The sequence below is a fragment of the Providencia sp. genome, from assembly GCF_040396775.1.
In the GTDB taxonomy this organism is placed as follows: domain Bacteria; phylum Pseudomonadota; class Gammaproteobacteria; order Enterobacterales; family Enterobacteriaceae; genus Providencia.
In genome coordinates, this window is the sequence record NZ_JBEBNT010000001.1 from 461,373 (window position 1) to 519,043 (window position 57,671).

At 41.1% G+C, this 57,671-nt stretch carries 55 protein-coding genes (2 of these 55 cut by a window edge); 17 read left to right on the forward strand and 38 right to left on the reverse strand.

What is annotated here, in order from left to right; all coding sequences use genetic code 11:
* The 3 genes in view from minC to minE are tightly spaced (at most 23 nt apart) and all read left to right on the forward strand, a layout consistent with a single transcriptional unit that may run on beyond the window.
* Window positions 1-152, forward strand: the final stretch of a protein-coding gene (gene minC / locus ABWP91_RS02090; RefSeq protein WP_353241796.1) for a septum site-determining protein MinC. 550 nt of this gene lie to the left of the window's left edge; 152 of the gene's 702 nt are visible here — the last part of the coding sequence; its start codon lies beyond the left edge, outside the window; the stop codon is at window positions 150-152.
* 23 nt (window positions 153-175) lie between these two features.
* Window positions 176-991 carry a septum site-determining protein MinD gene (gene minD / locus ABWP91_RS02095; protein WP_206084204.1) on the forward strand — a complete coding sequence of 272 codons (816 nt, stop codon included), beginning with the start codon at window positions 176-178 and terminating at the stop codon, window positions 989-991.
* Window positions 992-994: 3 nt separating this feature from the next.
* On the forward strand, window positions 995-1,279 hold the full coding sequence (gene minE / locus ABWP91_RS02100; RefSeq protein ID WP_206084203.1) for a cell division topological specificity factor MinE: 285 nt from the start codon (window positions 995-997) through the stop codon (window positions 1,277-1,279).
* Window positions 1,280-1,374: 95 nt separating this feature from the next.
* Here minE and ABWP91_RS02105 read toward each other — a convergent pair whose 3' ends face one another.
* The 10 genes from ABWP91_RS02105 to yoaA form a co-directional block, all read right to left on the reverse strand.
* Complete coding sequence (locus ABWP91_RS02105; protein WP_353241797.1) at window positions 1,375-2,151, reverse strand: energy transducer TonB; 777 nt, start codon at window positions 2,149-2,151, stop codon at window positions 1,375-1,377.
* Between the two features lie 50 nt (window positions 2,152-2,201).
* Entirely contained in the window at window positions 2,202-5,213 is a 3,012-nt protein-coding gene (locus tag ABWP91_RS02110) for a TonB-dependent receptor domain-containing protein (RefSeq protein WP_353241798.1), read from the reverse strand.
* 18 nt (window positions 5,214-5,231) lie between these two features.
* The gene (locus ABWP91_RS02115) at window positions 5,232-6,644 is read right to left on the reverse strand and encodes a surface lipoprotein assembly modifier (protein ID WP_353241799.1); all 1,413 of its coding nucleotides are present in this window, start codon (window positions 6,642-6,644) and stop codon (window positions 5,232-5,234) included.
* Between the two features lie 90 nt (window positions 6,645-6,734).
* A complete protein-coding gene (locus ABWP91_RS02120; RefSeq protein ID WP_353241800.1) occupies window positions 6,735-7,493 on the reverse strand; it encodes a Slam-dependent surface lipoprotein in 759 nt (252 codons plus the stop codon).
* A gap of 387 nt (window positions 7,494-7,880) precedes the next feature.
* Entirely contained in the window at window positions 7,881-8,621 is a 741-nt protein-coding gene (locus ABWP91_RS02125) for a Slam-dependent surface lipoprotein (RefSeq protein ID WP_353241801.1), read from the reverse strand.
* Between the two features lie 245 nt (window positions 8,622-8,866).
* The gene (gene rnd / locus ABWP91_RS02130) at window positions 8,867-9,988 is read right to left on the reverse strand and encodes a ribonuclease D (RefSeq protein WP_353241887.1); all 1,122 of its coding nucleotides are present in this window, start codon (window positions 9,986-9,988) and stop codon (window positions 8,867-8,869) included.
* A gap of 90 nt (window positions 9,989-10,078) precedes the next feature.
* Window positions 10,079-11,767, reverse strand: a complete 1,689-nt coding sequence (gene fadD, locus ABWP91_RS02135) for a long-chain-fatty-acid--CoA ligase FadD (protein ID WP_353241802.1) — start codon at window positions 11,765-11,767, stop codon at window positions 10,079-10,081.
* 435 nt (window positions 11,768-12,202) lie between these two features.
* The gene (locus tag ABWP91_RS02140; protein ID WP_353241803.1) at window positions 12,203-12,799 is read right to left on the reverse strand and encodes a Slp family lipoprotein; all 597 of its coding nucleotides are present in this window, start codon (window positions 12,797-12,799) and stop codon (window positions 12,203-12,205) included.
* Window positions 12,800-13,016: 217 nt separating this feature from the next.
* The gene (gene tsaB, locus ABWP91_RS02145; RefSeq protein WP_353241804.1) at window positions 13,017-13,715 is read right to left on the reverse strand and encodes a tRNA (adenosine(37)-N6)-threonylcarbamoyltransferase complex dimerization subunit type 1 TsaB; all 699 of its coding nucleotides are present in this window, start codon (window positions 13,713-13,715) and stop codon (window positions 13,017-13,019) included.
* Window positions 13,716-13,805: 90 nt separating this feature from the next.
* Window positions 13,806-15,728, reverse strand: a complete 1,923-nt coding sequence (gene yoaA, locus ABWP91_RS02150; protein ID WP_353241805.1) for a DNA repair helicase YoaA — start codon at window positions 15,726-15,728, stop codon at window positions 13,806-13,808.
* Between the two features lie 151 nt (window positions 15,729-15,879).
* On the opposite strand from yoaA, the gene ABWP91_RS02155 reads away from it, so the two are divergent.
* A complete protein-coding gene (locus ABWP91_RS02155) occupies window positions 15,880-16,227 on the forward strand; it encodes a RidA family protein (protein WP_110591678.1) in 348 nt (115 codons plus the stop codon).
* Between the two features lie 133 nt (window positions 16,228-16,360).
* On the opposite strand, the gene mdtI is transcribed toward ABWP91_RS02155, so the two are convergent.
* Both mdtI and mdtJ read right to left on the reverse strand, forming a co-directional pair.
* A complete protein-coding gene (gene mdtI / locus ABWP91_RS02160) occupies window positions 16,361-16,693 on the reverse strand; it encodes a multidrug/spermidine efflux SMR transporter subunit MdtI (protein WP_042843883.1) in 333 nt (110 codons plus the stop codon).
* Between the two features lies 1 nt (window position 16,694).
* The gene (gene mdtJ, locus ABWP91_RS02165; RefSeq protein ID WP_353241806.1) at window positions 16,695-17,123 is read right to left on the reverse strand and encodes a multidrug/spermidine efflux SMR transporter subunit MdtJ; all 429 of its coding nucleotides are present in this window, start codon (window positions 17,121-17,123) and stop codon (window positions 16,695-16,697) included.
* A gap of 633 nt (window positions 17,124-17,756) precedes the next feature.
* On the opposite strand from mdtJ, the gene pdxK reads away from it, so the two are divergent.
* Entirely contained in the window at window positions 17,757-18,605 is an 849-nt protein-coding gene (pdxK, locus tag ABWP91_RS02170) for a pyridoxine/pyridoxal/pyridoxamine kinase (RefSeq protein WP_353241807.1), read from the forward strand.
* A 74-nt stretch (window positions 18,606-18,679) separates the two neighbouring features.
* Here the strand turns inward: pdxK and zwf are convergent, their stop codons facing one another.
* Entirely contained in the window at window positions 18,680-20,155 is a 1,476-nt protein-coding gene (gene zwf / locus ABWP91_RS02175) for a glucose-6-phosphate dehydrogenase (protein ID WP_219248353.1), read from the reverse strand.
* Window positions 20,156-20,625: 470 nt separating this feature from the next.
* Between zwf and ABWP91_RS02180 the strand changes: the two genes are divergently transcribed.
* Both ABWP91_RS02180 and pyk read left to right on the forward strand, forming a co-directional pair.
* Window positions 20,626-21,471, forward strand: a complete 846-nt coding sequence (locus tag ABWP91_RS02180) for a MurR/RpiR family transcriptional regulator (protein ID WP_353241808.1) — start codon at window positions 20,626-20,628, stop codon at window positions 21,469-21,471.
* Between the two features lie 199 nt (window positions 21,472-21,670).
* Window positions 21,671-23,113 (forward strand): pyruvate kinase, encoded by a 1,443-nt coding sequence (gene pyk, locus ABWP91_RS02185; protein WP_353241809.1) that lies wholly within the window; start codon window positions 21,671-21,673, stop codon window positions 23,111-23,113.
* A gap of 72 nt (window positions 23,114-23,185) precedes the next feature.
* On the opposite strand, the gene ABWP91_RS02190 is transcribed toward pyk, so the two are convergent.
* From ABWP91_RS02190 to znuA, 10 genes are all read right to left on the reverse strand, one after another.
* Window positions 23,186-23,614, reverse strand: coding sequence for a DUF7832 domain-containing protein (locus ABWP91_RS02190; protein ID WP_353241810.1), 429 nt, complete (start codon window positions 23,612-23,614; stop codon window positions 23,186-23,188).
* A gap of 137 nt (window positions 23,615-23,751) precedes the next feature.
* Entirely contained in the window at window positions 23,752-24,771 is a 1,020-nt protein-coding gene (locus ABWP91_RS02195) for a fimbrial protein (RefSeq protein ID WP_353241811.1), read from the reverse strand.
* An 8-nt stretch (window positions 24,772-24,779) separates the two neighbouring features.
* Window positions 24,780-27,266: a fimbria/pilus outer membrane usher protein gene (locus ABWP91_RS02200; protein WP_353241812.1), complete on the reverse strand. Its 2,487-nt coding sequence runs from the start codon at window positions 27,264-27,266 to the stop codon at window positions 24,780-24,782.
* A gap of 12 nt (window positions 27,267-27,278) precedes the next feature.
* Window positions 27,279-27,941, reverse strand: coding sequence for a fimbrial biogenesis chaperone (locus ABWP91_RS02205; protein ID WP_353241813.1), 663 nt, complete (start codon window positions 27,939-27,941; stop codon window positions 27,279-27,281).
* Window positions 27,942-27,999: 58 nt separating this feature from the next.
* Window positions 28,000-28,521: a fimbrial protein gene (locus ABWP91_RS02210; RefSeq protein ID WP_353241814.1), complete on the reverse strand. Its 522-nt coding sequence runs from the start codon at window positions 28,519-28,521 to the stop codon at window positions 28,000-28,002.
* 198 nt (window positions 28,522-28,719) lie between these two features.
* Window positions 28,720-29,301 (reverse strand): hypothetical protein, encoded by a 582-nt coding sequence (locus ABWP91_RS02215; protein WP_353241815.1) that lies wholly within the window; start codon window positions 29,299-29,301, stop codon window positions 28,720-28,722.
* Window positions 29,302-29,377: 76 nt separating this feature from the next.
* Window positions 29,378-29,575 (reverse strand): LysR family transcriptional regulator, encoded by a 198-nt coding sequence (locus tag ABWP91_RS02220; RefSeq protein ID WP_353241816.1) that lies wholly within the window; start codon window positions 29,573-29,575, stop codon window positions 29,378-29,380.
* A gap of 1,254 nt (window positions 29,576-30,829) precedes the next feature.
* The gene (lpxM, locus tag ABWP91_RS02225) at window positions 30,830-31,804 is read right to left on the reverse strand and encodes a lauroyl-Kdo(2)-lipid IV(A) myristoyltransferase (protein WP_353241817.1); all 975 of its coding nucleotides are present in this window, start codon (window positions 31,802-31,804) and stop codon (window positions 30,830-30,832) included.
* A 116-nt stretch (window positions 31,805-31,920) separates the two neighbouring features.
* Entirely contained in the window at window positions 31,921-33,258 is a 1,338-nt protein-coding gene (gene mepM / locus ABWP91_RS02230; protein ID WP_502935778.1) for a murein DD-endopeptidase MepM, read from the reverse strand.
* Between the two features lie 20 nt (window positions 33,259-33,278).
* Window positions 33,279-34,238 carry a zinc ABC transporter substrate-binding protein ZnuA gene (gene znuA, locus ABWP91_RS02235; RefSeq protein WP_353241818.1) on the reverse strand — a complete coding sequence of 320 codons (960 nt, stop codon included), beginning with the start codon at window positions 34,236-34,238 and terminating at the stop codon, window positions 33,279-33,281.
* Window positions 34,239-34,314: 76 nt separating this feature from the next.
* On the opposite strand from znuA, the gene znuC reads away from it, so the two are divergent.
* From znuC to ABWP91_RS02250, 3 genes are all read left to right on the forward strand, one after another.
* On the forward strand, window positions 34,315-35,082 hold the full coding sequence (znuC, locus tag ABWP91_RS02240) for a zinc ABC transporter ATP-binding protein ZnuC (RefSeq protein ID WP_353241819.1): 768 nt from the start codon (window positions 34,315-34,317) through the stop codon (window positions 35,080-35,082).
* Window positions 35,075-35,860 (forward strand): zinc ABC transporter permease subunit ZnuB, encoded by a 786-nt coding sequence (gene znuB / locus ABWP91_RS02245; protein ID WP_353241820.1) that lies wholly within the window; start codon window positions 35,075-35,077, stop codon window positions 35,858-35,860. Before znuC ends, znuB begins: the two co-directional genes overlap by 8 nt.
* Window positions 35,861-36,003: 143 nt before the next feature.
* The gene (locus ABWP91_RS02250; RefSeq protein WP_353241821.1) at window positions 36,004-36,471 is read left to right on the forward strand and encodes a hypothetical protein; all 468 of its coding nucleotides are present in this window, start codon (window positions 36,004-36,006) and stop codon (window positions 36,469-36,471) included.
* 53 nt (window positions 36,472-36,524) lie between these two features.
* Here the strand turns inward: ABWP91_RS02250 and ruvB are convergent, their stop codons facing one another.
* The 6 genes from ruvB to aspS form a co-directional block, all read right to left on the reverse strand.
* Window positions 36,525-37,535 (reverse strand): Holliday junction branch migration DNA helicase RuvB, encoded by a 1,011-nt coding sequence (gene ruvB / locus ABWP91_RS02255; protein ID WP_353241822.1) that lies wholly within the window; start codon window positions 37,533-37,535, stop codon window positions 36,525-36,527.
* A gap of 16 nt (window positions 37,536-37,551) precedes the next feature.
* The gene (ruvA, locus tag ABWP91_RS02260; RefSeq protein WP_219248376.1) at window positions 37,552-38,169 is read right to left on the reverse strand and encodes a Holliday junction branch migration protein RuvA; all 618 of its coding nucleotides are present in this window, start codon (window positions 38,167-38,169) and stop codon (window positions 37,552-37,554) included.
* A 140-nt stretch (window positions 38,170-38,309) separates the two neighbouring features.
* Window positions 38,310-38,831 (reverse strand): crossover junction endodeoxyribonuclease RuvC, encoded by a 522-nt coding sequence (ruvC, locus tag ABWP91_RS02265; RefSeq protein ID WP_206084169.1) that lies wholly within the window; start codon window positions 38,829-38,831, stop codon window positions 38,310-38,312.
* A gap of 232 nt (window positions 38,832-39,063) precedes the next feature.
* Window positions 39,064-39,807, reverse strand: a complete 744-nt coding sequence (locus ABWP91_RS02270) for a YebC/PmpR family DNA-binding transcriptional regulator (RefSeq protein ID WP_210835615.1) — start codon at window positions 39,805-39,807, stop codon at window positions 39,064-39,066.
* A gap of 30 nt (window positions 39,808-39,837) precedes the next feature.
* Entirely contained in the window at window positions 39,838-40,269 is a 432-nt protein-coding gene (gene nudB / locus ABWP91_RS02275; RefSeq protein ID WP_353241823.1) for a dihydroneopterin triphosphate diphosphatase, read from the reverse strand.
* A gap of 8 nt (window positions 40,270-40,277) precedes the next feature.
* Window positions 40,278-42,047, reverse strand: a complete 1,770-nt coding sequence (gene aspS, locus ABWP91_RS02280) for an aspartate--tRNA ligase (RefSeq protein WP_353241824.1) — start codon at window positions 42,045-42,047, stop codon at window positions 40,278-40,280.
* 518 nt (window positions 42,048-42,565) lie between these two features.
* Between aspS and ABWP91_RS02285 the strand changes: the two genes are divergently transcribed.
* From ABWP91_RS02285 to cmoB, 5 genes are all read left to right on the forward strand, one after another.
* Window positions 42,566-42,889, forward strand: coding sequence for a DUF4377 domain-containing protein (locus ABWP91_RS02285; protein WP_353241825.1), 324 nt, complete (start codon window positions 42,566-42,568; stop codon window positions 42,887-42,889).
* A gap of 111 nt (window positions 42,890-43,000) precedes the next feature.
* The gene (locus ABWP91_RS02290) at window positions 43,001-43,405 is read left to right on the forward strand and encodes an NUDIX hydrolase (protein ID WP_353241826.1); all 405 of its coding nucleotides are present in this window, start codon (window positions 43,001-43,003) and stop codon (window positions 43,403-43,405) included.
* Between the two features lie 149 nt (window positions 43,406-43,554).
* A complete protein-coding gene (locus ABWP91_RS02295; RefSeq protein ID WP_353241827.1) occupies window positions 43,555-43,953 on the forward strand; it encodes an MAPEG family protein in 399 nt (132 codons plus the stop codon).
* 124 nt (window positions 43,954-44,077) lie between these two features.
* Window positions 44,078-44,827: a carboxy-S-adenosyl-L-methionine synthase CmoA gene (gene cmoA / locus ABWP91_RS02300; RefSeq protein ID WP_353241828.1), complete on the forward strand. Its 750-nt coding sequence runs from the start codon at window positions 44,078-44,080 to the stop codon at window positions 44,825-44,827.
* Between the two features lie 2 nt (window positions 44,828-44,829).
* Window positions 44,830-45,801 carry a tRNA 5-methoxyuridine(34)/uridine 5-oxyacetic acid(34) synthase CmoB gene (gene cmoB, locus ABWP91_RS02305; protein ID WP_353241829.1) on the forward strand — a complete coding sequence of 324 codons (972 nt, stop codon included), beginning with the start codon at window positions 44,830-44,832 and terminating at the stop codon, window positions 45,799-45,801.
* Between the two features lie 52 nt (window positions 45,802-45,853).
* Here the strand turns inward: cmoB and ABWP91_RS02310 are convergent, their stop codons facing one another.
* From ABWP91_RS02310 to ABWP91_RS02330, 5 genes are all read right to left on the reverse strand, one after another.
* The gene (locus ABWP91_RS02310; RefSeq protein ID WP_353241830.1) at window positions 45,854-46,630 is read right to left on the reverse strand and encodes a dimethyl sulfoxide reductase anchor subunit family protein; all 777 of its coding nucleotides are present in this window, start codon (window positions 46,628-46,630) and stop codon (window positions 45,854-45,856) included.
* Window position 46,631: 1 nt separating this feature from the next.
* A complete protein-coding gene (locus tag ABWP91_RS02315; RefSeq protein WP_353241831.1) occupies window positions 46,632-47,249 on the reverse strand; it encodes a DMSO/selenate family reductase complex B subunit in 618 nt (205 codons plus the stop codon).
* 10 nt (window positions 47,250-47,259) lie between these two features.
* Window positions 47,260-49,683, reverse strand: coding sequence for a DMSO/selenate family reductase complex A subunit (locus tag ABWP91_RS02320; RefSeq protein ID WP_353241832.1), 2,424 nt, complete (start codon window positions 49,681-49,683; stop codon window positions 47,260-47,262).
* Between the two features lie 326 nt (window positions 49,684-50,009).
* Window positions 50,010-50,771, reverse strand: a complete 762-nt coding sequence (gene cutC, locus ABWP91_RS02325) for a copper homeostasis protein CutC (RefSeq protein WP_353241833.1) — start codon at window positions 50,769-50,771, stop codon at window positions 50,010-50,012.
* A gap of 184 nt (window positions 50,772-50,955) precedes the next feature.
* Entirely contained in the window at window positions 50,956-51,510 is a 555-nt protein-coding gene (locus tag ABWP91_RS02330) for a VOC family protein (protein ID WP_353241834.1), read from the reverse strand.
* A gap of 166 nt (window positions 51,511-51,676) precedes the next feature.
* On the opposite strand from ABWP91_RS02330, the gene argS reads away from it, so the two are divergent.
* The gene (gene argS, locus ABWP91_RS02335) at window positions 51,677-53,407 is read left to right on the forward strand and encodes an arginine--tRNA ligase (RefSeq protein ID WP_353241835.1); all 1,731 of its coding nucleotides are present in this window, start codon (window positions 51,677-51,679) and stop codon (window positions 53,405-53,407) included.
* 19 nt (window positions 53,408-53,426) lie between these two features.
* Here argS and ABWP91_RS02340 read toward each other — a convergent pair whose 3' ends face one another.
* The 4 genes from ABWP91_RS02340 to rimJ all read right to left on the reverse strand — a co-directional run bounded on the left by ABWP91_RS02340 (window position 53,427) and on the right by rimJ (window position 56,829).
* Complete coding sequence (locus ABWP91_RS02340; protein ID WP_353241836.1) at window positions 53,427-53,999, reverse strand: helix-turn-helix transcriptional regulator; 573 nt, start codon at window positions 53,997-53,999, stop codon at window positions 53,427-53,429.
* 51 nt (window positions 54,000-54,050) lie between these two features.
* Window positions 54,051-54,287, reverse strand: a complete 237-nt coding sequence (locus ABWP91_RS02345; RefSeq protein WP_353241837.1) for a hypothetical protein — start codon at window positions 54,285-54,287, stop codon at window positions 54,051-54,053.
* Between the two features lie 332 nt (window positions 54,288-54,619).
* Window positions 54,620-56,158, reverse strand: a complete 1,539-nt coding sequence (gene murJ, locus ABWP91_RS02350) for a murein biosynthesis integral membrane protein MurJ (RefSeq protein WP_353241838.1) — start codon at window positions 56,156-56,158, stop codon at window positions 54,620-54,622.
* 83 nt (window positions 56,159-56,241) lie between these two features.
* Window positions 56,242-56,829, reverse strand: a complete 588-nt coding sequence (rimJ, locus tag ABWP91_RS02355) for a ribosomal protein S5-alanine N-acetyltransferase (protein ID WP_353241839.1) — start codon at window positions 56,827-56,829, stop codon at window positions 56,242-56,244.
* A gap of 490 nt (window positions 56,830-57,319) precedes the next feature.
* Here rimJ and mdtH point away from each other — a divergent pair, with 490 nt between their 5' ends.
* On the forward strand, window positions 57,320-57,671 hold the 5' portion of the coding sequence (gene mdtH / locus ABWP91_RS02360; protein WP_353241840.1) for a multidrug efflux MFS transporter MdtH. Its footprint extends 854 nt past the window's final position; the window shows 352 of its 1,206 coding nt (coding positions 1-352); it begins with the start codon at window positions 57,320-57,322; its stop codon lies beyond the right edge, outside the window.

Genomic DNA, 57,671 nt, shown 5'->3' on the forward strand with positions numbered 1-57,671 from the left:
AAAGTCAGATTTATTGTACGCATTTGCAAGCAGAGTTGGTCTCTATTGCAGGTGAATATTGGCTGAGCGATCAAATCCCTGCTGAATTTCTCGCCAAAGCAGCTAAACTTCGTTTAGTTGATAATAAACTTAACATCGAATATTTAAATTAGACCTTATTTACAAGGAATTATTCATGGCACGCATAATTGTAGTGACTTCTGGTAAAGGTGGTGTTGGTAAAACCACTTCAAGCGCGGCCATAGCAACTGGCCTAGCACAAAAAGGGAAAAAAACCGTCGTAATCGATTTTGATATCGGTCTACGTAACCTTGACCTCATCATGGGGTGTGAACGTCGTGTTGTCTATGACTTCGTCAACGTTATCCAAGGTGATGCCACACTGAATCAGGCCTTAATTAAAGATAAACGCACCGAAAATCTGTTTATTTTACCCGCTTCACAAACGCGCGATAAAGACGCGTTAACCCGTGAAGGTGTTGAAAAAATTCTTGATGAGCTCGGTGACAATCTTGGTTTTGATTTTATCGTCTGCGATTCACCTGCGGGTATTGAAAGCGGTGCGTTGATGGCACTGTATTTTGCTGACGAAGCAATTATTACTACCAACCCAGAAGTGTCTTCAGTTCGTGACTCAGACCGTATTTTAGGCATTTTAGCCTCTAAATCACGTCGTGCAGAAAAAGGCCAAGACCCAATAAAAGAACACCTTCTACTGACACGTTATAACCCGGGGCGTGTTACCCGCGGTGATATGTTAAGTATGGAAGATGTGCTGGAAATCCTTTGCATTCCATTAATTGGAGTTATTCCAGAAGATCAATCTGTCTTGCGCTCATCTAACCAAGGTGAACCTGTTATTTTAGATAAAGAGTCTGAAGCAGGCCAAGCTTACGACGACTGTGTCGCGCGTATTTTAGGTGAAGATCGCCCTATCCGTTTCATTGAAGAAGAGAAGAAAGGCTTCTTAAAACGCCTATTTGGGGGGTAAATAATGGCTTTATTGGATTTCTTTCTGTCGAGAAAAAAGACGACAGCGAATATCGCAAAAGAGCGATTACAAATCATCGTTGCGGAACGCCGCCGTGGTGATAGCGAACCCGCATATCTTGCTGATATGAAACGTGATATTTTGCAAGTCATCTGTAAATATGTTCAAGTTGACCCTGAGATGCTCTCTGTACAGTTTGAACAAAAAGACGATGATATTTCTGTTCTTGAGTTAAACGTCACGCTACCAGAAGGTGACGAAATTAAAACCACAACAACAGAAAAATAATTTGCAAAGAAGCCGCTATGTTGTATGGCGGCTTGCTTTTACGTTAAATATTCCTCCATTCTTTGGCTCCAAGTGCCAACGTTTCCCTATTGGTTTTATTTATCTAGTTTAAAGTGGATCACTAAACTCACTAGCGGAGATACTCCCTCAGGCCTTTCCCCTACCGATTTATACTGCTTTGTCGCATCAAGCACCGCCTTTCCCAATATCTCACTGCGCTCAGATTTAACTATCGTGGCATTCACCAAATCACCTTGTTGCGTAATTTGAAAATGCACCACAACAGCGCCTTGAATTTGCATCGCTCGTGCTCGCCGTGGATATTGTTTATGACGTCCCAATTCATTGCGCACTTTGGCTAAATACGCGAGCCGAATATCCGTAATATCTTCCCCTGCAACTGAATTTTTCTGCGCACCCGCTTCACCGCTAGCGACAGATTCGGCTTTGTTTTCCCCCAATTTTGCTTGTTGTTCTATTTCATCAGTTCTATCTTTTTTTACTTTTCTCTCCGTTTCAATGCGTTTTTTAGGCTCTGTTTTGCGCGGTTTTTCAGGCTTTGCGGGGGTAATTGGCTTTTGAGACGATTGACCGTCTTTGGCTTTCTCGCTGCGCGCTTTTGCCACTTCAATAACGGCCTTATCGACCTCAATAGGCGAATGAATTGCCCCGCCACTGTCCTCAACAATCTCCTCCTCCTTAGCGATATGTTTCTCAATCACTGCTTGGGTCACCGCGATGGCGATAACCGGCGCATTTATTGGCATCATGATTTTGCTCGAATCACTGTGATTCAATAGGTGGTAATACACCAGCCCACCGTGCAGTGCTAAAGAGCCAATTATGGCAAATAGAAAACGTGAATTCGTCATTTTGCATCCCAATAAAAAGCCCCTTATACCGAGGTACAAAGGGCTTACAGTTAGAACTTACTGGTGACACTAAAGCGGAAAGCCCGCCCTGGTGCGGGCATCATGCTGCGCGTTAGTGGGTCGATGTAATATTCATCCAGTAGGTTTGTCGCAATAAACTCCAACGATAGATTTTTATTTACGTGGAAATTCGCGTAAGCATCCGTCGTAAACACCGCATTCCAACGCATTGGGCTGTTATTTAACGGCATAAATTGATATGGGTATTTATCCATAAATTCCGCTTCGTCTTCATTTTTGGCCGTGCTGTGATAACGCATACGGCTACCAACTTCTAATGTTTCATCTAAGAAACGCAGCCCAAAATTGGCATGAATGCTGTATTTCGGCTGTAATTGGGTACGCAAATAACCACCGGGGAAACCTGCGGTTATGCATTCAGAGCCCCCAAATTCATTTTTAGGATCCATCAACATAAAATTGACTTGGTCACACACCTCATTTTTTAAGCGGTAATCAATGCCAATGTCACCAAAAACAGCCCCGTTATCGTAACGGGCAAGTAGCTCTAACCCCGCCGTATTGTGTTTATCAACTTGGGTAAAGTTTAGGTCCATATCCCGATCAAAGGCATTCGCCACTACAGTATTATAGTAATTGACTCGTAAATCGGCGTGGTTTTGTGCATTCAATAGCTCTTGGAAATTACGTACATAACCCAGCTCTATGGTGTGGCTGCGCTCTGGTAAAAATGTGGGGGCAATATAGTTATCCACTGATCCACCAGAAAAACCGACAGTGCTTTCAAAAATACTGGGCATTCTGACCGTTTCTAAATAACGTGCAAAAATACGGTCATTTTCGGTCACATAAATAGTTGCCCCTAATGCAGGTGCCCACGCAGCATCTTCCTTTCTTTTTGGTGGTCTAAACCGTTCGTCACCCGTGAATTTAATTTCATCCCAGCGGTTTTGCGCATCACTTGCCCTGTATTTTAAGGTGGTGAGCTGCGTGACGGGGTCAATAACCGTTTCTTTTAAATCTATTTCACCGTTATAAAAAGGGTTATTTTTACGGGTAAAGCGTTTATTTTCATCCGCCTGCCATTTAACCATTCGCTTTGTTTCTGAGATCCGAAACTCCAAGCCTTTTTTATTGCCTCTTTTTATCCAAAAATCCGCATACGCTAAAGAATGAGCAGGCATACTTAATGCTTCTTCTACAAGTCGTTCTCGAACAACTGATGGGCCATCTCTTACCTCTTCAAAAGTCTGCCCTTTTCTATCAGCGTAGCTCTGGATTTTTTGGTACTCTTCAGGCGTGAGTAAGCGGTATAACCGAAAGTTCCTTGCCGTTTTTTCACTATTTAAGGCAAACCGTTCATCTTTGGCTGCGACTCGCCTTTCTTTTAAGGTATCTTTCGACCAATAGCTGATATATTGCGCCCCTGCATTAAACTTTAACCAATCTGTGGGCTGCCAATCCAACCTAACTGCGCCGTTATATTCCCTGCGCTGGCCTTCCCGTGGAACGGCTCTAAACATGCCTGATTTAGGGGTAGTGCGTGAGCTATAAACATCAACTCGGCTGTCTATACGCTCATCAATTAAATTGCCCATCAATGTTAAGCTAAAGTCTGGGGCAAGCTGGAATTTATTCGAAAGTGAAACACCGTGGCGGTTATTCAGTTGACTTAATTTAATGCCATCGACTAATGTCCCATCAATATTTGAATTTCTTTTTTTATTTAATTTTTTAAGTTCATAAAGCCAATCCCTATCGAAAGGGTCTCGAGGTTGACCTCCCGCTGTATTTGAATTTAAATCTGTTCTTGTTAGCCAATAATTCAAGCGAAAATCGACCCAATTATGTGCTTCAGACTTAAATGCATAATTTGCATAAAGGGTATTTAGGCCCAAATTGGCTAGTGGCCATTGGACTATTTGGCCATCTAGGTCATGGTAGCGAATTTTTGAAGGCATAATTTCACCGTAATGGCTAGTTGTTTGAATGTAACCAAAGGATAAGTCCTGTCCGTTCGGTAGCATAAAGTTTAGCTTTGCTAGCCATGTCGACATTATATTTGATGTATTACTGACTTCAGTATTAGGAGCATAAATTTTTGCAACAAAAGGCATATAAGGATCGACATTTTTATTAAGATATTGGTGTTCAAAAGATACGATATCTTCGTCATATAAATCAGCCCCTCTTCTGCCTGTAAAATAATTTCCTTGGCTGCGAACACTGTACGCCATCGTAACATTAAATTTTTCTTGTCGTGTACCGATAGCAATACGTGCTGCGTTATCCTGTAAATTAAAAAAATTAGTCCTGTCCTTTGAACGAGGCGTAATCAATACTTCGTGATCCTGAAGCATAATTCCACTGAAATGTTTTTGTTCTATTGAGTCAAATAAACGTTTATCGTCACGGTAATCTATACCGTGATTTAATGAGCCGAGTCTTGGCTTAGTGGTATTACTGCTGGTTTCTAATTTAATATCAAAGCCAAATTTGTCGTCAGGGTTGACGACATCATCAATACCTATTGTACTGATTGCAATGCCGCCCCCTGTTGATGTGCGTACATCACGGTCTAATGTTGCGCTTTTCATTACCAAAATACTGCTAATCATATTAGGGTCGATATAATTACGGTTATTCGCCCCGTTATAGCCCCGCCAAACCGTGATTGCTTGCTCTGTACCATCAACAGTTACAGGAACTCGCCCTTGCCCTTGTATCCCACGGACATTCGGGTCTAATGCGCCACTGTTACGTGCATCACCACTGTAAACACCAACAGCATGGTTAATGGTATCCGCGGGGTTGGTGCCTTTATAACGTTCAACTTCCTCTTTACCAATATAGATGTTTGATTCATCTTTATCGTACTGTTCATCCGCCTTTTTTTTATCCCGCTGTTTAATCGTATTGGCTTTGTCATTAACCTGAATGGCACCAATATCTTCACGTAATTGTGCAGATAATACGCTTGGCATACAACATAGGGATAACCCTGTCGCGATATTGATCGCTATGACTGTCTTTACTTTCATTATTCCTTCCGGTGAAAATTAGAATCGCTTAATAAAATTGACACCGACTTCACTTTGCTTAAAAGAATAAATAACATCCGCTGTGCTTTTGTTTAGTTGATTATTAAAATAGATAGAGGGAGTAAATTTAAATATTTTGTTACTTCTGAATGTTATCTGCGTATTTAAATACCAATTATGGTCTTCTCTTCTTACATTAATGCTTCTGTCAAATGACTTAAACTGCGTATTCTTATACCCCGTACTTATTAATAGCTCGAAGAGATCATAATAATTTAAAATATCAGCTTTAACGCCCTGTTGTTGATAGCTGTCACTCGATAACCTTTTATCCCTATTCACGCCATGAAAGCTTAATGATAATACTGTACTTGGGGTTATTATATGTCGCCCCATTAGAAAGTAAGACACTTCAAGGCCATCATTAAAATCATAATTAGCAATATGGTAATTTTTATCGACTGATAAATAACCAGACAGTGCCACTTGTTCGTCTAACGAATAATCTATTGCCGATTTAATACCAATACTTGCATGTCGAAATTGGTTATCACACCAGTGTGTTTTGAACACAGGGAATAACTCCACTTTTTTAACGTCATCCTCAAACTGATAACCCCCACCAATAAATAGGCTACTTCTCCGGCTTGTTATATCTTTCATGGGCTCGATGCCTGAACCACCCAGTAGCCATTTTCCCGAATGTTGCTGGTATATTGGGTACCGTTTGGAAAGGTCAACGCTATACTGCCATTTTCCACCTGCTATCGGTTTACTTCCACTGCCCATACAGATTCGATAAGCACAATGTTGTTTATTTTTATTTGATGCCTCATTTAAATTCAAATTATAACTGGAACCAAACTTGATTGCGCCTTGCCAACTGTTTTTATTCTGTAAGTAGGTTATTTGCTGATTAACAAACTTTTCTATTCTTATCGGTAATTTATTTTTGTAACTAAGGCGTATTCCTTGGTATACCGATAAAGCGTCTTGGTCACGTTTAATATCAAATAAAACCCGCGCTAGCTTTAATTCAACAGCGAGTGTATTTGGTTTGTCCTCTAGTATTTCCTGATAAAATAAAATTGCCTTATCATAATTTCGCTTTATTATTTCTTTTTCGGCAAAAATAAATTTCACCAAGTTTTTATCATGCTGTTGATAGCGTATATACTCATCAATTATTGCATCAATTTTTTTGAGCTCTTTTTTACGCAGGAAATCATAAAGGAGAAAACCCATTGCGTCGATGTTTTTTTGATTATTTTCTTCTAAATAATGAGAGTGTTGTTGATTGTGATTATTTGCTTTATTTAAAATATCAACAAAAGGTTTATTTTTTTCAGGTTGAGAAAAAACATAAAAAGACAAACATGATGATAAAATCATAATAAAAAAATTAATTCCAATTTTAATAGTATTAAACATAAATAGTTTACCTTTATAAAATAAAAAGTAGGCAACGCATTGTGCCTACTTTTTACTCTTACATATTTAAGATTGGTTATTTAGTAATAATTAGTTCGCTTTTTTGCCACCAAATGCAGTATCTAACTCATGATTATCTTTGAACGAGGTGATACCGGCGACATGCTCCACATTCTCCCCAAAGAATTGTCCCATGCTTTCCCCTAGAAGAGAATCATGGGAAATGGCTTCGGCTGTACCCTTAAATTTACCATCTTCAAAAACATCCCCTTCCATGGACTGCTTTAATTCATTCCCCTCCAGTAAGCCCACATACGACTTCTGACCAAAGTCGACATTAAAGGTACCTGTTAACTTACCTTCACCATCAAATTGGTTAACCCCCTCGATGTTATAAACCGCGCTTCCATTGGTAGGAACTTCGGTGCTCGCATTGTTACCTGAAAAATAAGCAGTATGTGTGCTGTCGCCATTTACCCCAGCTTGTGACCAATCCCCATAATAGATTTCAGCATCTGCAACTTGGCTAAATTGAAATTTACCCATACCGCCGTGTGGGCTTCCACCACTTTCTAACAGATATACATTATCGGGCTTCTGTGTGACCATATTCTTTAACCCTGAAAAAGAAATAGTTTTCCCATCTTTCATTCCTCTATAACCAATACCCGGTGCACCAGCAACCCCACCATGATGCCCCCCCGTTGCCTCAGTTTTATCGATACGAATATCGACAATCTTTTCACCCTCGGTATAACTTTGGCTTTGCTGTGATGTGGCCTCTGCAAATACACTGGTAGAAGCCCCTGATAATGACGCCATGAATACAACTAATGTTAATTTTTTCATTTGTATTTCCTTATTTAGGATATAACGAGGTGGATCCTCATATTAATGACTAACTCTATTTAGCCATTCCATTAAACCGAGAACGAGTATATGAAAATGATTTTTATTTACAAATAGGCTAATTATAATTTGAATCTAAATAATTAATTCAAAGAGAGTTTTAATTCACTTCTATTTCAATAAATTAATTTATAGCCGCATATTATTAATGGGTATAAGCTAAAATCCCAAGTTAATATTTTACTTAAAAAGATAAATTTTTAAGACTAAGTTCATTTTAAAGTTTAAAATTGGTTTATTAACAAAAAAGATTCATAACGTCTGTCTTTTTAAATAAAAATGGGCAAATACTATTTGCCCATTGAATATAATTACTTTATCTATAACTTAATTTTTAACGCCACCAAATGCTGTATCGTATTGGTGGTTTTCAGGGAAGCTAACCATGCCTGCGACCTGTGCAGCATCTTGCCCAAATAACTGCCCAGCGCTTATGCCTTCGGCTTGGTCATTAGCAAGTGCAACACCTGAAAATTTACCGTTCTCACCAATTTCACCACTAAGTTCGATTTTAGCAAACTCCCCGTCTAATGAGCCCTCATAAAGTTTTTTACCAAAATCCACAAGATAAACCCCGGGCATTTTCCCAATACTTTCATATTGGTTCAGCCCCATAATGGTATAACTGGCTTGGCCTTCTGTTGGGATTTCACTTGTTGGTTCTTTGCCCGAATAAAAAGCGGTATGCTTAGGATCAGTAACCTCACCAGTTTCGGACCAATCACCATAATAGATATCTGCATCAGCAACTTGTGAAAAATTAAACTTACCTATGCTGCCGTGATGCTCCGCAATTTTATCGAAAACATAAACGTTACCAGACGCTTTACTCGACAGTTCTTTTAAACCAGAAAATGCGACTGTCACCCCTTCGGTAATAAAGCGATAGCTAATACCAGGATCACCCTCGTTTGTATTTACATCACCTTCATATAATGTTTTCCCGACTTGAATATCGGTATTTCCATGCTGATAACTTTGGCTCTGCTGATATAGCACTTCGGATATCCCAATTGATGGAATAACCATCAATGAAGCAATTGATATTACGGTTGATATTTTCTTCATATACTCATCCTTTTCTATAATCAGATTGATATTATTTCAGATTAACTTCTGTTAGCTTTTCCATTACATCGAATCGAGTATATTAAGGTGACGTTAAAATACAAATATGCCTTTCATTATTTACTTTTTAATAATTTAAGTAAGCCAACCGATAGCTATATGAAAACCAATAAAAATAAGAAATAAAAAAAGGAATAACATTAATTATTCCTTTTTTAGCATGCCATTTTCAGACTAAATTTAAATTACAAATTCGATAATAATTTAGTGAGTGGTTCCGCCAGTAATTTACCCCGCCAACCTGCTAATAATTCAGGCGGGGTGCTGGAAGATTTAATTCCCCAGTGAATAGATAATAACTGATTTATTTGGCGTCTTGATGCTAATAGCTCCGCATTAAACTTTTCATTTTCAGCAATATCTTTAACAACCTCTTTAATTTCTTTGAAGACATTTTTATATTGGCTTTGTTCAGTAATATTCGCTACCGGTGCTGGGTATTGGCTTGCATCAAGTTTCTTAGCTTGTTCAACAATGCTCAGCAAACGCTTGCCATGGCAACGAATTTCTTGCCCAGTCAAACCAAGGCTATCTAGCTCACCAAGGGAAGTCGGTAGGAAATGAGCAACTTTCCATAAATGTTCTTCTTTCACTACAAAGTTAATTGCCATGTCCCGTGCTTTGGCTTGGTTCAAACGCCAATCAGCGAGCAGTTGCAAACAAGCAAGTTGCTCGTCACGTAACTGCCACGCATTACGGATATTTAAGTACGCTTTTTCTGGTTTCAGCGCTTTTTGGCGACGAGCAACCACACGCTGGCATTCATCTTTCGCATCGTCTAAATACCCCGCCTCCGTAACCTTCTGCATGAGAATTTCAGCTAATGGCAATAAATACAACACATCCGCAGCTGCATAGTCACATTGTTTCGCACTTAACGGACGTGCTAGCCAATCTGTCCGTGATTCACTTTTGTCCAGTTCAATACCAAGGTGCTCTGCAACCAATGATGCAAAGCCACATGAAATTGGGTACCCCAGAAAAGCCGCAACGATTTGAGTATCAATCATAGGCTCTGGTACACAATCAAAATCGTGCATAAACACTTCAAGGTCTTCACTACCAGCGTGTAAAAATTTAAGCTGGTTTGGATTCGTCAGCAGCGCTTTAAAAGGGCTGAAATCCGATATTGAAAGTGGGTCAATCAACGAAACTTGCTTTCCATCATACAACTGTAGCAAACCTAATTGAGGATAGTATGTTCTTGTACGAACAAACTCAGTATCCAGTGCAAGCCAAGGTGCATCGTTAGCTTCTTGGCATATTTGAGCGAGTTCGCTATCTGTGGTCACTAAACGATAATTCAAAACACGTTTCTCTTTGTCTATTTTCATTACAGAGACGCCGGTATAAACCGGCGTCATCTATTCGTTATATTTATACATTCTAAATCACTTTTAGGCGGGTGACTTATTTCTTTTCAATTTTTCTTCATCGCGTAAATCTTTTCGTAGAATTTTCCCAACGTTTGATTTAGGCAATTCTTCACGAAATTCAAATATTTTAGGCACTTTATACGCAGTTAATGAACGACGGCAAAATGTTTTTAGCTCATCCCCTGTCAAATTCGCATTTTTCGTGACAATAAAAACTTTCACGGCTTCCCCTGTGCTTTCGCTTGGTACGCCAATTGCCGCACACTCAATCACATCAGGGTGAGTTGCAATAACATCTTCAATTTCATTAGGATAGACGTTAAACCCTGAAACAATGATCATGTCTTTTTTGCGGTCGACAATGCGGATGTAACCTTCACTGTCGATTTCTGCGATATCGCCTGTTGCAATCCAACCATCAACGATTGCCTCAGCGGTAGAATCTGGGCGGTTCCAGTAGCCTTTCATCACCTGCGGGCCTTTTACCCACATTTCACCGGGCTCACCCAGAGGGACTTCTTGGCCTTCATCATTAAGAAATTTCACATCAGTTGATGGAACTGGTAAACCAATACTACCACTATATGCCGTGAGATTATATGGATTCCCCGTCACCAGCGGCGAACACTCAGTTAGGCCATAACCTTCAAGTAAGTGTTTGCCGGTCAATTGTTGCCACTTTTCAGCCACAGCTTTTTGCACTGGCATCCCACCGCCTACCGACAACCTTAAGCGTGAGAAATCCAACTTTTGAAACTCAGCATTGTGGATCCACGCATTAAAGAGTGTATTAACCCCCGTAATTGAGGTGATAGGATAACGCCCCAGTTGTTTGACGGTATCAGGCACATCTCGAGGATTGGTGATAAGTAAATTAACCCCCCCTACGTTGATGAAAAGCAAGCAATTTACGGTTAACGCAAACACATGGTACAACGGTAACGCTGTCACCACGAACTCAGCGCCAAATTTCAATACAGGGCCATATGCGGCTCTTGCTTGTTCTAGGTTAGCTAACATGTTGCGATGAGTTAACATCGCCCCTTTCGCCACCCCAGTGGTCCCCCCAGTATATTGCAAGAAGGCCAAATCACCGCCTGAAATATTGGGCTTAATATATTGCATCCGATAGCCGTAATGCATAGCACGGCGAAATGAGATAGCATCGGGTAAATTGTATTTTGGTACTAAGCGTTTTACGTATTTAACGACAAAATCAACAATTGTCGCTTTCGGCCGCGATAGTTGATCCCCCATACGGGTTAAAATCACGTGTTTAACTTTGGTGTTATAAACGATTTTTTCAAGCGTAGAAGCGAAATTCGAAACAATGACAATCGCAGTTGTGCCGCTATCATTAAGCTGATGTTCTAGCTCTCTTGGGGTATAGAGAGGGTTCACATTCACCACAACCATTCCCGCTCGCAATATTCCAAATAAAGCAATTGGGTACTGTAATAAGTTAGGCATCATTAAGGCAACACGGTCGCCTTTTTTAAGTCCCAGTCCATTTTGTAAGTAGGCAGCAAAAGCACGGCTTCTTTCTTCTAATTTCCGATACGTCATCACTGCGCCCATATTAATGAAAGCAGGCTGATCGGCATATTGAGAAACCGCATTTTCCAGTAACTCTGCTAAAGAAGCGAAGCGATCAGGATTGATTTCTTCCGGCACATCAGCAGGGTAATTTTTTAGCCAGATTTTTTCCAAAATGTTGCTCCTGAATTTAGTGAAGTTATTATACCCAACGTCTCCTTAACAAATTATTAACTCATTGTACCAGTTTGAAAAACAGACAATGTCAAGGTTGAGAGGTCTATCACTAAATAAATTTTGTTCCTTCAAGAAAAAACTGGGCGACATACGCCGCCCAGTTTTCTTAAATTTCGTTAATCAGATATAAATCTGCATAAGTTATGCCTAATTATACACTGATCAAGATTAATTTTGGAGATGTTATCAGAAGAATCTGCAATCAATTCAACTTGTAAGCATGAGAATCAAAGGTTAATGAGGGATAAAGCACCTTTTAAAGCATTATTTACGTATTTTTATCTAATGCTAGATAACGTGGTGAGGTCTGGTATGAAAAAGCAAAAAGCTGACATTCAGTATATGAATGCCAGCTTTGAAGATGATTGAGGTTTATTCAGTTAGGTAAGTATGGACTTGTGCAGGACCACCTGGATAGCCATAACCATAACCCCAAGGGTGATTATAGTAGTACGGGTCACCATAATAGCCGTAGCCCCATGGGCCTGATGGTGGGATCATCACGCTTTGTGCGACATTCCAACGCTGGAAGCCTGTCACATCTAAAGTGACATATTTATAAGGGACTTGCCCAACTTTCCCCTGCTGTTCTCCGGTAATTTTCCCAACAACAGTCACATAACGGTTCGTAAAGTCGCTTGGCTCACGGAAACCGTTAATATAAGCATAAATACGACCAATAGATGGCGCATTGAGTTCAGGTGCAGCGTCGTATTTACTTAGTGCCATCACCGCAATTTCTAAACGTGTCCGTGTAGGCTCGTTCGCCACGGTGAGAACTTTACCGCCAAAACGCGCTTCCTGACCAATATACATTTCAGGTGCATTTTGTACGGATGTTAAGTTATCTGCTGGGTTTTGAACTGACCCTTGAATTGATGCAGGTATCGAGACGCACCCAGTTAGTGCTAATACGCTTGCAACAAAAAGGCCTTTCAGTGCATTACGGCAGTTCAATTCAATGTTCATAGACTACCTCCGATTAGCAACAGTATAAATTCAGGTCATACGGTTTAAAATAGTCTGTAGCAAAGAAGACACGATATGTTAAATCGAGTAGATGCAAATAGGATACTTGTTAATCATATCCTATATTTATGAAGGATTCGATGTGTTTTTTTATCCATCAAAAAAAGGCTATCTGTAAAAAAATAGCCTGCTCATTTTGATGATTTTGCCGTTAGACTTATTCGCGACCTGGAAGTTTTTTCCACGTCACTTCATTACGTAAATAGGTCGGTTCCACGTTTTCAACCGCAACAGTTTTACCTTGAAGCCATAATTGCGCAGCAATAGGTAGCATATCTTGTGCATCAGGCAGAGTTATTTGGCTGTTATTGATGAATTCATTACCGTTTAACAACGATGGATACGCTTCCCACCCTGTTCCTGCATAACTCCATTGCCCTGAAATACCTGAAAATTTAATTTTAAAATCATCGGGTAATAAGACAGCTTCCGTTTCTTCGCCCTGCCAAACACCCTCAGCAGTACGTGAATACTGTGCACAATAGATTTCAGACATACGGGCATCTATCGCCACCAACACATTTGATTGGTTGGTTGTACGAAATACCCCTTGCGCCAAGGTCATCAGTGATGACACGCCAATCATTGGTAAATCAGCGCCGAGTGCTAAACCTTGAGCAATGCCCACGCCAATACGCACACCAGTAAAACTTCCCGGCCCGCGGCCAAACGCGAGTGCATCCAGTTGATTTAAAGTGACTCCCGCCTCAGCTAACACTTCCTCTACCATCGGTAAAACTTTTTGCGTGTGTTCACGAGGCGAAATAGCAAAACGTGAGATAATGTCATCGCCACATAATAGTGCGACAGAACAGGCTTCAGTTGCTGTATCAACAGCAAGAATATGACTCGACATGCCTAAACTCCGGCAAATTAACAGATTTCAATTGAAAGATGCGGCTTATACTAGCATAAACCACCGACAGAATTGCAGAAAAACACACAGTTATTTCGCCGCTGCCTGCGCCCTTTTTTCCGCGAGAAAATTTATCGCTTTGGTTAAGCTGCGAGTTCTTGGTGATGGTGGCAAGCTGCGCAAAAATACTTCACCATAAGGACGCGTGACTAAGCGATTATCGCAAATCACTATCACCCCGTAGTCACTGGTATCACGAATTAAACGCCCCACCCCTTGTTTTAAGGTGATCACTGCATCGGGTAGTTGCACATCCGCGAATGGATCACCACCACGCAGTTCACAATCCTCAATACGCGCTCTTAATAGTGGGTCATCGGGCGCGGTAAAGGGCAGTTTATCGATGATCACACAGGTTAACTCATCACCACGCACATCGACGCCTTCCCAAAAGCTACTCGTCGCGACTAACACCGCATTACCTGCGGCAATAAACTGAGCAAGTAGTTTATTTTTACTGCTTTCCCCTTGCATCATCACGGGCAGGGTCAACGAAGCTTTAAACTCTTCAGCCAGCTCCCGCATCATTAAATGAGACGTACAGAGGAAAAAACAGCGCCCCTGATTTTTTTCGATCAAAGGCCGCAACATAGTTGCTAATTTCTGAGCACTACCCCGTTGATTTGGCTCAGGTAAAAAACGCGGGACACACAGCATCGTTTGGCTTTCATAATCAAAGGGGCTAGCTAACAACAACGTTTTCGCTTTAGTGAGCCCTAAACGATCCGTAAAATGGCTCAATTTTTCATTCACAGACAGCGTCGCAGAGGTAAACACCCAGCTCGCGGGCGTACCTGCTATCATTTCGCTGAATTTATCTGCAACCGTAAGGGGTGTTAATGCAAGTAAAAAATGACGACCATAACTTTCAAACCAATAGCTGTAGCCGGGGATAGTGACATCTTTTAAACGATTCAATCGGTTACGGTAAATAGTCACACGCTCAAAAATAGAGTCTAAACTTTGGGAACGCCCTAACGACGTTTTAATTACCTCATAACAAAGTTCTAAGGAATCATCGAGCAAGGTTAAGGCACGCTGAACTTCATTCAGTTTTAATAAATCACGCAAATTGCCACGGAAACTGTTCTCCCCCAGATTCAAGCGAAAATCTAAAGTGCTCTGTGTCAGCCTATCCGCACTTTTTTGCAGTTGAACTTGGTCTTTTAATTCCGTGCGATAAGTCATTATCATATCACGAGCAAGATCGAGCAATTGGCGGCTACTGAGCTGTTGACCAAAATATTGGCTAGCAATATCAGGAATTTGGTGGGCTTCATCGAAGATCATGACATCGGCTTGTGGGATCAACTCCCCAAACCCAGTGTCTTTAACAACGCGATCCGCCATAAACAAATGATGGTTAACCACCACAACATCCGCTTCAAGTGCTTTGCGGCGCGCTTTTAACACAAAACACTCTTGGTAACGCGGGCAATCACTGCCAAGGCAGTTGTCGTTGGTGCTAGTCACCAGTGGCCAAACTGGGCTATCTTCTGCAATGTCATGACAAGTGCTGGTATCACCTAACTCAGATTCAATAGACCAACTGCGCAATCGCACCACGGCGGATAAAATTTCCGGCTCTAAGCTCCCGCCACCTAGTGATTGCTGATCTAACCGTTCTAAGCACAAGTAGTTTGAGCGACCTTTTAGTAAAGCTGTACGCCCGGTGTAATCCATCGCATTAATAATCGTTGGCAGGTCACGGTGATAAAGCTGGTCTTGCAGTGCTTTTGACCCCGTGGAGACAATCACTTTTTTGCCGCTTCTTAACGCTGGTACTAGATACGCATAGGTTTTCCCTGTTCCAGTCCCCGCTTCTGCAACTAAAACATGCTGTTGTTCAATGGCCTCTGTGACTGCATTAGACATCGTCACCTGCGCGGCACGCGGTTGAAAGCCTGAAATTGTTTTAGCCAAGAAGCCGTCAGCAGAAAAGTCGTCGTGCACTACAAAAACCTATTTGTCAGCAAAAATAAGACGCTCACTTTACCATGAGTTATTCGTCTGTGCTGTTCTAATTATGGTTTCATTGATCAAGCGATTTTCATCCCGCCCGCAAGCTGCTATCCTTGAACAGAATAAATAATAAGGAATAATTATGACTATTAAACGTATTGACCCCGATAATCGTTGGTCTGAAGCTGTTATTCACAATAATGTGATTTATTACACCAGTGTTCCCGAAAATTTGGATGCCGATATTGTTGCTCAAACCGCAAATACACTAGCCGCTATTGACGTAATGTTAGAGCGTGTCGGTTCTGATAAAAGTAAAATTCTTGATGCCACTATTTTCCTTGCGGATAAAGCTGACTTTGCGGGGATGAACCAAGCATGGGATGCATGGGTTGTCGCAGGTAGCGCCCCAGTTCGTTGCACTGTTCAAGCGCTGTTAATGAAACCTGAATACAAAGTTGAAATCAAAGTTGTTGCGGCAATTGATTGATCAAAAAAGGCAACTTAACCGTTGCCTTTTTACTAAATAGTTTGTGGTGTAGCTAGGCGGCAATCGCACAATAGTATGTGACTAGGGTTAGCAAGTGCAGCCAACAACGCTACACCGCAAAATATGACGCGCATTAAGACATCTTAATTAACACCATCCCTAACAACAATAACACGATTCCACCCCAGCCTTTATAATTTAGGCGCTGATTAAACAGTATCCACCCTGCTGCCACTGTTGCGATGATCCCGAATGCGCCCCAGAGCGCATAAGCGATGGATAATTCTATGCCTTTTACCGCTTGTGCGAGAGAGCTAAATGCCCCCAGTACGGCCACCAGCGAGAGGATCCCAAGCCAATATCGTTTAAAGCCATTCGACATTTTTAACAAGATATTCGCGATGATTTCCAATACAACGGCTAGGATCAAAAACGCAGCATGCCACCATTCAAAATGACTGGCCATATTACGCCTCCGACTTAGCTTCGCGTCCAACTAAAGCACTTGATTTGGCTGCGTTGACCGCCTGTTGAGTAACTTGTTTTACTTTTTGAGCCGATTCGCGAACTGTCGCTTTTTTGGTTCCTGATTTAATCAGGCCGATACCGGTGATCAGTAATACTAATCCACCTATTTTCATTGGTGATAATGTTTCGCCAAACCACATAACGCTGAAGGTAGTAATAAACAGAATACCGATACCTTCCCAAAGTGCGTAAGCAACACCCAATGCGACTTTTTTTACCGCGATAGCAAGAAGAATGTAAGAAGTGGCTATCATCACGTACATGACCACCATACCAGTAAAATCGCCGCTCACACTGGCGTGTTTCATTGATAAGGTACCAATAACTTCAGTTACGATAGCTAATACTAAAAATATCCAATAAATCATTATAATATCTCTCTATGTACAGCCGCGTCACAGCCTGTTTTTTGTACAAATCATACAAACAGAAAGCGTTAACGCAGTTGCTGAAAATTCAAATAAAAACAATACGATGCTGAGTTTATTCAGCGAAATGAATATTCGAGAGAGACGCTATAATGCACCACACCAGTAGTGTTCACTGGAAAGGATAGCTGAAAGGAAAAGCCTGTGTGTCGTTCTTTTTTGGGACTTGCTGATCTTGCCGCTAGTTGAGCTAAGCATGATATCTTATTCTTTTCATCAGGCGGACATCCACCCAATTTACTCCGAACCCTCATGTTGATAGTTGATTACAGCTTATTTTTAGCATGCCTTTTTTATTAAGTCAATGAATACAAACGTCTTTTATATTGCATAGAAATATGCATAACTATTCATTAATATGCTAACTAACCCTAGAGCCATCAAGCTTCAACCGAATAACCAACCGAAATTTTGACATTTTCCTTTAGTGTTTTTTAATAAAAAAATTTATTTTTACCACTTTTTTGACTTTGCTAACCCAATGCGTGCGCTGTTTGATCTTTCACATTGACAAGCTAAAGGAACAAGCTTCTTATAGTAACCATATGATTGAGTTACACCAAAGAGAGAGACATGAACACCTTCAGCCTAACCTCCAATAGCTTTCAAAATGCCGCAGACGCAACGCCACTCCCTTATGATGTCGTTTCCATTCAATCCCAAGTGATTTATGGCAGTGTGGGAAACAGTATCGCCGTTCCCGCGCTGACCAAGCAAGGTTTACGTGTTGCTGCTATTCCAACCGTCGTATTAAGTAATACCCCTCACTATCCAACCTGTTATGGTGGTGAGTTACCGGGGGAATGGTTTCGGGGCTATTTAAACGGTTTTGTGGAACGCGGCAGCTTAGACTCCGTTAGGTCAATTTTAACCGGTTATTTAGGCTCCCCAGACAAAGCGCGGGATTTAGCGGATTGGCTGGCAAAAGTGCGAGAACAACGCCCAACATTACCCGTAATTGTCGACCCAGTCATGGGGGATGAAGATAGTGGCTTTTATATTCCACCTGAAATTGCGGATGTCTATCGTGACAAGGTGATCCCATTAGCAACAGGCATTATCCCGAATAAATTCGAATTAATGACCTTAAGTGGGCAGCAGGTTAATAACTTAGACGACGCGATTATTGCCGCTCGTAGCTTATTAAAAGGCCATACGCAATGGGTCATTATTACCAGTGCTTTCCAACCTGATGACGATAATATTGAAGTGGTCTGTGTGACGAAAGATGATGTCGCTGTAATTCGCCATAAACGTTACCCTGTCACACCAAAGGGAACAGGTGATTTATTTGGGGCGGAACTGACAGCACAACTCCTTGCTGGCCTATCCGTCCCTGATGCGGCGAAAATGGCGTGTTTGCGTATCGAACAAGGGATCATCCATATGGTAGCAACGGGTCGCAGTGAATTAGTGCTTTAACTCATTTCGATGTGCCATAAAAAAAGCCAAACTCAGAGTTTGGCTTTTATCAACTAATTGCGTTTAGTTATCGATTATTCAAACTCATTCCAAGAACGACCATCGCGGGCAATCATTGCGACGGAGGCAATTGGCCCCCATGTTCCTGCTTGGTATGGTTTTGGAGCTTCGTTATCCATCGCCCATGCATCCATGATGGAGTCCACAAATTTCCATGCTTCTTCAACTTCATCACGACGGACGAATAACGCTTGAATGCCCCGCATTGCTTCAAGCAACAGGCGCTCATAGGCATCAGCCAAGTGAGTTTGGTTGAAGGTTTCAGAGAAACTTAAGTCCAGCTTCGTGGTTTGTAAACGGTGTTTATGATCAAGACCCGGCGCCTTGTTCATAATTTCGATATCAATCCCTTCATCTGGCTGCAAACGGATAGTCAGTTTGTTTTGCGGTAAATCTTGATAGCTTTCAGAGAAAATATTCAGTGCAGGTTTTTTAAAGTAAACAACCACTTCTGAACATTTTGCTGGTAGGCGTTTACCTGTACGTAAATAGAAAGGTACCCCTGCCCAACGCCAATCGTCGATATCCACACGCAGTGCAACGAATGACTCCGTCATGCTTTGCTTGTTAGCGCCCTCTTCTTCAAGGTAGCCCGGCACTTTTTTACCTTGAACAAAACCAGCCGTATATTGCCCACGCACCGCTTTTTCACGCACGTTAGTATGGTCAATACGACGTAATGAACGTAATACTTTCACTTTTTCATCACGAATACGGTCAGTGGTTAAATCTGCAGGTGGTGACATCGCAATCATCGTCAGGATTTGCAGTAAGTGGTTTTGGATCATGTCACGCATTTGACCTGCTTGGTCAAAATAACCCCAACGGCCTTCAATCCCAACTTCTTCTGCAACGGTAATTTGCACGTGATCGATTGTGCGATTATCCCAATTATTGATAAATAACGAGTTTGCAAAACGCAGCGCTAATAGGTTTAAAACGGTCTCTTTGCCCAGATAGTGGTCAATACGGTAAACTTGGCTTTCGTCAAAATATTTTGCCACTTCGTTATTAATTTCTTGGGACGATTCCAAATCAGTACCTAGTGGTTTTTCCATCACTACGCGATTTGGTTTTTTGTTTAATTTTGCGTGACCAAGACCTTGGCACATTGCACCGAATGTACTTGGTGGCATAGCAAAGTAATGAATGGCAGGATGTGAGTCTTGCTTTAGCATGTCTGCTAAACGCACAAAACTGTCTGTTTCGTTAACGTCTAAATTACAGAAATCTAAGCGGGCACTGAGTTTTTCCCACAATGCTGAATCGAGTTCTTCTTTTAAGAATTTGTCTAACGCTTCTTTAACGAATTCGACATAATCAGCTTGTGTCCAATCTGCACGGCCTACACCGATGATTCGGGTATCAGGGTGGATGTAACCCGCCTTTTCCAACTGATATAAAGAAGGAAGCAGCTTACGACGTGCGAGGTCTCCCTTGGTACCGAAAATAATTAAGTCACAAGCTTGAGCAGCATTATGTACCGCCATATTGGTTCTCCTCAATTTGCGGAATCTAAGGCCTAACTAGGATAGACCTTATTGTAATTTTGTTAAAATTAGCCCTAATTCCGCTAATGTACCCTGTTGCTGGTGTTCAGTAAATCTTCATGATACTGATCACAGTTTTTATGCTGAAAAAAGCAGCATATCATTGTTCTTAACTGTCATTATACACTTTATGCCATCCTACCTGTAAAACTTACTCGAAAACTGAAAGGAGCCAGCTTTAGTAATAAAATGACAAAAAAAGTATTCAACTTACTGAGGTGAAAATTAGATACGCTTCAAAGTTTCACAAAAAAGCTGCCATTGATCACCTGCATTCAGATAGCCTACTTACCCTACATAGTATATTTTCACTCTAAGTGATTGCCTCACGACAGCAAGCTATAATCAAACATAACATAGCGTGATGGCAGAAAAATTTCTCCTTTTGATGAAATAGGCGCTTTTGCTATATGAATATTTTAGAACAAATGAAAACCAGCCTCGATTTTTTAAGTAAATCGGAGAAAAAAGTGGCTGAAGTGATTTTAGGGATGCCACAGCGCGCTATTCATCTCAGTATCGCGGCTCTTGCACAATTAGCTGACGTTAGTGAACCTACCGTTAACCGATTTTGCCGGAAAATGGACACCAAAGGTTTTCCAGATTTCAAACTCCGCCTTGCCCAAAACCTTGCTAATGGCACGCCCTACGTTAATCGACATATAGAAGAAACAGATACGGTAAACACCTACACCCACAAGATTTTTGAGTCTGCGATGGCGGGACTTGACCATGTAAAGCACACACTCGATATCAGTGCAGTTAACCGCGCTGTCGACTTGCTCACCCAAGCGCGAAAAATTAGTTTCTTTGGCTTCGGCGCATCCGCCGCCGTGGCTCACGATGCGATGAATAAGTTCTTCCGCTTTAATATTCCTGTCATGTATTTTGATGATATTGTCATGCAACGCATGAGCTGTATGAATAGTACTGAAGGGGATGTAATTGTGTTAATTTCCCACACAGGAAGAACCAAAGCCCTTGTCGAGATGGCTCAGTTGGCACGGCAAAATGATGCAACTGTTATCGCTATCACCTCAGAAAGTGCCCCTCTGGCACAAGCCGCGTCTTTATCTATCATTATTGATGTTCCTGAAGACACAGATATGTACATGCCAATGGTTTCTCGAATGGCACAACTTGCTGTTATTGATGTCTTAACAACTGGGTTTACGTTAAGAAGAGGTGAAAAATTTAGAGATAACTTGAAGCGCGTCAAAGAAGCCTTGCGTGATTCGAGGTTTGATAACGTCTAAAGCTAAAACTGGCAGGATAAAGTGTCTTTCTATGCTTATCGGGCTTTAATAGTTTTACAGACCTGATAGCATTAAGAAATCCGCAGTATATAATAGCTGTGTTCGTGTCAGCATCCCTATTTGCAGTAAACAGGTTTCGAAATGGGGTGAAATGGTTTCACCCTTTTATCAACGCCATTACAGGTCAACGGAGTCATACATGTCTAGACGGCTTAGAAGAACTAAAATTGTTACAACCCTTGGTCCAGCTACCGATCGTGATAATAACCTCGAAAAAATCATCAATGCAGGTGCCAACGTTGTTCGCCTTAACTTCTCCCACGGAACTCCAGAAGACCATCAATTACGCGCTAATAAAGTACGTGAAATCGCCGCTCGTTTAGGCCGCCATGTTGCGATCCTCGGTGATTTACAAGGTCCAAAAATTCGTGTTTCTACGTTTAAAGATGGTAAAGTTTTCTTAAATATCGGTGATAAGTTCATTCTTGATGCCAACTTAGGCAAAGGTGAAGGTGACCAGCAAAAAGTCGGCATCGACTATAAAGGGTTACCTGCTGACGTTGTTCCTGGCGATATCCTGCTACTCGATGATGGCCGTGTTCAATTAAAAGTCCGTGAAGTACAAGGTTTGCAAGTCTTTACTGAAGTGACTGTGGGTGGCCAATTATCAAATAACAAAGGTATCAATAAATTAGGCGGTGGTCTTTCCGCTGAAGCGTTAACAGACAAAGACAAAGAAGACATCAAAACCGCAGCGAAAATTAACGTCGACTACTTAGCCGTTTCCTTCCCTCGTTCGGGTGAAGATCTCGATTATGCACGCCGTTTAGCTCGTGATGCAGGCTGTGAATGCCAAATTGTCGCAAAAGTTGAGCGTGCAGAAGCCGTCGCAAACGACCAAGTGATGGATGAAGTGATCATGGCGTCTGACGTTGTAATGGTAGCGCGTGGTGACTTAGGTGTAGAAATTGGCGACCCAGAACTTGTCGCTGTTCAGAAAAAACTGATCCGTCGTTCACGCCAATTAAACCGCGTGGTTATCACTGCAACCCAAATGATGGAGTCGATGATAACTAACCCAATGCCTACCCGTGCAGAAGTCATGGACGTGGCGAATGCGGTGTTAGATGGCACGGATGCGGTGATGTTATCCGCAGAAACTGCCGCAGGCCAGTACCCGGCGGAAACCGTTGCCGCCATGGCACAAGTTTGTTTTGGCGCAGAAAAAATGCCAGGCTTAAACGTGTCTAAACACCGTTTAGATGCTGAATTTAGTAGCCCAGAAGAAGCCATTGCGATGTCAACAATGTACGCTGCTAACCATCTGAAAGGTGTGAAAGCGATTATTGCGATGACTGAATCAGGCCGTACAGCACGCATGATGTCCCGTATCAGCTCTGGCTTGCCTATTTTTGCTATGTCCCGCCATGAAAAAACACTGAACCAATGTTCACTGTATCGCGGTGTTACCCCTGTGTTCTGTAGCACACACACTGATGGCATTGAAGCTGCGGCGGAAGCAGTTACCCGTTTACGTGATAACGGCTATTTAATGAGTGGTGATATTGTCCTCGTGACTCAAGGTGACCTAATGGGCACAGTAGGAAGCACAAATACTTGCCGTATCTTAGAAGTCGAATAATCTTCCTTCTCTAGAGTTAAGTTATAAACATAAAGGCAGCGGTTACTCGCTGCCTTTATCATATCGCTGTATTCAAGACTTCACTTGTTTCCATTTTGCATAAGCATCGCTGATCACTACAGCGATTTTATCGTAATTTTCCCAACTATTTTTAACATGATATGTAGAGGGGAGTTCACCTTGCAAAATGCGCTCATAATCATCGAAATACCCACCTTCTTCTGCGGCGTAATAGAACTCTGTGAATTCGTTACCCTCATCATTTAAATCTTCACTGATAAATTTTTCATCACACATGGAAATTAAGAATTCACGACCATCCAATTTACGCGCTTTAACCAAGGTAATTTCATCTTCCGATTCGTCAAGATGAAACTCACCCACTAGATCATTTTGAATGACCCACGTCAGGTAAAAACCGATGTGTGTTCCACCGTTTTCAGTTGGGAGCCCTTCTGGGTAATCGCCACCATAGTGCCAATCCATACGATCAATTGCCATTGCCTTTTATACCTTCATTATTATTTATCAATAAGGATTACTATACAGGGTTAAATTCATTTAATAGATAGGAAATTCGGAGGGAAAATCATGTAGTTCTGCACTTAGCGGCTTGCTAAATGCAGAAATCGTTATTGTTAATGGTATTGTAGGTTAAACTGTAATGTGCCGTTCGCCTTACCCGCTTTCGTTGCTAATTGCGTTTGTATATAAGCGGCCTCTAGAGGAACATTATACAGACCCGCCGTACTATTTTTTTCGACTAAAGTCATCATCTGATTCAACTTGATTGGCTCGCCTTTATATTTGACTTGAATAGCGTAACCTTGCGCTGTATTAATGTCACTTAAGTCGTTCAATGCAATAGCCCCTGGTGTTTGGCTCGCATCTTGTGTCCCAACAAACGTCACCCTAATTGCGGAAATAGGGTCGCAATCGAGTTGTATTTGAAGGTTTTTTTTACTATCTGGGCTCGTTGATCCCACACCTGAAAAGGTCGATTTACTGACACTGCCAAATGGGACATCAATATTTTTATTTTTAACCTCACACCCGCTGGAAATCACTTTTACTGGGCCCATGTTGACCCATGGTTCTGTTTTTCCATATGTATCAGAGGTAATAAAACCATTATTGTATAAAATAAGCATTGCAGCCGTGACGCTAGGTAATGTTTGTGTTTTAACATTTTCCCCCACTTTATAAAAATCGGCTCTTAACTGTACGGAATAGGATGCTGAAGATGAATTAATGCCGCAAATTAATCTGTTACTAAGATTACCATCTTTAGTATTCACACCATCCACATACGCACTTCCCGAACAAGGCGATGTTACTGTGCCATGAAGTACATAGCCTACACCTGAGCTGTTAATTTCCCTCACATAGCCAACGCCAGGGATTTTTCTTGATGACGCGGTAAGCCCGGTAAGATAGATCCCCACTTCTGTTCGACCCGTTACATTCCACCAAACCCACGGTGTGTAACTTCCCAAATCAACCGAGTCAATAAAACTGCCAACGGGTAAGGTTCGAGGGACATACAGGGTTTTTGCAACATCTTTTGTTCTTGTCACAAATTCAGCTCTATATTCTGCAAAACCAAAGTGTGAATATAAAAGCGCTGGAATACAGAATATTAAACCCAATTTTTTCATGATAGCTCCTATTCACACACGCGTTCTATAAACTGAATTTTGTCACTTTCTAGTGATAATGAAAGCGGTACCGTACATTGTTGAGATGGCGTATTCCCCCATTTCACCTTAATAATACTTTGCTCAGGTACTCCGCTTAAATACACTTCACCATCATTCGCAACAATGCCGCTAGTCATTTGTTTATCACTTTCAAGCACAAAAACTTGTGTACCAAATGCAATCGGCTTTTCGTTATTAATTAACCTTAATAAGATTCTTGCGCCGCGTTTTGCTTGGAAATTAGCTAATACAATGGCACCTTGAGTCGGGACAACTGTCGTTGTATTGATTGCAACATCATTATTTCCTGTCAGTGTAGCTGTATCTACACTCACCTTATTACGCTCATAGCGTGTCACAGTTGGAATAACGGCATAACCCGATGCATCCGTATATAAAGCTTGGGAGTTATTCACTTTAAGATTGTCGATGTCTTCAGCTTTAACTAATACCGCTGAGTCATAAATTGTCCGTGATGCCGTAATTCCGCCAGAATGTAATAACAATGCCCCCGTTGCCCCTAAATCTACTGAGTTATATTTAGGGTCATAGTTGTATCCAGCACTGTATTCCCCTGCTGAAACAATATAGTTAGCACTTACCGAATTACTGTACTCATTTCGACTATGGTTATATCGTTGAGTAATATCGTACTGAAGATTATTATCTTCTAAACGCGTACCATTAAAGCTAAGTGAACTCGTGGAATCCCCTTTTCGGCTGGTGTTATAGCTATAATTAACCCAATTATTTTTCTGGCCAATTTCAAATGGAATGCTCAAATTCACCGAAAGCATCTGATCATTCGTGTTAGAGTAATCTTGCTTTGTATATGAATAAGCAACACTGTAATTCATCGCGTTGTAGTTTGAGCTAAAACTCATAGTCAGATTTTTATCTGAACCGCCCTTATCCCAATAATATTGTTGATAACCATTAACGGATAAATAGCCAATCCCATCCAAAGATTGTGAAACAGAGGCTTGAAACTGTTGCTTTTTCCTCCCCATATCGTAAAAATAATTATTCGATGAAGAAAAATCATAGTAATTTTTTGTTGAATAACGATATGACGCTAAAGAAAAAGATGTGCCTGTACCTGGTAGGTACTTTGAATATTGAACTCGATACGATTGCCCGTCCGCTTTTGTTTTATCAATTAATGTTGTCGAGGCTTGAGTAATATCCGTTGAGATAGCACCAATATTTCCTAAATTGACACCCGTCCCCATTGTATAAGCTTGGTAATCAGGGGAAACCAAAAATCCACCGTATACCGACATATTATAAGGCAAACCATAAATAGCTGAAGCTTGTGCAAAACTCGGTTTTCTTCGTGCATTATCAACATTATATTTACCAATATCGACACTGTATTTTAGGGCTCCCGCCCTTTGCATCATGGGTACGGCTGAAAATGGTTGAATAAACGAACGAGTCGTACCATTTGCTTCTTCAATAGTGACTTCTAAATCACCACTGTAAGATGTCGGATAAAGATCATTAATCGAAAATTCACCTGGTGGCACCGTCGTTTGGTAAATGACACTGCCATTTTGCCTTACCGTCACAATCGCATTTGTCTGTGCAATTCCCGTCACAACTGGCGCAAATCCACGCTGACTCTGCGGTAACATGCTCTCATCTGACGCTAATCTAACCCCGCGAAACGGGTTACTTTCCATCACACCATTATCAGATGATGTTTCGCCAATCGTTAAACGGCTTTTTAGTACTCGAATATCCCGCTCTAAATAAGTTTGTAAGTTATTCCAATGGCTTTCGTCCATTGTTTTACTGTATGTACTATGGTTTCGTAACCGCCATGCATTTAAATTAATACCGCTTCTCAAACCTAAAAATGAGTTATTATTATTGTCTCTGTCTTTATACCAATACTTGTTATATCTCGCTGTATAATTAACGAATGCGGCATTAATTCCGTCGTCCCACTCGCTGGGTTCAACGTAGCCTCGACTTGTGTTTTCCAATCCAATTTGAGGAATACTTAACTGCAATTGATTAACTTCAAAATGATAACCCAGTTTTGCACTCGGAATAAGAGTCTCTATGTCTTTCACATATTCACTGTCATTCATATCTGCAAATTCTTGGTTAACTGTACTTTTAACTCCCCATTCTAATAACATTTTTTTGGTCACTTCAGGGATAAGTTTTTTCATTTCGTCGTCGTAAACAAAGGTTATACTTTTATTTTCAACTAAATTATTATTTATATAGACATCGACAAAGTAAGTGCCTGGGAGTTGTCCACCTACTTGTGAAAGGTAACCTAAGCTATTAACATCGGCTACTTGGCTTTCAATGCCTGTATTAATTGCATTAATATCAAATATATCTTCGGAAATCGCACTATTTGCATAAAGTATCATGCTGATAGATATAAATATTTTAGAATAGGATAGCTTTATTTTCGCGCAGGCAACTGACATTTTTATATACTCTTACTTGGTTTTTTTCTCAATAATGGCACCGTAGTCATTAATAAATTGCACCACTATAGAATTATCATTATTCGTATTTTTCTTAAGAATATAATCGTTGTTAAATGGGTAAATTAAATTTTTGCCATCGACCACATTACCATTGACTAAAATATTTTTTATCGATAAATGGTAAGGTGTTTGATTATTAATCATAATTCCATCTGGTTTTTTTACTAAAAGAACCTTTTCGAAATCGAATGGCTCAATATCTTTTGAGCGTAAAAACAATTTAAACTGTGAATTGATGATTATCTGTAATTCGTTTTCTATCCCACTATCCTTTGGGGGTATAGATTTGATATTCAATAAATACAACTTTTCAATATTAGTGCCTATTGGTTCACCAATGTATGAAATACGAGCTGAACCATTTGTATCCGGTTCAATCCTAAATAGAGGTGGCGTCGCTATAAATGGGGTTTTTCCTTCACCATCATACGGTGATACCCAACTTTGTATTAAAAATGGTTTTTCTTTATCACTATTATAAATCGGAATATCAATTTCACGTTTATTCTCTTCATAAACAAATCGTGTTCCCCCGACGCTAATACCCGCTGCGTAAGAAAAATTGGACATAGTGAACGCAAATAAAAGTACTGAAAGTAATATTCTTTTCATAAACACAGCCTGGAATTAAGAAGAAATAGAGAGTGGCGAACGCCACCCCCTAATAGTATTAATGGTATTGAATACTATAAACTGCACTACTGTTTGCAGGACCTGCGGTTGCAGCACCTGTTGCTTTATAACGAGCTACATAGTCTAAATCGACTGTTGCACCATCAAATTCAACTTCTTTTGAATCTTCAAACAGTTTGATTTGTGTAGTTGCATCTTTTTCAAATAAAGCGATACCCACATTTTTAGCAACACCCGCAGCTTGGTTGATCGCAAGAATATCACGGTCAGCCGTATCACGAGTACCACCAAAGCGTACAGTCACTTTAGAGTTTGCAGGGCAATCAATAAGTTTAATTGTAAAGTCTTTTAGGCCAGCGACTTCACCTTGTGCAGCTAAGCTTTTTGATGAAACTTTCCCAAGGTCAACATTTAAATTTTTAGAGTTACTATCAACTGTACAAGCGATATCTGTTATTTCTCCAGTAAAGTTAATTGTGCCTGAAGCAAAAGCAGTTGACGCAGATGTTACAGCTAAAGCTACCCCTATTACAGTTAGGGATTTTTTTAGAATACTCATAATGGTTCCTATAAAATAGATCTTTAATTATTAATTACTACTTAATGAATAACTTCATTACTCATATTAGGTGTGCTAAAGAAATATACCATTTACCTTTAGTTAAGTTAACAAATTGATACATTGAATTTTTTGAAATTACATCTAAAAACTTTATGTTTTATTTTGAGTAATCAACAAATGAAGAATTTATTTATTTTAAACGTTGTCAATAAGATAATATTTTAAAATATCACTCACTATTGAATTTTTATTCAAATACATATAAAAGCGATATTTATTGCTTTTATTTGCAATTCTCAGCTCTTTTAGTGAATTATTATTCAGCTCATTCTGTATTAAATTTTTAGGTAACCATGAGTACCCAACTGAATTTTCAGTTAATTTTACTGCTATTTCAACATTCACTACGTTAATTGTCTGGATGCTTTTTTCAACTTCGCCAAAAGCAGGAGTCAAAACAATATGAGTTGTTTTTTCCAATAAATTCAAAACATTAGATTCGTCACATGACTGTAATTTATGCTCTGGGCTAGTCACTAAAATAGCGTCAACTTGCTCTAAATAAATTGGATTTAAAGATTCAATGTTATGATGAGTAATAAGCAAATCATAATTTTTTAGTGATAATACATCCGCTCTTTCTAAGGGTATCCTTTTAAAATCAATATCATAATCCTTTCTTAGCCGTGTAAACTGCCCTATTTTTTCAAGCATTTCATCACTCTGATATAATGAGTCCATAACAATGTTAATTTTCCCATTACCATCATAATTCAATGATTTAGCTAACTCCTCTAATGAAATTGCCTTATTTGTAACCTCCCTAGATAACGCTAGAAGCTGTTCGCCCTGCTTAGTTAATACTGCACGGCGCCTCTCTCCTCTCTAAAGAAAAGATCTCAAGTTCCAATGTTTGCTCTAATTTGCTAATCGTATAGCTTATTGATGATTGTGTTCTATGCAAAATTTCAGCTGCTTGAGCAAAACCACCATAGTCAACGACAGCTTGTAAAGTAATCCATTGGTCTAATGTCGTTCGGGTTTTTTCCATAATCTCTCCAAGTATTAGCCTGAAGTTATTCTTATTATTCCAGTAAAATATAGCAACATATTTTAAATGCGTTAATAGGTATTTATACATAGCGACTGATTAACAAACATATGTTTAGTTTTCTTTAAGTTATTTAACCTAAAACTTAAAACATTAGTTTTTAAATGGTCAATTATTTCTTATTTATCAAAAACAAATAAATCATAGAATAATTAATGTAATTTAATTAATTTCAATCACAACAAATCAGAATAATAAACTTTAATCTTTTATTTAAAAAACAAACAATATAAATAATTTTTTTATTTTATAGTATTTATTTTTTCTTTTTTTATTTCTTCTTTACAAGATTAAATTACCGTCTATATTTAATCATGAAAAATAGTCTAATCATAATAATGATAGAATATACCCTATTCTGACCTACCCATAATAGTCAGTCATTTTATGATGACAATTTGACATTAAACACTTCACATTTAAAAAAAATCACATAAAAAATGACATATAGCGCAATTAGCAACGGTAGAAACTATTTATTATGCAAGTCAATTTAACCATTCTTATCTGAACAATCATTTTCCGTCAAATTTACCCCGTATTTTTAGAAAGCTGTATAACGACCATTTTTTGCCCATCGTGATAATAGATATATGCAAGGAGGCTTCCACCAGAAATTCTCCCTAACTAAAATCTTTCTCATCGATAACTCATGCTCTTAGCGCCAGCAATTCTGCTTAATAAAGCGATTTTAAATACACGTTATAGGTTATAAATAAATGTTAATTTTTCATTTTATTTTACAAAATCAATAAATATGAAATGTTACATTAGCCATAAATATGTTAAACATTAAACAGTAACATAGATGAATCTTATCAATTCATCAAATAGATAAGGTTTATTTACGCTTTAAAGGCGTTAGACAGGGGAGATCTGGTATTTTATTCGAGAAAACAGATTGTCTTATAGAAAGGAAACGGCGACAGTTGAAAATATTTTCTTATTTTTCAATTAATTAAGTAAATCGTGTCCGCTGAACTATTTTAGTGATTTTTTTAAATTTTAGAAGTATGTCTAAAAATAAAATTTTTAACCTAGACTCCCAAACTTTATCTTAAATTTTAATATTAAAAATCTATATTTTCATAAGCCATAAAAATACGCTAAGCATTTATAGCCAGATTTTTAGCGAAAAAAAACCACCACAATAATGTGATGGCTTTCTTTTGCAGCACTAGTACTGTTGCCGAGCTATCGATACAGATCCTTGCGTTGATAAGGCTCTATCTCCCCTTCTTTACGGGTTTTCAATAATTTTAAAATCCATGTATATTGTTCAAGACTAGGTAACACAAGGTTTTCAAGCTCTTCATTCATCCTACGTGCGATATATTCATCATCTTTCCCATCGATATCATCCATTGGCTCACGGATATAAATGTGTAATTGATGAGTTTTATGATCATACACTGGAAACAAAGGTACAATTTTAGCTTTGCATACTTTCATTAAACGCCCAATAGCAGGAAGCGTTGCTTTATATGTACCAAAAAAATCAACAAATTCACTGTGTTCCTCACCATGGTCTTGATCAGGCAGGTAGAAACCCCAGTAGCCTTGCCTGACAGAGGCGATAAATGGCTTGATCCCCGCTTCTCGCGAATGAAGGCGCCCACCAAAATGATAACGTGCTTTGTTCCATAGGTAATCTGCAACAGGGTTCTTTTGATGATGGAACATCGCAGCCATTTGCTGGCCCCTCGCTGCTAATAACATCGCAGGTGCATCCACCGCCCAACCGTGCGGTACCATAAAAATCACATTACTTTGTTGCTCTTTTAACCGTTGGATGATTTCTTCATTATGCCAATGTGTGCGTTCAAGTGTCTTATTCGCCCCTCGAAGGCACAACTCAGCTAATATAACAAAAGATTGAGGAGCTGTTTCAAACATACGGTCAACTAAATCTTCTCGTTGTTCCTCTGTATATTCAGGGAAGCAATAAAGTAAGTTGATTTTTGCACGGCGGCGAGCACTTTTCGCTATTCGCCCCACCCATTTACCTATTTTAGCCAACATCGGGTCACGAACTTTAACTGGAGTATAAGCAAGCCCCGCTAATACAGCGGCTCCCAACCAAACACCCCAATATTTTGGCAATAAATAAGAACGGTGAAATGTTGGCACATAGCCTTTTTTACTGTCTGTGTCTTTATTTTTATTCATACTGCACTCAAGTGAATAATGGCTATATTTTTATAGCTTAAAATAATGATTTATGGAAGCATTTCAAAGAAAACTGGCAGATACAAGTACCTGCCAGTTATGAGAAGAAGAATGTATTACAGCTTTAGTTGAGGTTTTGTTTCTTTAACTAACGCTAAGTATTCTTTACGCTCTTTACCTGTTAACCCGCCTGAACTTGGTAGTTTAGCAGTTAAAGGATTAACGGCTTGCTGATTCACCCACATTTCAAAATGCAAGTGTGGCCCAGTTGAACGCCCTGTATTGCCTGACAATGCGATGCGGTCACCACGTTTAACTTTTTGACCTGGCTTAACCAGTAACTGGCGTAAATGCATATATCGAGTCGTATATTGTCGACCATGACGAATTGCAATAAAGTTACCCGCAGCACCACTGTATTTCGACACAATCACTTCACCATCACCAACCGCTAAAACAGGCGTGCCAACTGGCATTGCAAAGTCCACGCCTTTATGTGGTGCAACACGACCTGTAACTGGGTTAACACGGCGAGGGTTAAATTGGGAAGAAACTCTAAATTGTTTCGCTGTTGGAAAACGCAAGAAACCACGTTCTAAACCATTCCCTTCGCTATCGTAGTATTTACCGTCTTCAGCGCGGAACGCAAAATAACTTTTGCCATTAGTTTGCAAACGTACGCCAACAAGCTGACTTTGCTCACTGCGGCCATTGAGCATTTCACGGCTCATTAACACACTGAATTTATCGCCTTTTTTCAGTTTACGAAAATCCACTTGCCATTGCAGCGCTTTGATAACTTCACGGCCTTCATTACGTGTTAAACCCGCTTTACTGGTGCTTTGTGCGAAAGAACCGTCAACAGTGCCTTTTAAAACACTGTTAGTCCACTCACCTGTGCGAATTTGTTTAACTTCTTCGAATTTATTTGTCACACCGACACGGTTAAATACTCGTGTTTCACGGCGATTCACTTCCCATGTTAACGATTCTAATTCACCTTGCTCGGTCAAAGACCAATTTAGTGTTTGACCAATTTTTAAGTTTCTGAGTGATTTATGTTGATTCGAAAGTGTTGCAACATCACCCGCTTCAATACCAAACTGAGTTAAAATTGTCGTTAAGTTATCGCCGCTTGCAACAACATATTCATGGGCCAACGGAACTGTCTCACCCCCAGCAGCATCTACTTCTGCTTCGGTATCAACCACACCCTCATCAGGCAGTTGATCACTACTATCTTGGATAATGTCATCTGTAGCATCTGTAGAGGGTAATAATGCAAGAGGAATGATGGTATCAGGCGTACCATCATAGTCAGAAGTGGTTGGAACATGGACTGGCCGCCAAATTGCGACGGCCATGGTAGCGACTGTAAGTGTACTTAACACAATTTTGTGAGTTCTAGACAGGCTACCATACACCTGAGCCAGACCTTTGGCCATTTGCTGCACTTAAAAAATTCCTTCTATTTTTAATTCAGGCAACTGGCGTATTGTTCTGACAATTTTGTCAAAAACTGCATGTAGCTATCTGGTCCAAGAGCCAGCCCAATTCCGAGTGGGTCGAGAGTTCCCATTTTGACTCCCGTATTACGTGCTACACTTTCAATCACAGCAGGCCTGAATTGTGGCTCAGCAAAAACACATTGTGCTTTGTGCTCAACCAATTGAGTTCGTATTTGATGTAATTTCTGCGCACCAGGTTGTATTTCTGGGTTTATCGTAAAATGCCCTAGAGGGGCCAATTGATAGTGTTTTTCAAAGTAGCCATAAGCGTCGTGAAAAACAAAATAACCCTTGTTTTTAGCTGGCTGTAAAATATTAGCAATTTTCTGATCATTTTGCGTCATATTTTCTCTGAATTTACGAAGGTTTACGTCTAGCTTATCTTTTTGGTCAGGATAAAGCGCTACTAAACGATCGTGAATGTCCTGTGCGGCAAAATTTGCTATCTCTGGGGATAACCAGATGTGCATATTATACTCACCATGGTGATGATGTTCGTGATCCTTGTCATGATTAGCTTCATCCGTGTGTTCATGGTCATGTTCATCTTCATGAGACTCGGCCATAAGTAGTGGTTTAATATTTGCCTGTTCCGCTAGCGCCAGACGTTTATTCTGAGGTAACGTATTGATAGGCTTCTGTAAAAACATTTCTAATTCAGGTCCAACCCACACAAATAAGTCTGCTTGTTTAATTTTTTTCAGATCAGAGGGTTTTAATGCGTAATCATGGGGTGAGGAGCCGTCTGGCAGTAAAACTTGCGTCTCTGTCACGCCATCAGCAATACCGGATGCAATAAACGCCAGTGGACGAATTGATGTAACGACATCTGCATTGGCTGTTGATACCATTGTTGCGCTTAATACGGAGGTTGCCACCGCCCCGAAAATAAATTTACGGGCAATGTGTTTCGATTTATGTATCATAGCAGTCTTTTTCCGTGATTTTAATTTTGAAATGTTATAATATAACACAACATGATTTCTGCAAGATGTTTTTCATATGCAACCATTACTGACTTTAAATAAAATTTCTGTTTCATTTGGCGATAAACAGGTCCTCAAAGATGTCTCCTTTGAACTTAATAAAGGCGACATCGTGACGCTTTTGGGCCCAAACGGTGCGGGAAAATCAACGATAGTGCGTGTTGTTCTGGGGCTTCTTCCCCCAACATCAGGCTCAATTAAACGAGCCTCAACACTTGCTATTGGCTATGTTCCTCAAAAACTGCATTTAGATACAACGCTTCCCCTGACAGTAAAGCGTTTTATGTTACTCAAGTTAGGCGTTCGCCAAGAACATCTACTGCCTGCTCTTGAGCGTGTTAATGCCACCCACCTTCTAGACCAACCGATGCAAAAGTTATCGGGCGGCGAAACACAGCGTGTTTTATTAGCACGTGCTTTACTTAACAAACCTGACCTTCTTGTGCTCGATGAGCCTGCACAAGGCGTTGATATTACGGGGCAAGTTGCTCTTTATGATTTAATCAACCAATTAAGAACTGAGCTTGGTTGTGCCGTACTTATGGTTTCCCACGACTTACATTTAGTGATGGCAAAAACAGATAAAGTACTTTGTATTAATGGCCATATCTGTTGTTCTGGTGCACCTGATGTCGTGTCCAATCACCCTGAATTTGTCGCTATGTTTGGCTACCGTGGTGCACAACAATTAGGGGTATATCGTCATCAACATAACCACCAGCATGATTTAGAAGGTAATGTTATTAACGGGCACCAACACAGCAAGGACTGCAAGCATGATTGAGTTATTATTACCTGGCTGGATAGCAGGCATGTTACTTGCTATCGCCGCGGGGCCTTTAGGCTCCTTTGTTGTTTGGCGCCGCATGTCCTATTTTGGCGACACTTTAGCGCACGCTTCTTTATTAGGTGTTGCCTTTGGGTTATTACTGAATATCAACCCTTTTTATGCTGTCATTACCGTTACACTTTTACTTGCCTTAATCTTAGTTTGGCTCGAAAAGCGCCCACAACTTGCCGTTGATACATTACTCGGAATTATGGCTCATAGCTCACTATCACTTGGTCTAGTGGTTGTCAGCTTAATGGCCAATGTCCGTGTTGACCTGATGGCTTATTTGTTTGGTGACCTACTTTCCGTTAGCTATGACGATATTATCACGATATTTATTGGTGTGATTGTCGTTTGCGGTTTGCTTTTTTATCGTTGGCGGGCGCTTTTATCCATTACCGTTAGCCCTGAGCTTGCTTTTGTCGATGGCATCAATATTCAACGCCTGCGTTTATTGCTGATGTTAGTGACTGCGTTGACTATTGGTATTGCCATGAAGTTTGTGGGTGCGCTGATCATTACTTCACTCCTGATTATTCCAGCCGCTACCGCTCGTCGTTTTGCACGTACACCTGAGCAAATGGCTTTTGTCGCCGTAATAATTGGTATGATGTCAGTCACTGGTGGCTTAGCCTTCTCGGCATTTTATGATACCCCCGCAGGTCCCTCTGTTGTTTTAGTTTCTGCCGTTCTGTTTGTACTCAGCTTAACAGTTAAAGCAAAAAACTGATTGATAACTCTAAAATTTTCTCGTGCCGTTGTTTAAAACAAACAACGGCATTTTTATTTATATTAAACTAATTAATATAAATAGTTTTTCCTTTGACCATCTTTCATACTCAAAACTAATATTTCAAATTACAGGATAGTAAAATGAAGCAAGCTCTCACGCTTTTAGTCTCTCTAGGATTATTTTCAGCATCTGCAAGCGCAATAGAATACTCATGTCAGTTAGAAAATAATAAATTAGTTAGCGTTGTTGTTGAGAAAGGCAAAACACCCATTTATCGCTATGGAACCTTAGGGAAAACTGAGATCACCCTACCCGCGAATGCCAAAGGTAAAAAGAATATTTTTGTCGGGCAGCGTTATTTTGCTAATGGTGCAGACTCAGTTTACATCCGCTTTCAAAATGGCAATTATAATTATGTACTTTACCAAGGTGAAGGGAAAGGCTGGTACTTTGACGGGCTGGTTGTTTACCAAGGAAACAAAATTATTAATAAAAAATCCTGTAAATCTGAAAATAACCTAGACCTGCGCAGTATTATGAATTATGGGCTTCCTGAAGATATTGGAAATACAGATGTTGATTATGCCCTGAATCCAGATATTCAGTAGTTTTTATTTAACATGTTGATTTTTCTCCCTCTGAAGAGAGGGAGAAAAAGAAATTACACTTCTTTTGGTGTTAAACCAAAATGATTATAGGCATGTGCCGTCGCCATTCGCCCTCTAGGGGTACGTTGAATAAAACCTTGCTGGATTAAATAAGGTTCTAAAACATCTTCGATTGTTTCGCGCTCTTCGCCAATGGCTGCGGCTAAGTTATCAACACCAACAGGTCCGCCCATAAATTTATCGATAATCGCGACAAGTAATTTGCGGTCTAAATAATCAAAACCTGCAGCATCCACATTGAGCATGTCCAAGGCTTTGTTTGCGATAAGTTCATCAATTGAGCCATCCCCTTTAACTTGCGCAAAATCACGTACACGTCGTAACAGGCGATTTGTAATACGCGGAGTCCCACGAGAACGCATCGCGACTTGCATCGCCCCTTCTTCTGTAATATCGAGCCCCATATACTGGGCACTGCGTTTGACAATATGTTGTAAATCCGCAACCTGATAAAACTCAAGCCGCTGTACGATGCCAAACCGGTCACGCAGCGGGGAAGTCAACGACCCTGCCCGTGTTGTAGCGCCAATTAAGGTAAAGGGTGGGAGGTCAATTTTGATAGAACGTGCAGCGGGACCCTCACCAATCATAATATCTAATTGGTAGTCTTCCATTGCAGGATAAAGAATTTCTTCAACCACGGGGGAAAGACGGTGAATTTCGTCAATAAAAAGCACATCATGTGGCTCTAAATTGGTTAGCATCGCGGCTAAATCACCCGCTTTTTCCAGTACTGGCCCTGACGTTGTTCGCAAATTTACGCCTAATTCGTTGGCAACAATCCCGGCAAGTGTCGTTTTACCCAGCCCTGGTGGGCCAAAAATTAATAGATGGTCAAGCGCATCGCCCCGCATTTTGGTCGCTTGGATAAAAATCTCCATTTGATCTTTTACTTGCGGCTGACCAATATATTCACTAAGTAGTTTTGGCCTAATCGCACGATCAATGGCTTCTTCATCCGACTGTAAAACTTCAGCGGTAATTAGGCGATCTGCTTCAATCATCTCAATGGCCTCTTAATCAGAGTGCTGCACGTAGGGCATCACGGATCAATGTTTCCGAATCACTGCCCGGCTTCGCGACTTTACTCACCATACGGCTAGCTTCTTGTGGCTTGTAGCCCAATGCAATCAATGCAGCTGCCGCTTCTGCTTCAATATCAGCGGTACTTGGCACTTTGCTATTAACATCTGGCAAGTTGATATCGCTGGTTTGATTGAATAAGTCACCATTCAACCCTTTGAATCGGTCTTTCATTTCAACAACTAAACGCTCAGCTGTCTTTTTGCCGATCCCCGGTAATTTAACCAATGAAGCAATGGCTTCTTGTTCAATAGCAGAGACAAATTGTTGGGCAGACATGCCAGAGAGGATGGCTAATGCAAGCTTTGGCCCAACACCATTTACTTTAATTAACTCTTTAAACAGCGCTCTTTCTTGCTTATCGTTAAAACCATACAGTAATTGGGCATCTTCGCGTACAACAAAATGTGTGAAAACAATGGCTTCTTGGCCAATATCAGGTAATTCATAGAAACACGTCATAGGCATATGGACTTCATAGCCTACGCCTTGCAGTTCTAATAAAACTATTGGTGGTTGCTTTTCTAATACAATGCCACGTAAACGACCAATCACATTGAATTCCTCTATTATGGCCTAAGCCGAAATCTGTTTAGCAAAACGTTATTAATAGTGCTGTTTATACCACAAAAAAGGCTGGATGCATATCCAGTTGCAAGCTATTTGTTTTCATACCATCGGCTTTCGGACAAACTCTACCTTAGCCGCCCACGCGTTAATACCAAACGCGGATCGCCCACTTTTAATAAGTTCTGATTAAAGTGACAGTGCGTAATCGCGATCGCCAGTGCATCCGCCGCATCAGACTGTGGGTTAGCGGATAGCTTAAGAATCGATTTAACCATATGTTGTACTTGACTTTTTTCAGCCGCCCCAGTGCCCACAACCGTTTGTTTCACTTGACGAGCCGCATATTCAAATACAGGAATGCTTAAATTTGCTGCTGCGACAATCGCCACCCCGCGAGCTTGGCCTAATTTGAGCGCTGAATCTGGGTTTTTTGCCATAAAAACTTGTTCTATTGAAAGAACATCTGGCTGATATTGGGTGATAATTTCCGAGACCCCCGCATAAATACGTTGCAGACGACTTGGTAAATCATCAACTTGTGTGCGAATGCAGCCACTGCCTAAATACAGTAATTGCCTGCCTTGTTGGCGAATGACGCCATAACCGGTGACGCGAGAACCGGGGTCAATTCCTAATATAATTGCCATAAAGAATCGATTTATGCCTCTTAATATTTATTGCTCGTTATTCATGATATTACTTAGCAGCATAATACTATCTATTTCAATTAAATAGCCATTTGATTCTTCGTGTTAAGCAAGGGATATACAAAAAGTATAGAAGAAGAAAAAACAAAGGCGTTAGAGAAAGCAGGCTGCGTCAGCCCGCTTTCTCTACGCGGAGGGACTAAATTACAGATGTAAAATAGTACGCCACTGATTACAGTGTCGCTGCAACTTCGTCAGAAATATCACCGTTATGGTAAACTTCTTGAACGTCGTCAGAGTCCTCTAACATGTCGATAAGGCGCATCAATTTTGGCGCTGTTTCTGCGTCAAGTTCTGCGGTGATCGATGGGATCATCGAAACTTCAGCCGCTTCGCTAGTAAAGCCTGCTGCATCTAATGCATCTTTAACAGTACCAAACGTCTCAAATGTGGTGTAAACATCAATCGCACCATCGTCATAAGTTTCAACGTCATCAGCACCGGCTTCAAGCGCCGCTTCCATCAATGCGTCTTCATCCACACCCGGTGCATACGTAATCACGCCACGTTTGGTGAATAAATAAGAGACAGAACCATCCGTTCCTAGGTTACCACCTGTTTTGGTGAACGCGTGGCGCACTTCAGATACGGTACGGTTACGGTTGTCACTTAAGCATTCAACCATAACGGCTGTACCACCAGGGCCATAACCTTCATAAATGATGGTTTCCATATTATCATTTTCATCATTACCCACACCGCGTGCAATTGCACGGTTTAAGGTGTCACGAGTCATGTTATTTGATAATGCTTTGTCCACTGCGGCACGTAAACGTGGGTTAGTGCCAGTATCGCCACCACCTAAACGTGCAGCGGTGACGAGCTCACGAATAATTTTTGTAAAAATCTTACCGCGCTTAGAATCTTGGGCTGCTTTACGGTGTTTGGTATTGGCCCATTTACTATGACCTGCCATGAAATATCTCCAAAAACGTCAATACAATAATTAATTAGCAAATTCTAAAATAGCCTGACTGTTACTCCATGATTTAGTGAGTTTCGCCGCTTCATTTGGGCTTAACCAACGAAATTCAGTATGTTCAGTCAGTAATGGCATGTGTTCTTCATCAAGCACCATTTTAAACCAGTGCTCTTTGCAATGCGTTACATCAGGTGCATAACGATGCCTGAAATGCGGAAAAATTTCAAAGATGATGCTATGGGACAAGTCTTGTATATCGTTTTGTTCGATGTCAAAACCTGTCTCTTCTTTGATTTCACGACACGCCGTTTCATACGGTTTTTCGTTAGATTCCAGACTTCCAGTCACGGACTGCCAAAAGTCTGGATCATCTTTACGCCGTAGCATTAGCACCCGACCGCTTGTTTCAGCCACAATAATGACTAATACCGATTCAGGGCGCTTAAATGCAGTCATTCGCCGTTTTACTCTTCGTCTTTCGCCACAACAGCAATCGCCAGCTCGGTCAATGAGTCTGGATTTGCATGGCTTGGCGCATTGGTCATTAAGCATGCCGCAGCCGTTGTTTTCGGGAAGGCAATAACATCACGAATGTTATCTGTTCCAGTCAACAGCATCACTAAACGGTCAAGGCCAAATGCTAAACCTGCGTGTGGTGGTGTGCCGTATTTCAGCGCATCTAATAAGAAACCAAATTTCTCACGCTGGTCTTCTTCATTAATCCCTAAAATGCTAAACACAGTTTGTTGCATTTCATTGCGGTGGATACGCACAGAACCTCCACCCACTTCATAACCGTTGATCACCATATCGTAAGCGTTGGCAACTGCGTCTTCAGGTCTAGCAGCCAGCTCTTCTGGCGAGAAATCTTTCGGCGATGTGAATGGATGGTGCATCGCTGTTAAGCCACCTTCCCCATTTTCTTCAAACATTGGGAAGTCGATAACCCACAGAGGCTGCCAGCTGTTTAAGTTTGTCAGTTCAAAATCACGACCCACTTTCAAGCGTAGTGCGCCCATAGAGTCGGTAACGACATTTTTCGCACCCGCACCGAATAGAATGATATCGCCATCTGCTGCACCAGTACGGTCTAACAGTTGGTTAATCACCTCTTCACTGAGGAATTTCGCCACTGGGCTTTGAATACCTTCTAAGCCTTTAGCACGCTCATTGACTTTCATCCAAGCCAAGCCTTTCGCACCATAAATACCGACAAATTGGCCATATTCGTCAATTTGCTTACGGGTCATTGCTGCGCCACCCGGCACTTTTAATGCGGCAACACGGCCTTTCAGGTCATTCGCAGGGCCAGAGAATACTGCAAACTCAACATCTTTAACGATATCAGCAACATCCACCAGCTCCATTGGGTTACGAAGGTCTGGTTTATCTGAACCATAACGGCGCATCGCTTCTGCAAACGTCATGATTGGGAAGTCGCCTAAATCGACGTTTTTCACATCTAACCACAGGTTGCGGATCATGCGTTCCATGATTTCGCGCACTTGCTCTGCGGTCATAAATGAGGTTTCAACGTCGATTTGGGTAAATTCAGGTTGACGGTCAGCACGTAAATCTTCATCACGGAAACATTTTACGATTTGATAATAGCGGTCAAAGCCAGACATCATCAGTAACTGTTTAAACAGTTGTGGAGATTGTGGCAGCGCGTAAAATTTACCTTTATGAACACGACTTGGGACTAAATAGTCACGAGCACCTTCAGGGGTTGCTTTGGTTAACATTGGCGTTTCAACGTCAACAAAACCTTCTGTGTCCATGAAGTTACGAACAAAGCTGGTGATTTTCGCACGAGTACGTAAGCGCTCAGACATCTCTGGGCGACGTAAATCTAAATAACGGTATTTTAAGCGGCGTTCTTCCGTATTCGTTTGGTTGCTATCAAGCGGCAATGGTTCTGATTTATTGAATACATGAAGCTCTTGTGCAAAAATTTCAATTTCCCCAGTCGCCATATCTTTATTTTTCTGGCTATCTGGACGCGCGCGTACTGTCCCTGTGATTTGGATACAGAACTCATTACGCAGCTCTGACGCTTTTTCAAATATGTCTTTACGATCCGGATCGAAGAAAACTTGAACGATGCCTTCACGGTCACGCATATCGATAAAAATCAAACCACCTAAGTCGCGACGGCGGTTTACCCATCCACAAAGAGTGACCTGTTGGCCTTCGTGAGCGATGTTTAACTGCCCACAATAATTAGTACGCATACAATATCCTTTTACTCAGCTGTTGTGCTTTTGCTTGCTGCGGGATTTTGGCATTTTGCTGAACCCTATTGGCGAAACACGGGCTGAAAATTCAGAATGTCAAAAAGGCAGACATTATACAGGAAATTCTGTTAGACAAATAGTTGCGAATACCGCTTATCGCCTAAATCATTTTGTTTTTAATCATATTTTCATCAATTTTACGATGATTAATCAATCCCAATAAAATTATCAACCCTAGATAGGAATAAATGAAGAATATGGTTGAATTGATTTTAAGGGACTAAAGACGCCATGTATATATTGCAGCAAAGGTTTATTTCTATATTTACTTACTGCTGTACAAAAAGAATACAAACCTTGCGCCATATGACATTTGCCCTATTTTTTATTCTAAACAACGTATTCATTTCGGTTATTAGGTCGATTTAGGAATTGTTACCTTTTTCTGTTTGCTATAATCCCGTCAGCTAGGTAATAAACCTAATTAATCATCGTCTGCCGCTTAAGGATTGCACATGAAAAAACTGTTACTTGCTTCATCTATGCTGATGTTACTGGTTGGATGCCAAACCGCGAAAACCGCAGATATTGATAACAATAAAACATTTTATGTTGATTCTACACTCGCAGACTGTGTGGGTGTTGCCCCAATGAAATGTATGAAAGTTAAAGAAAACCCGAATGATGACTGGCAATTATTCTACAGCTCTATTCAAGGTTTTGAATATCAGCCGGGCTTCTCTTATATCTTACAAGTTAAACAATTTGATGTACCAAACCCACCAGCAGATGCACCTAGTATCCGCTATGAACTTGTAAAAATCGTTGAAAAGAAATAAATTTTAATTCTTGATAGTCATTAAGTAGGTCTATTACCCGCTTAATGACTTTATTTTATGACAACCAAATTGATTAAAATAACCATCGAAAATAACAAGAGTGGCGAAATTATGAGTGATAAAATTATTGATAAGCTTGGGTTAATTGCCTTATCTGAAAATAAAGTTGCCATGGTGCGTTCTTACAATAAAAGCTTATTTTACATCCCGGGCGGGAAACGGGAGCAAGGCGAAAGCGATGAGCAAGCTTTATATCGCGAGACTGAAGAAGAATTAACGTTACAGCTAGATATCTCCACAATTCGTTTTTATGGCGAATTCTTGGGGCTAGCCGATGGGAAAAAAGACGGGACGCAAGTGCGAATTCGTTGCTACTTTGCAGATTACCAAGGAAAACCACAGCCCGCCGCTGAAATTGCGGAATTAGCATGGTTTACCAGTGAAGATTTACCACGTTGCTCCACAACCGCCGCCGCTGTTCTCACCCAACTTAAACAAGATGGTTTAGTCAAATAACCCTGCGTGATTACCCAAAAAAGTTGTGAATTCATTTGTCGAACGGCATTTTAGGATTTACAATTTACAAAATATCGTCAATACCCATTACTATAACTTATATTTTTAGGTGTTTTCATAATTTGATTCGTTTTATGGTGGAGTAAAAAATGGTCAGCTCTTTGTACGCTGTACTGGGTGCCTTACTGCTGCTTAGATTATCCTTAAATGTTGTGAAGCTACGTAACCAGTACCGTATAGCCTATGGTGATGGTGGTTTTTATGAACTACAAACCGCAATCCGTGTTCATGGTAATGCCATTGAATACATTCCTATTTCCCTTATTTTGTTGCTTTTAATGGAGATGAACGGTGCGCAAGTTTGGATGATCCACATTTGTGGCCTAATTTTAATTGCAGGTCGGTTACTTCACTCTTATGGCTTAAAAAACCATGACCATTCTTACCGCCGCTCGGGTATGGTTGCTACTTATCTTTCGATGGCATTAATGGTTATTGCGAATACTTATTACCTACCGTGGCTACAAATCGTGTCATTCAATCTTTAACCGCTTTCTACGGCACAACCTAATGTGCCGCCTCATTATTTCATTCTCAATGGATTGATTTTCACTACGTCACCTTTCTGGTACAATCCTCCACTACTTTTGTTTGCTTATTAATACAGAACTTATGTCCAGTCAGGATCCTAACCATAAAGACAGTCTTTTTTCCGCACCGATTGCTAATCTTGGTGATTGGCAATTTGATGAAAAAGTCGCCGAAGTTTTTCCCGATATGATCCAGCGCTCTGTGCCGGGTTATTCCAATATTATTACCATGATTGGCATGCTTGCAGGCCGTTTTGTAAAACCAAGCAGTCACGTCTATGATTTGGGCTGCTCATTGGGTGCGGCAACGCTTTCTATTCGGCGCAATATTGCCGTTGAAAATAGCAAAATAATTGCTATTGATAACTCCCCTGCAATGGTGGAACGATGCCGGCGCCATATTGATGCCTACCGTGCAGAAACCCCTGTTGAGGTTATCGAAGGTGATATTCGCGACGTCAATATTGAAAATGCATCAATGGTTGTGCTCAATTTTACTTTGCAATTCCTTAACCCTGATGACCGCTTGTTATTGCTCGAAAAAATTTATCGTGGATTACAGCCTGGTGGCATTTTGGTACTTTCCGAAAAGTTTAATTTTGAGGACAACGAGATAGGTGAGTTGCTATTCAATATGCACCATGATTTCAAACGCGCGAATGGCTATAGCGAGCTCGAAATCAGCCAGAAACGCAGCATGCTAGAAAACGTGATGTTGACTGACTCCGTTGAAACTCACAAAGCACGCCTAAAACAGGTTGGGTTTAGCCACTGCGAAGTGTGGTTCCAATGTTTTAATTTCGGCTCACTGTTAGCGCTTAAAGGGGTTTAAAGATGATTGATTTTGGTCGTTTTTACCAACAAATTGCCATTGGCCCATTAAGCCATTGGTTAGAAACCTTACCTGCGCAATTAGCCGAGTGGAAAAAACAAGGTTTACACGGTGGTTTTTCCTCATGGGAAAAAATGCTCGATAATTTGCCTGTTATGCACCCAACTCATCTGGACTTAGTCAACAGCGTGACCGCAACTCGCGAGCCTGAACTTACCTCTGGCGAAGTACGCCGTTTGAATAATATCCTTGAGCAATTAATGCCATGGCGTAAAGGCCCGTTTTCCCTTTATGGCGTCAATATTGATACCGAATGGCGTTCCGATTGGAAATGGGATCGCGTTTTACCGCATATTTCATCACTAAAAGACCGATATGTGTTAGATGTTGGCTGTGGCAGTGGATACCATATGTGGCGTATGTTAGGGCAAGAAGCCAAACTTGTTGTCGGCATTGACCCTACAGAGCTTTTTTTATGCCAATTTGAAGCCGTTAGAAAGTTATTGGTGGATGACCAACGGGCACATTTATTACCCCTTGGTATTGAACAACTTCCTGAGTTAAAAGCCTTTGATACCGTATTTTCTATGGGGGTTCTGTATCATCGTCGTTCCCCACTTGATCACTTATGGCAATTGAAAAACCAGTTGGTAAGTGAAGGTGAATTAGTGCTTGAAAGCTTAGTGGTTGAAGGCGATGAATTTCAATGCCTTATCCCAGGTGACCGCTACGCCCAAATGCGTAATGTCTATTTTATTCCTTCCGCTAAAATGCTTAAAGTATGGTTAGAAAAATGCGGTTTTGTTGATGTGCGTATTGTTGACCAAGCGGTGACCTCGTTAGAAGAACAGCGCCGAACGCAATGGATGAAGACAGACTCACTCGCCGAATTTTTAGACCCGAATGATCAAACTAAGACCATTGAAGGTTACCCTGCTCCATTACGTGCAATTTTAGTTGCACGTAAGCCATAACAAATAACGTGCCTATCGGTATAACCAATAGGCACATCTAATCATTCGAACATTACATTGTTATCTGCCATAAGTTATAAAATGCAACTCGCCCAGATAATTCGGCAACGATCACCGCTAGTGCACAAATCCCCAGTATGAAAACCGAATTACGGCCTCGGTATAACAGTGCAGGGTAAATAAAAAGCATCACCGCAATAACCACTAACTGGAATGCCCAAAAACCAGCTTGCTCACCACTAAGCTCAGGCCCTGTTTCACCGAGAAATGAGATATAGGCGGCTCTTGTGGCGAAAATAATCACTGCACCAAGCAGGAATGCCATCGAACCAAGTCGCTGTGCCCCCATTAAAATCGCCAGTGCCCCACCGCCAACAAACAGTGTCATCCACATTTGTAGCGTTGTGAAAACTGTAAACCAATTAGCAACTGTTTCAATGTTATAAACTTGCGGTATTGACCAAGTGAATGCGAGTCCAAAAATAATTGCGCCCACATTACACACTTCGCGTAGCATCATATTTTTGACAAACAACGTAAAAAAGACAATACCCGCACCAAAGGCAACAAAAATCCCGCTTAATAGGGCTTCGTTACTCATTGGTGAACGCCCTACACCTAACAACATATTAAAGAAGCGCAACGGTTGCCCCACATGCAAGCTACCAATAATTAATGCAATAAGCATCAACACAAAGGCCAGCATGTTAGCGCTACGCAGTTGTTCACTGCTTGACCAACCGACTCGTTTGCTTAAATAAGCGAACAGGTAAAGCCCTGCTGCGGACTGACCAAACACCGTAAAAAAGACAAGAGGAAGTTCGTGCATGTTAGACCTCCGCAGGGTTTTGTAATGTGCCGCTTTTATCACCCGATGGCTTAGCATCTTTATGTGGCTTAATGACGATATTGGGATTTGTTAAACTTGGGTCTGGCATTGGGGCAATCCCACTGATTTTGCCATGGCGTTCTCGTAACACGTTAATATCATCAAAATCTAACGCACGTTGCGGGCACGACTCGACACACACAGGCTTCATGCCTTTTTCAACCCGTTCATAACAGCCATCACATTTGCTCATCAACTTTTTCTTTTCATCATATTGCGGCGCACCGTAAGGGCAACGTAATTCGCAATAACGGCAGCCAACACAAATGGTTTGGTCGACAACCACTAAACCATCTTGCTCTCGTTTATGCATTGCACCCGTTGGGCACCCCTCGACACACGTTGGGTTTGAGCAGTGATTACATGAGATTGACAAATAATAGCTATACACATTTTGTTGCCAAATGCCGTCTTGTTGCTGCCAACTCCCTCCACCAAATTCGTAAACACGGCGAAATTTAGGGCCAAGGTCTAAATCCTTTTCGTCTTTACAGCTCACCTGACAGGTTTTACATCCCGTGCATTTGGTCGAGTCAAAATAAAAACCATACTGTTTCATTTGCCACTCCTTATGCGCGTTTCACATCAACGAGGTTAGTATGTTGAGGATTGCCTTTCACTAAAGCCGAAGGCTGTTGAGTTGTTAACGTGTTAATACAACCGCCAATATCAACCCCTTCGCTATCGAGTTCACGCCATGCCCCTTGCGGAACGGCAATCACGCCCGGTAGAACCCTCGCAGTCACCCTCGCCTTTATTTTGATACGCCCTCTATCATTAAAAATCTCAGTAATATTTCCATCTTGAATGCCACGAGTCGCTGCATCAATTGGGTTTATCCAATATTGGTGGGGTACTGCCTCTCGTAATACGGCAACATTAAAGTAAGATGAGTGAGCATGGCCTTTATCGTGAAAGCCTGTCATTTGTAGCGGATATTTTTCCCTTGCTTGTGTATTTTCAACCCCTTCGGTATTCACACAATATTCTGGTACGGCAGGAATGCGTTGATCATCTGGGTATTCCCACTCTTGGGCAATCTTCGCCAAACGCTCAGAATAAATTTCAATTTTACCTGATGGTGTTGGTAGTGGGTTTTCTGTTGGTGCATCTCTAAAAGACTTCAAGGCAATATAATCTGCACTGTTCGCCAGTTTTCTATCGACAATCCCCATGTCATTTGTTTCTTCAAATGTCGGTAACTGCGGATTTTTTTCTCGCATTTGGTTATAACAATGCTCTATCCACTGCTCATGCGTTCGCCCTTCTGTAAACTGGTCTTTGATTCCTAGTTTTTCAGCAATATCTGCTAACACATCATAAGATTGGCGACATTCCCATAAAGGTGTAATGGCATTTTGCAAGCGTATGGCATAATGATATGCCCCGCTGGCATAAGAGTTATTGATTAAATCATTTGATTCAACGCTGCTCACATCCGGTAAAATTAAATCTGCATAGTTTGTGGATGGCGTCATGTGAATATCCCACACAAGAATAAATTCACAGAGTGATTCATCCGCCAAAATCTTATGGGTTTTATTTAAATCTGAGTGCTGATTTCCCGTCACATTACTGGCGTAATGCCAAAGAAATTTCACATTAGTTTCGAGTTTTTCTTTGCCTAATAATGTGGCGTTTTTCGCCGTCATTTCGGTTCCACGGGAAATGGCATCTGTCCACATAAAGCACGGAATTTTGGTTTTTACAGGGTTTGGAATCGCAAATCCAGGAACTGGGTAAGCGACATTTCCGCCCCATCCCCCTGCATTCGTCCCTGCCCGTCCAATATTCCCCGTCACAATAGGCAACATCATCACTGCTCGCGCAGCTTGTTCCCCTGAAGCCGTTCTTTGTAGGCCCCAACCTTGTGAAATCCAAGCCGCTTTGGCTGTTCCTAACTCACGCGCCAATTGGATAATACGTGTTGGTGATACCCCTGTTATCTGGCTCGCCCACTCAGGTGTTTTTTCGATTCCGTCGTCACCAAGCCCTAAAATATAGTCTTTGTATGATGCATTTTCAGGGGATGAGTCAGGTAATGTTTTGCTATCCCACCCAACACAATATTGAGCAAGAAAGGCTTCATCCGTTAATTCTTCTTTAACTAATGTATGGATAATGGCAGCAACTAGTGCACCATCCGTGCCGGGGTAAATGGGTACCCACTCCGCCCCTAACGTGGTCACACTGTCGGTTCGACGAGGGTCAATAATAATCACCTTGGCTTTACTTTTTTCTAACGCTTGCAAGGTTTCATAAAATTGCCCACCACCTGACATCCGTGTTTCCGCAATGTTGTGCCCAAACATAACGACCAGATCACTATTGGCAATTTCAGATAACAAGGAGTCATCCAGCTTGCCATACACATAGGGGATCACGCCGTTTATCTGCGCCGTTGAATACGTTCCATGTTGATCAAGAAAACCACCTAATTGATTTAACAGGCGTTTACAGGCATTCCGCCCTTGTAAATTAGCCCCTGTTGAACCAGAACCATATTGGTAATAAATCGCTTCATTGCCATATTTATTTATTGTTTCTTTTAATTTTTCAGCAACGATAGTCGTCGCTTCATCCCAGCTAATACGCTTGAATTTGCCTTCTCCTCGCTTCCCTACACGTATCATCGGGTATTTTATTCTGTCTGGATTATACGTTTTCCAACGTACCGAACGCCCCCTTAAGCATGGGCGTATCTGATGCAAACCAAATTGACTATCGTCATACATCGTTTCATTAGAGATGCGCGTAATAACATCGTCTTTGACATGCACTTTTAGTGGGCAACGACTACCACAGTTAACTAAACAAGCGCTATATTTGATTTTTTCATTTATTTCATCTGGCTGAGTTTTAACGATTGGTGCGGCTTGTGTCATGAAGGGTAATGAGATAGAACTTGCGACAGCAGTTGCTGTTGCGGCTGAAGCAGAAGCTTGAATAAATCGCCTCCTGCTTAACGTTTTCTTTCCAAAGTGATTAATCATTACATTGCTACCTTCTAATTATTATTAAATTAACTAAAAAATATATTTTTATAATAATAAGATAATAGGCATGTATTTCATGTGGTTAATTGATGTGCATCAACCAAGGCGAGTTTGTGAATATGTTGTCTACATAAACCAAATAATCCACACATTTTATTTGATTTTGGCGCATAATTGACTATTGCAAGGAAGATAACTAATAGAGAATATTTATAGAAATTATAGCGTTACTACTTTTGTTTGTGGGAAACCCAAATTGTATTGAACAAAAGAAAGAGAAACCTAAAACAGGTTTCTCCTTTACTTTCTTATGGTGCACTGTACTAAGCCAACACTTTTTCCGTGATAGAAATAAAGTCTTTCATGGCTTCCACTGTTGGCCCATCAACGCAGTAATGCGTGAACTCATCCGTTTCGCTATTAGACGCCATCGTCACGCCGACCTTGCGGTAATTCATGGTTGAAGGCACTGTTTTGCCCGCTGAGCTATGTACCTCTGCTAGCCCAATCTCCATAAACTTGCTTAAATTAGCTAAACGAACCCCTGCTCCCGCCATAATTTTTGGGCCATTGATTTCTTGGCTTTTTTCGTGCAATTCTTTTAATAATGGCAAGCCTAATTCAGCACTTTGCTGTTGGCCTGAAGTCAGAATTCGCGCCACGCCCAATTCATTTAGTTGCTCTAAGGCAAGGAGTGGATTAATACACATATCAAACGCGCGATGGAAAGTAATATTCATTCCTTTAGCGATTTCCATCAAGCCATGCATGCGGTTAATATCAATACGCCCTTCGCTATCAAGAATACCAATGACAGCCCCCGGAAACCCCATTTCCTTAATCATGATTAAATCTTCACGAATAACGTCAAACTCACTGACGTTATAGCAAAAATCACCACCACGAGGACGAATAATAGGATGAACTGGAATGTGAAGTTTTTCCCTTGCTAATTTCAGATAGCCATAGCTTGGTGTTAAACCGCCATCTGCAGCACCAGAGCATAATTCGATACGGTCAGCCCCGTATTCTTGCGCCACTTGAGCACATTCAATTCCGAAACAGCAAATTTCCAGTTTTGCCATGATTACCTCCAACTGTGGTAATAAAGCCCATGCTTTAAATTCCCCTAATACAAATAGATAGGGGTAGAATATTCATTGTTGATTCCGTTTCGAATAATGCCATTTATTAAAAAATGTTATCGGATGGATATCACACCCCGAAAAAAACACTGGCATTATTGATCAATAACGTTAATTGCATCACTTATTTTTCACTTTCAATTATCTTTTTTAGCGAAAATGGATGGTATTTAACGGTTATGCTGCCATTTGATACTGCCAATGTTGGATTAGGCAATCGTTCTTGCTGACCTTTAGGTTGACTCACTTTTATACTAAACCCTGCAGGTAACAGCTTAGGTAACAAGGCTCGCGCAGTTTCCTCCAGTTTAGTTGGCGGTACATCAATCACCATTTCAATGTGTTCCCAGCTTTCTTGTGGGTATTTTTTATCTTTAGGAAACGGTAATTCGATAATAAATACGTCTTGCCCAGCAATTTGCAAAGGTTCGTCAAGCTCATACAAGCGAATTGGCCTGCCATTGATGATGTTATCGGAAATAAGCTGACTGCATTGCTGTAACCCCTCATGCCAACGCAAGGCAGTTTCAAGGTGATGACAACGCATTGAAATGTGGTCAATAACGTAATCCGTTAATGATAAATCAAGCACTCGCGCCATTGCTTGTAATTGGTCGGTAAATTTAGGTAAGTCTTCCCATAAATCGTTTAATTGTGGAACGTCACAAAATGGCAGCACAACAAAAACCTCTTTTTATCTACTCATTCGCTAAACAATGGCGCTGACTGTAGCATGACTCCCCCAAAATATGGTATAAAACCTGCCGATTTTTCTCTTCCACCTTTTAGTTCTTCGCATGTGATGGCACAATGTGGTAACTATGTTGGTAATTTAAGGTAATTCAGTGAATATTCAGGCGATTCTTTCAGATAAAATTAGTGCTGCAATGCTTGCAGCGGGTGCTCCAGCTGACAGTGATGCGCTCGTGCGTCAATCCGCTAAAGCACAGTTTGGTGATTATCAAGCCAATGGCGTGATGGGCGCGGCTAAAAAACTGGGGATGCCACCACGACAACTCGCTGAACAAATTCTCACTCACTTAGATTTAGACGGCATTGCCAGCAAAGTTGAAATTGCAGGGCCTGGCTTTATTAATATCTTCCTTGAACCTTCGTGGATTGAAAAACACGTTGAAGAAGCGCTTGCATCCCAACGTTTAGGCCTTGCACCAGTAAAAGCCGAAACCATTGTTATCGACTATTCCGCCCCTAACGTAGCAAAACAAATGCACGTAGGTCACCTGCGTTCAACCATTATTGGTGATGCAGCAGCGCGCACCCAAGAATTTATCGGCCATCGCGTGATCCGCGCTAACCACGTTGGCGACTGGGGAACCCAGTTCGGCATGTTGATTGCCTATCTTGAAAAAGTGCAAAATGAAAATGCCAATGATATGGCGCTGGCTGATCTGGAAGAGTTTTATCGCGAAGCCAAAAAACACTATGACGAAGATGAAGAATTCGCAGTGCGCGCACGTGGCTATGTTGTAAAACTGCAATCTGGTGATGAATACTGCCGTGCAATGTGGCGTAAGCTCGTTGATATCACGATGAAGCAGAACCAAGAAACCTATCAACGATTAAACGTGACGTTAACAGAAGATGATGTCATGGGTGAAAGCTTATATAACAGCATGTTACCGGGTATCGTCGCGGATTTAAAAGCGAAAGGGTTAGCCGTTGAAAGTGAAGGCGCAACGGTCGTTTTCCTTGATGAATTTAAAAATAAAGAAGGCGAACCGATGGGCGTCATTGTCCAGAAGAAAGACGGCGGCTTCTTATACACCACGACTGACATTGCTTGTGCGAAATACCGTCATGAAACACTTCATGCTGATCGCTCACTCTATTATATCGATTCACGTCAGCACCAACACTTGATGCAAGCTTGGACTATCGTCCGTAAAGCAGGTTATATTCCAGAGTCAATGGCTCTCGAACATCACATGTTTGGTATGATGTTAGGTAAAGATGGTAAACCATTTAAAACCCGTACTGGCGGCACTGTTCGCCTATCTGATTTGTTAGATGAAGCCGTTGAACGTGCGCAAGCACTGATCCGCGAGAAAAACCCTGACATGCCAGAAGATGAGTTACAGAATGTGGCAAATGTCGTTGGTATCGGTGCCGTGAAATATGCGGATCTGTCGAAAAATAGAACCACGGACTACATCTTCGATTGGGATAACATGTTAGCGTTTGAAGGAAACACTGCACCTTATATGCAATATGCGTATACCCGTGTTGCCTCTATCTTCAAAAAAGCCAACTTAACGCAAGCAGATCTCACGCTACCTATTTCACTGCAAGACCCGCGTGAAATCGCACTAGCAACACGTTTATTGCAGTTTGAAGAAACCATTCTCACGGTTGCACGTGATGGCACCCCACACGTTATGTGTGCTTACCTGTACGAACTGGCTGGTTTATTCTCTGGTTTCTACGAACATTGCCCGATTTTATCAACAGAAGATGAAGCCGTACGCCAAAGCCGCTTAAAATTAGCCGCGTTAACGCAAAAAACCTTAAAAACAGGTCTAGATACACTAGGTATCGAAACCGTCGAAAGAATGTAATTATTTTTTCGTTATTTGATTAACAGCTCGCCTCCGTGGGCTGTTTTTCTTTTCGTCGCGTAAGTAACTTTTGCGTCAAAGTCTGTATTTCTTCAACGTTTTCATTCGCACAATTTTGTAAGACTAGATTCCACTTACACAATGTTTTTGCTTTTTCACAAAGTTCAGGGTCATGCCCTAAACGTTTATTATCCTTTAACCACCTAGCCACACTAGCCCAATCCCACAAAGGTGAGTTGCCACTTAAACGTTGCACTGGAGCTGGAAAATTGCCTTTGCCTCTCGTTCCATCTTTTAATAATGCAACCGCTTGGCGTGTTAAACCTGCTAACTCTGCAATATCACTTAAACCAACCAGCGTGCTATCAACGGATACCACTTGCATTGAGATTTCGGCGCTCTCAATATCAGCAATTGCCGTTTCAATAGCTGCATCCAGTGAACTTGCCTCTCTATCAAACTCTAAATAAACGGAATTACCATAGTAGTAAACCAAGGCATCATCACAGCCTGCCGTAAATAAGGCATCTTCTAAGCCCATCGTATCTACCGTTACCCCAGAAAGTGTTAATGTGAATGTGTGTTGCGCCATCAAAGCTCCTTATTCTGTTTTTTATCTAATAAGCGGCCTAAGCCGCTATAATTATTTCGAAAGTGCAATACAGTGATCCACTTTCCGGATGATCTGCTTGGCATGGTTTTCCATTACTCTTGGTGTTGACCAAACGCTCATCATATGTGTTTTGTGCTCATCAACAGCGTTACCACAACGTAATTTACAAAATGTATGTGATGAACTCCCTGCACTCACCCAAAACCAGCCGTTAGCAATCGCATATTCAATGGCTGCTTGAACATGCTTATTCGGATGTTTTTTCATCGCCCTCCGATAAATACACTATAACCAAAAACGTTGACATTGGTCAACGCTCTATTTATGCCAATTTCTAGTGGCCTCCTACGCTTTATTGATAAAAAACAAGCGCGCATCAAATATACCGTAAAACAAACAATGAAGGTTATTTTTATCAATAAAAACAATTACTTGATATATAATAAAATAATCATGATATTATTAATTGAGGAATTATTAAAAGAGATGAAAAAATTGGAAATGGATAGAAAATACAATGGGGTTTAAAACGATAGAATTTCGAGACAAAAAAGCCCAAATTAATGGGCTTTTATGAAATTTACTTATTTTTTAACGTATTATGCAATGCTTCTCTTCATAAAATCCCGTGGTCGGAAACCCAGCACATATAAAGCAACAAAATAGCTTCCAGCTCCAACAATCACCACGCCAATTAAACGCAGCATACGCATTAGCATATTGCCTTCCTGCCAAGATGGCATAAAATGCAACACACCAAACAGCACTGCGCCCATCACCACTAACGCGATGAATAATTTTAATAGGAAACCTTTCCAACCCGCGAGTGGTTGAAAAATATCTTGCTTGCGTAATTGCCAGTACAGAACACCCGCATTAAAACAGGCTGCTAGGCCAATAGATAATGCTAAGCCCGCATGCTGCAAAGGCCCGATAAAGACTAAGTTCATTATTTGCGTCAAAATTAAGGTCACAATCGCAATTTTAACGGGTGTACGGATATCTTGGCGGGAATAGAAGCCTGGCGCTAAAATTTTCACTAAAATCATGCCTGTTAAACCCACGCAGTAGGCAATCAATGCATATTGCGTCATTAGCGAGTCATGAGCCGTAAAGTTACCATACTGGAATAATGAGACAGTCAACGCTTCCGATAAAATGGCCAAACCAAGGGCACACGGTAATGCTAATAACAGACAAAGACGCAGCCCCCAATCCATTAATTGACGATATTCATTTTGGTTTCCGCTCGTAAAACTTTTTGCGAGGGAGGGCAGTAAAATTGTTCCCAATGCTACGCCAAGCACACCAGAGGGTAACTCCATCAATCGGTCCGCATAATACATCCACGAAACAGACCCTGACTGTAAGAATGATGCAAATATGGTGTTAATAATTAATGAGATTTGTGCGACTGACACGCCGATAATCGCAGGCCCCATCATTTTCATCACACGCCAAACACCGCTATCATGAAACGAAAGGCGCGGTAACACTAACATGCCAATTTTCTTTAAATGAGGAAGCTGATACACCAATTGCAGCACGCCCCCTACTAACACCGCCCACGCTAGCGACATAATTGGCGGGTCAAAGTACGGCGCGGCAAAGGCAGCAAAAATGATCATGCTCACATTCAGTAATGTGGGGGCAAACGCAGGTACTGAGAAACGGTTCCACGTATTGAGGATTGCCCCAGCAAGGGAGGCGAGTGAAATCAGAAAAATATAGGGAAATGTGACTCGCAGAAGGTCAGTTGTTAAAACGAATTTATCCGCATCATCCGTAAAGCCGGGAGCCGTTACATAGATAATCCAAGGTGCCGCAATCATACCCAGCACGGTAACTATTGCTAAAGCAAGGGTTAGCATTCCTGCAATATAAGCGACAAACGTGCGAGTCGCTTCTTCACCTTGTTGATTTTTATATTCTGCTAATATAGGAACGAACGCTTGAGAAAAGGCCCCTTCGGCAAAAATTCGACGTAACAGGTTTGGCAGTTTAAACGCCACAAAAAAGGCATCGGCAGCGGCGCCTGCGCCAAATATCCGAGCAATAATGGCATCGCGAATAAAGCCAAGGACCCGAGACATCATGGTCATTGAGCTTACTGCTGCCAGCGATTTTAATAAATTCATGATTGATAGACTAAAAGTAAACAATCGCATCAGTTTAACAGCGCGGGCAGTCACTGACTACGATTGAAAAGTAAATTAAGAGTTTACGCTTTGTTCGTTGTCCACGAATTATCCGTTAACGCCGTTAATACATGATCGCGCCACTCGCCGTTGATTTGCAGATATTGCCTTGCATAACCTTCACGTTCAAAACCAAGCTTGGTCAATAGATTACCGCTACGCATATTATGCGGCATATAGTTCGCCATGATACGATGTATTTTTTGATGTTGTTGCATATAACGAGTTGCTTGGGTTAATGCTTCAAACATTAAGCCCTGCCCCTGCCATTTTTCGCCCAGTGAATACCCTAAATAACACGCATGGAAAGAACCACGTAGGACATTACTGAAATTTGCCACGCCCATCACTTCGTTTTCTTCTTTATCTAATAAAAGAAAATGATAAGCACTACCTTCGCGATGCATTTCATTCATCACTTGCAAACGGTTTTGCCAACCCGCGGGCTGATAATGGGAGTTATCACGCGTTGGTTCCCAAGGGATAAGAAAGTCTTTATTCAAGCTGTAATAGTCAGCTAGGCGATAATTATCTCGCTCATAAGTCAAACGAATAATCATTCTATCAGTGAGCAGGCGTACCTTGGGTACATTTGAGCGATAACCAAACATCGTTAACCCTTTATTAGTTTAAGAGAGCTAGGCTTCCTAGCCGTGCGTGTTAACCCGTAACTTAGGCAATAAAGTGTAGCACTCTCTATTATTGATGAGCATCTAAAATCAACCATTTAGCGAGATGAATTCGCTTTTTTTCATTTTCAGCTATTCAAGTTTGCAGGGTAGCTAAGTGTCGCCAACAACGCTGCAGTGTAAAATATGACGACTTAAATAATTCAATGGCCTAAATAATTTGTATTGCAGCTAGGCGGCAAACGCAGCTATCCCTATGAGCATACAAAAGTATGTGATTAGGGTTGCTAAGTGCAGCCAACAACGCTGCGGTACAAAGTATGACGGCTATTGTATCGATAAAAATAAATCATCGATCATCGAGCATATCCTCGATAAAAAAATATCATCTATTGCCCTCTATTATACTGATATTATTGATAAGTAACATTATAGAACATTCCCCCCTTAGCTATTTTTTTAATGGTGTGTCATGGCACAGGTGTCACGGGCAAGAAGCCTTGGTAAATATTTTCTTTTACTCGACAACATGTTGGTTGTCCTCGGATTTTTTGTCGTTTTTCCTTTGATTTCAATCCGGTTTGTTGACCAGCTAGGTTGGGCCGCCGTTGTGGTTGGCTTTGCATTAGGCCTACGGCAATTTGTTCAACAAGGCTTAGGCATTTTTGGTGGCGCCATTGCTGACCGATTTGGCGCTAAACCCATGATTGTTATCGGCATGCTTTTGCGTGCAAGTGGCTTTGCTGTGATGGCGGTGGCTTACGACCCTTGGGTGCTATGGCTATCTTGCGTGCTTTCTGCCCTTGGTGGCACGCTATTTGACC

What these genes read in the sequence shown, in the direction of transcription:
- mdtI (WP_042843883.1), bottom strand. Translation starts at nt 16,693, where the DNA reads ATGGCCAGTCATTTTGAATGGTGGCATGCTGCGTTTTTGATCCTAGCC.
- ABWP91_RS02110 (WP_353241798.1), bottom strand. Translation starts at nt 5,213, where the DNA reads ATGAAAGTAAAGACAGTCATAGCGATCAATATCGCGACAGGGTTATCC.
- tsaB (WP_353241804.1), bottom strand. Translation starts at nt 13,715, where the DNA reads ATGTCGAGTCATATTCTTGCTGTTGATACAGCAACTGAAGCCTGTTCT.
- rimJ (WP_353241839.1), bottom strand. Translation starts at nt 56,829, where the DNA reads ATGTTTGGTTATCGCTCAAATGTACCCAAGGTACGCCTGCTCACTGAT.
- zwf (WP_219248353.1), bottom strand. Translation starts at nt 20,155, where the DNA reads ATGGCGGTACATAATGCTGCTCAAGCTTGTGACTTAATTATTTTCGGT.
- ABWP91_RS02295 (WP_353241827.1), top strand. Translation starts at nt 43,555, where the DNA reads ATGGTCAGCTCTTTGTACGCTGTACTGGGTGCCTTACTGCTGCTTAGA.
- cmoB (WP_353241829.1), top strand. Translation starts at nt 44,830, where the DNA reads ATGATTGATTTTGGTCGTTTTTACCAACAAATTGCCATTGGCCCATTA.
- ABWP91_RS02155 (WP_110591678.1), top strand. Translation starts at nt 15,880, where the DNA reads ATGACTATTAAACGTATTGACCCCGATAATCGTTGGTCTGAAGCTGTT.
- ABWP91_RS02310 (WP_353241830.1), bottom strand. Translation starts at nt 46,630, where the DNA reads ATGCACGAACTTCCTCTTGTCTTTTTTACGGTGTTTGGTCAGTCCGCA.
- ABWP91_RS02320 (WP_353241832.1), bottom strand. Translation starts at nt 49,683, where the DNA reads ATGATTAATCACTTTGGAAAGAAAACGTTAAGCAGGAGGCGATTTATT.
- ABWP91_RS02285 (WP_353241825.1), top strand. Translation starts at nt 42,566, where the DNA reads ATGAAAAAACTGTTACTTGCTTCATCTATGCTGATGTTACTGGTTGGA.
- ABWP91_RS02180 (WP_353241808.1), top strand. Translation starts at nt 20,626, where the DNA reads ATGAATATTTTAGAACAAATGAAAACCAGCCTCGATTTTTTAAGTAAA.
- nudB (WP_353241823.1), bottom strand. Translation starts at nt 40,269, where the DNA reads ATGACTGCATTTAAGCGCCCTGAATCGGTATTAGTCATTATTGTGGCT.
- lpxM (WP_353241817.1), bottom strand. Translation starts at nt 31,804, where the DNA reads ATGAATAAAAATAAAGACACAGACAGTAAAAAAGGCTATGTGCCAACA.
- murJ (WP_353241838.1), bottom strand. Translation starts at nt 56,158, where the DNA reads ATGAATTTATTAAAATCGCTGGCAGCAGTAAGCTCAATGACCATGATG.
- ABWP91_RS02200 (WP_353241812.1), bottom strand. Translation starts at nt 27,266, where the DNA reads ATGTCAGTTGCCTGCGCGAAAATAAAGCTATCCTATTCTAAAATATTT.
- ABWP91_RS02195 (WP_353241811.1), bottom strand. Translation starts at nt 24,771, where the DNA reads ATGAAAAAATTGGGTTTAATATTCTGTATTCCAGCGCTTTTATATTCA.
- ABWP91_RS02105 (WP_353241797.1), bottom strand. Translation starts at nt 2,151, where the DNA reads ATGACGAATTCACGTTTTCTATTTGCCATAATTGGCTCTTTAGCACTG.
- pdxK (WP_353241807.1), top strand. Translation starts at nt 17,757, where the DNA reads ATGAACACCTTCAGCCTAACCTCCAATAGCTTTCAAAATGCCGCAGAC.
- ABWP91_RS02125 (WP_353241801.1), bottom strand. Translation starts at nt 8,621, where the DNA reads ATGAAGAAAATATCAACCGTAATATCAATTGCTTCATTGATGGTTATT.
- ABWP91_RS02120 (WP_353241800.1), bottom strand. Translation starts at nt 7,493, where the DNA reads ATGAAAAAATTAACATTAGTTGTATTCATGGCGTCATTATCAGGGGCT.
- znuB (WP_353241820.1), top strand. Translation starts at nt 35,075, where the DNA reads ATGATTGAGTTATTATTACCTGGCTGGATAGCAGGCATGTTACTTGCT.
- ABWP91_RS02115 (WP_353241799.1), bottom strand. Translation starts at nt 6,644, where the DNA reads ATGTTTAATACTATTAAAATTGGAATTAATTTTTTTATTATGATTTTA.
- ABWP91_RS02140 (WP_353241803.1), bottom strand. Translation starts at nt 12,799, where the DNA reads ATGAACATTGAATTGAACTGCCGTAATGCACTGAAAGGCCTTTTTGTT.
- aspS (WP_353241824.1), bottom strand. Translation starts at nt 42,047, where the DNA reads ATGCGTACTAATTATTGTGGGCAGTTAAACATCGCTCACGAAGGCCAA.
- mdtJ (WP_353241806.1), bottom strand. Translation starts at nt 17,123, where the DNA reads ATGATTTATTGGATATTTTTAGTATTAGCTATCGTAACTGAAGTTATT.
- ABWP91_RS02270 (WP_210835615.1), bottom strand. Translation starts at nt 39,807, where the DNA reads ATGGCAGGTCATAGTAAATGGGCCAATACCAAACACCGTAAAGCAGCC.
- ABWP91_RS02345 (WP_353241837.1), bottom strand. Translation starts at nt 54,287, where the DNA reads ATGAAAAAACATCCGAATAAGCATGTTCAAGCAGCCATTGAATATGCG.
- cutC (WP_353241833.1), bottom strand. Translation starts at nt 50,771, where the DNA reads ATGGCAAAACTGGAAATTTGCTGTTTCGGAATTGAATGTGCTCAAGTG.
- ABWP91_RS02340 (WP_353241836.1), bottom strand. Translation starts at nt 53,999, where the DNA reads ATGGCGCAACACACATTCACATTAACACTTTCTGGGGTAACGGTAGAT.
- ruvB (WP_353241822.1), bottom strand. Translation starts at nt 37,535, where the DNA reads ATGATTGAAGCAGATCGCCTAATTACCGCTGAAGTTTTACAGTCGGAT.
- ABWP91_RS02250 (WP_353241821.1), top strand. Translation starts at nt 36,004, where the DNA reads ATGAAGCAAGCTCTCACGCTTTTAGTCTCTCTAGGATTATTTTCAGCA.
- ABWP91_RS02315 (WP_353241831.1), bottom strand. Translation starts at nt 47,249, where the DNA reads ATGAAACAGTATGGTTTTTATTTTGACTCGACCAAATGCACGGGATGT.
- znuA (WP_353241818.1), bottom strand. Translation starts at nt 34,238, where the DNA reads ATGATACATAAATCGAAACACATTGCCCGTAAATTTATTTTCGGGGCG.
- minD (WP_206084204.1), top strand. Translation starts at nt 176, where the DNA reads ATGGCACGCATAATTGTAGTGACTTCTGGTAAAGGTGGTGTTGGTAAA.
- cmoA (WP_353241828.1), top strand. Translation starts at nt 44,078, where the DNA reads ATGTCCAGTCAGGATCCTAACCATAAAGACAGTCTTTTTTCCGCACCG.
- ABWP91_RS02220 (WP_353241816.1), bottom strand. Translation starts at nt 29,575, where the DNA reads ATGGAAAAAACCCGAACGACATTAGACCAATGGATTACTTTACAAGCT.
- ruvC (WP_206084169.1), bottom strand. Translation starts at nt 38,831, where the DNA reads ATGGCAATTATATTAGGAATTGACCCCGGTTCTCGCGTCACCGGTTAT.
- ABWP91_RS02205 (WP_353241813.1), bottom strand. Translation starts at nt 27,941, where the DNA reads ATGAAAAGAATATTACTTTCAGTACTTTTATTTGCGTTCACTATGTCC.
- ABWP91_RS02190 (WP_353241810.1), bottom strand. Translation starts at nt 23,614, where the DNA reads ATGGCAATTGATCGTATGGATTGGCACTATGGTGGCGATTACCCAGAA.
- ABWP91_RS02290 (WP_353241826.1), top strand. Translation starts at nt 43,001, where the DNA reads ATGAGTGATAAAATTATTGATAAGCTTGGGTTAATTGCCTTATCTGAA.
- minE (WP_206084203.1), top strand. Translation starts at nt 995, where the DNA reads ATGGCTTTATTGGATTTCTTTCTGTCGAGAAAAAAGACGACAGCGAAT.
- pyk (WP_353241809.1), top strand. Translation starts at nt 21,671, where the DNA reads ATGTCTAGACGGCTTAGAAGAACTAAAATTGTTACAACCCTTGGTCCA.
- ABWP91_RS02210 (WP_353241814.1), bottom strand. Translation starts at nt 28,521, where the DNA reads ATGAGTATTCTAAAAAAATCCCTAACTGTAATAGGGGTAGCTTTAGCT.
- znuC (WP_353241819.1), top strand. Translation starts at nt 34,315, where the DNA reads ATGCAACCATTACTGACTTTAAATAAAATTTCTGTTTCATTTGGCGAT.